Annotated in this window: 37 protein-coding genes and 1 tRNA gene (2 of these 38 running past the window's edge); 33 read left to right on the top strand and 5 right to left on the bottom strand. The window is 61.9% G+C overall.

Annotation, left to right across the window (positions count from 1 at the left end):
* Window positions 1-14,003: the 5' portion of a LapA family giant adhesin gene (locus AC3WMV_RS18230; RefSeq protein ID WP_103367798.1), read on the bottom strand. 2,833 nt of this gene lie to the left of the window's left edge; 14,003 of the gene's 16,836 nt are visible here — the first part of the coding sequence; its start codon is at window positions 14,001-14,003; the stop codon falls past the left edge of the window.
* 357 nt (window positions 14,004-14,360) lie between these two features.
* Here AC3WMV_RS18230 and AC3WMV_RS18225 point away from each other — a divergent pair, with 357 nt between their 5' ends.
* From AC3WMV_RS18225 to AC3WMV_RS18170, 12 genes are all read left to right on the top strand, one after another.
* Window positions 14,361-15,713: a TolC family outer membrane protein gene (locus AC3WMV_RS18225; RefSeq protein ID WP_103367797.1), complete on the top strand. Its 1,353-nt coding sequence runs from the start codon at window positions 14,361-14,363 to the stop codon at window positions 15,711-15,713.
* Window positions 15,714-15,755: 42 nt separating this feature from the next.
* Window positions 15,756-17,912: a type I secretion system permease/ATPase gene (locus AC3WMV_RS18220; protein ID WP_097086772.1), complete on the top strand. Its 2,157-nt coding sequence runs from the start codon at window positions 15,756-15,758 to the stop codon at window positions 17,910-17,912.
* The gene (locus AC3WMV_RS18215) at window positions 17,902-19,269 is read left to right on the top strand and encodes an HlyD family type I secretion periplasmic adaptor subunit (RefSeq protein ID WP_027611115.1); all 1,368 of its coding nucleotides are present in this window, start codon (window positions 17,902-17,904) and stop codon (window positions 19,267-19,269) included. The genes AC3WMV_RS18220 and AC3WMV_RS18215 overlap by 11 nt, the downstream gene beginning before the upstream one ends.
* A 373-nt stretch (window positions 19,270-19,642) precedes the next feature.
* The gene (locus tag AC3WMV_RS18210; protein WP_097086774.1) at window positions 19,643-20,539 is read left to right on the top strand and encodes a TauD/TfdA dioxygenase family protein; all 897 of its coding nucleotides are present in this window, start codon (window positions 19,643-19,645) and stop codon (window positions 20,537-20,539) included.
* 18 nt (window positions 20,540-20,557) lie between these two features.
* Window positions 20,558-21,583, top strand: coding sequence for an ABC transporter substrate-binding protein (locus AC3WMV_RS18205; RefSeq protein ID WP_103367796.1), 1,026 nt, complete (start codon window positions 20,558-20,560; stop codon window positions 21,581-21,583).
* Window positions 21,584-21,588: 5 nt separating this feature from the next.
* The gene (locus tag AC3WMV_RS18200) at window positions 21,589-22,449 is read left to right on the top strand and encodes an ABC transporter ATP-binding protein (protein WP_047601068.1); all 861 of its coding nucleotides are present in this window, start codon (window positions 21,589-21,591) and stop codon (window positions 22,447-22,449) included.
* 21 nt (window positions 22,450-22,470) lie between these two features.
* Window positions 22,471-23,337: an ABC transporter permease gene (locus AC3WMV_RS18195; protein WP_095137828.1), complete on the top strand. Its 867-nt coding sequence runs from the start codon at window positions 22,471-22,473 to the stop codon at window positions 23,335-23,337.
* A 176-nt stretch (window positions 23,338-23,513) separates the two neighbouring features.
* The gene (locus AC3WMV_RS18190; RefSeq protein WP_027611120.1) at window positions 23,514-24,431 is read left to right on the top strand and encodes a LysR family transcriptional regulator; all 918 of its coding nucleotides are present in this window, start codon (window positions 23,514-23,516) and stop codon (window positions 24,429-24,431) included.
* A gap of 218 nt (window positions 24,432-24,649) precedes the next feature.
* On the top strand, window positions 24,650-26,188 hold the full coding sequence (locus AC3WMV_RS18185) for an MFS transporter (RefSeq protein WP_097086778.1): 1,539 nt from the start codon (window positions 24,650-24,652) through the stop codon (window positions 26,186-26,188).
* Window positions 26,189-26,214: 26 nt separating this feature from the next.
* A complete protein-coding gene (locus AC3WMV_RS18180; RefSeq protein WP_103367795.1) occupies window positions 26,215-27,285 on the top strand; it encodes an HlyD family secretion protein in 1,071 nt (356 codons plus the stop codon).
* A complete protein-coding gene (locus AC3WMV_RS18175) occupies window positions 27,282-28,856 on the top strand; it encodes an efflux transporter outer membrane subunit (RefSeq protein ID WP_178085230.1) in 1,575 nt (524 codons plus the stop codon). The genes AC3WMV_RS18180 and AC3WMV_RS18175 overlap by 4 nt, the downstream gene beginning before the upstream one ends.
* A gap of 162 nt (window positions 28,857-29,018) precedes the next feature.
* Entirely contained in the window at window positions 29,019-30,614 is a 1,596-nt protein-coding gene (locus AC3WMV_RS18170) for a glycosyltransferase family 39 protein (RefSeq protein ID WP_103367793.1), read from the top strand.
* Between the two features lie 8 nt (window positions 30,615-30,622).
* On the opposite strand, the gene AC3WMV_RS18165 is transcribed toward AC3WMV_RS18170, so the two are convergent.
* Together AC3WMV_RS18165 and AC3WMV_RS18160 are read right to left on the bottom strand one after the other, a co-directional pair.
* Window positions 30,623-31,381 (bottom strand): slipin family protein, encoded by a 759-nt coding sequence (locus tag AC3WMV_RS18165; RefSeq protein WP_003220464.1) that lies wholly within the window; start codon window positions 31,379-31,381, stop codon window positions 30,623-30,625.
* A gap of 2 nt (window positions 31,382-31,383) precedes the next feature.
* Entirely contained in the window at window positions 31,384-31,914 is a 531-nt protein-coding gene (locus AC3WMV_RS18160) for an NfeD family protein (RefSeq protein ID WP_256584907.1), read from the bottom strand.
* 174 nt (window positions 31,915-32,088) lie between these two features.
* Between AC3WMV_RS18160 and AC3WMV_RS18155 the strand changes: the two genes are divergently transcribed.
* The 13 genes from AC3WMV_RS18155 to pgaD all read left to right on the top strand — a co-directional run bounded on the left by AC3WMV_RS18155 (window position 32,089) and on the right by pgaD (window position 47,253).
* A complete protein-coding gene (locus AC3WMV_RS18155; RefSeq protein ID WP_047290739.1) occupies window positions 32,089-32,550 on the top strand; it encodes an aminoacyl-tRNA deacylase in 462 nt (153 codons plus the stop codon).
* 127 nt (window positions 32,551-32,677) lie between these two features.
* On the top strand, window positions 32,678-32,923 hold the full coding sequence (locus AC3WMV_RS18150) for a DUF2789 domain-containing protein (RefSeq protein ID WP_103367791.1): 246 nt from the start codon (window positions 32,678-32,680) through the stop codon (window positions 32,921-32,923).
* 158 nt (window positions 32,924-33,081) lie between these two features.
* Complete coding sequence (locus AC3WMV_RS18145; RefSeq protein WP_007961473.1) at window positions 33,082-33,510, top strand: MarR family winged helix-turn-helix transcriptional regulator; 429 nt, start codon at window positions 33,082-33,084, stop codon at window positions 33,508-33,510.
* The gene (locus AC3WMV_RS18140) at window positions 33,507-35,570 is read left to right on the top strand and encodes an FUSC family protein (RefSeq protein WP_103367790.1); all 2,064 of its coding nucleotides are present in this window, start codon (window positions 33,507-33,509) and stop codon (window positions 35,568-35,570) included. Before AC3WMV_RS18145 ends, AC3WMV_RS18140 begins: the two co-directional genes overlap by 4 nt.
* A complete protein-coding gene (locus AC3WMV_RS18135; protein ID WP_047601052.1) occupies window positions 35,567-35,776 on the top strand; it encodes a DUF1656 domain-containing protein in 210 nt (69 codons plus the stop codon). Before AC3WMV_RS18140 ends, AC3WMV_RS18135 begins: the two co-directional genes overlap by 4 nt.
* Entirely contained in the window at window positions 35,773-36,660 is an 888-nt protein-coding gene (locus tag AC3WMV_RS18130) for an efflux RND transporter periplasmic adaptor subunit (RefSeq protein WP_097086795.1), read from the top strand. The genes AC3WMV_RS18135 and AC3WMV_RS18130 overlap by 4 nt, the downstream gene beginning before the upstream one ends.
* Window positions 36,657-38,099 (top strand): efflux transporter outer membrane subunit, encoded by a 1,443-nt coding sequence (locus AC3WMV_RS18125; protein WP_103367789.1) that lies wholly within the window; start codon window positions 36,657-36,659, stop codon window positions 38,097-38,099. Before AC3WMV_RS18130 ends, AC3WMV_RS18125 begins: the two co-directional genes overlap by 4 nt.
* A gap of 93 nt (window positions 38,100-38,192) precedes the next feature.
* A complete protein-coding gene (locus tag AC3WMV_RS18120; RefSeq protein WP_103367788.1) occupies window positions 38,193-38,828 on the top strand; it encodes an NADH:ubiquinone oxidoreductase subunit N in 636 nt (211 codons plus the stop codon).
* A gap of 291 nt (window positions 38,829-39,119) precedes the next feature.
* Complete coding sequence (locus tag AC3WMV_RS18115; protein WP_103367787.1) at window positions 39,120-40,625, top strand: YdgA family protein; 1,506 nt, start codon at window positions 39,120-39,122, stop codon at window positions 40,623-40,625.
* 247 nt (window positions 40,626-40,872) lie between these two features.
* A complete protein-coding gene (gene pgaA / locus AC3WMV_RS18110) occupies window positions 40,873-43,356 on the top strand; it encodes a poly-beta-1,6 N-acetyl-D-glucosamine export porin PgaA (RefSeq protein WP_103367786.1) in 2,484 nt (827 codons plus the stop codon).
* A 12-nt stretch (window positions 43,357-43,368) separates the two neighbouring features.
* A complete protein-coding gene (gene pgaB, locus AC3WMV_RS18105) occupies window positions 43,369-45,366 on the top strand; it encodes a poly-beta-1,6-N-acetyl-D-glucosamine N-deacetylase PgaB (protein WP_103367785.1) in 1,998 nt (665 codons plus the stop codon).
* 1 nt (window position 45,367) lies between these two features.
* Window positions 45,368-46,723: a poly-beta-1,6-N-acetyl-D-glucosamine synthase gene (gene pgaC, locus AC3WMV_RS18100; protein WP_007961454.1), complete on the top strand. Its 1,356-nt coding sequence runs from the start codon at window positions 45,368-45,370 to the stop codon at window positions 46,721-46,723.
* Window positions 46,720-47,253: a poly-beta-1,6-N-acetyl-D-glucosamine biosynthesis protein PgaD gene (gene pgaD, locus AC3WMV_RS18095; RefSeq protein ID WP_097086804.1), complete on the top strand. Its 534-nt coding sequence runs from the start codon at window positions 46,720-46,722 to the stop codon at window positions 47,251-47,253. Before pgaC ends, pgaD begins: the two co-directional genes overlap by 4 nt.
* A gap of 103 nt (window positions 47,254-47,356) precedes the next feature.
* On the opposite strand, the gene AC3WMV_RS18090 is transcribed toward pgaD, so the two are convergent.
* Window positions 47,357-48,880 carry an FAD-dependent oxidoreductase gene (locus tag AC3WMV_RS18090; protein ID WP_103367784.1) on the bottom strand — a complete coding sequence of 508 codons (1,524 nt, stop codon included), beginning with the start codon at window positions 48,878-48,880 and terminating at the stop codon, window positions 47,357-47,359.
* A gap of 139 nt (window positions 48,881-49,019) precedes the next feature.
* Here AC3WMV_RS18090 and AC3WMV_RS18085 point away from each other — a divergent pair, with 139 nt between their 5' ends.
* From AC3WMV_RS18085 to AC3WMV_RS18065, 5 genes are all read left to right on the top strand, one after another.
* Window positions 49,020-49,580 carry a YbhB/YbcL family Raf kinase inhibitor-like protein gene (locus tag AC3WMV_RS18085; protein WP_103367783.1) on the top strand — a complete coding sequence of 187 codons (561 nt, stop codon included), beginning with the start codon at window positions 49,020-49,022 and terminating at the stop codon, window positions 49,578-49,580.
* A gap of 88 nt (window positions 49,581-49,668) precedes the next feature.
* The gene (locus tag AC3WMV_RS18080) at window positions 49,669-51,354 is read left to right on the top strand and encodes a vWA domain-containing protein (protein ID WP_103367782.1); all 1,686 of its coding nucleotides are present in this window, start codon (window positions 49,669-49,671) and stop codon (window positions 51,352-51,354) included.
* Between the two features lie 29 nt (window positions 51,355-51,383).
* Window positions 51,384-51,965, top strand: a complete 582-nt coding sequence (locus AC3WMV_RS18075) for an RNA polymerase sigma factor (RefSeq protein ID WP_219738000.1) — start codon at window positions 51,384-51,386, stop codon at window positions 51,963-51,965.
* Window positions 51,962-52,531, top strand: coding sequence for a hypothetical protein (locus AC3WMV_RS18070; RefSeq protein ID WP_103367780.1), 570 nt, complete (start codon window positions 51,962-51,964; stop codon window positions 52,529-52,531). Before AC3WMV_RS18075 ends, AC3WMV_RS18070 begins: the two co-directional genes overlap by 4 nt.
* A 57-nt stretch (window positions 52,532-52,588) precedes the next feature.
* Window positions 52,589-52,819, top strand: coding sequence for a hypothetical protein (locus AC3WMV_RS18065; RefSeq protein WP_007963505.1), 231 nt, complete (start codon window positions 52,589-52,591; stop codon window positions 52,817-52,819).
* A gap of 76 nt (window positions 52,820-52,895) precedes the next feature.
* Here AC3WMV_RS18065 and AC3WMV_RS18060 read toward each other — a convergent pair.
* A tRNA-Arg gene (locus AC3WMV_RS18060) sits at window positions 52,896-52,972 on the bottom strand.
* 443 nt (window positions 52,973-53,415) lie between these two features.
* Between AC3WMV_RS18060 and gabD the strand changes: the two genes are divergently transcribed.
* The 3 genes from gabD to AC3WMV_RS18045 form a co-directional block, all read left to right on the top strand.
* Window positions 53,416-54,858: an NADP-dependent succinate-semialdehyde dehydrogenase gene (gabD, locus tag AC3WMV_RS18055; protein WP_103367779.1), complete on the top strand. Its 1,443-nt coding sequence runs from the start codon at window positions 53,416-53,418 to the stop codon at window positions 54,856-54,858.
* Between the two features lie 186 nt (window positions 54,859-55,044).
* Window positions 55,045-56,322, top strand: coding sequence for a 4-aminobutyrate--2-oxoglutarate transaminase (gene gabT, locus AC3WMV_RS18050; RefSeq protein WP_003220503.1), 1,278 nt, complete (start codon window positions 55,045-55,047; stop codon window positions 56,320-56,322).
* Window positions 56,323-56,462: 140 nt separating this feature from the next.
* Window positions 56,463-57,671, top strand: the 5' portion of a protein-coding gene (locus AC3WMV_RS18045) for a response regulator (RefSeq protein WP_103367778.1). Its footprint extends 3 nt past the window's final position; only the first 1,209 of its 1,212 coding nucleotides appear in the window; its start codon is at window positions 56,463-56,465; its stop codon lies off the right edge, out of view.

Genomic DNA, 57,671 nt, shown 5'->3' with positions numbered 1-57,671 from the left:
CTGCTGGCCGGGCTGTCGACGTCAGTCACCCCGAAGGTCGACCAGCCGAGGATCAGCGGGGTGTCTTCGGTGCCGGTGACGTTGACCGGAGCCGCAACTGGCGCATCGTTGACCGCCACCACGTTGACCGTGGTGGTCGCGGTGTTGGAGTAGTTGCCGCCATCGGTCACGGTCACGGTGATGATCCGCGGCACGGTGCTCGGGTCTTCACTGCTGTTGGTGAAGCTGATGTTCTTGATCGCCTGCATGTAGTCGGCGAGCGTCGCGTTGCCCGACAAGGTCAGGGTCACGGTGCCGTTGGTGCTGTTGGCATTGATCGTGATGCCGTTGACGCTGTTCCCGAGGTTCAGCGCATCGCCGTCCTGACGGTTGGTCAGCACGATGGTCGCGCCGGTCAGCATCGTGCTGTCCGGGTCGGTGATCGTCAGGTCAGTGTCGGCAATCGACACGCCGGCGCCCGGGGTGTTTTCGGTGAACGTCACCTTGTAGTCGGCACCGGTGGCGCCGCTGGAGTTGTTGGCATCCAGGTCGATGACCGGTGGCGCATCGTTATCGATGATCGAGGTGCTGACGCTGCCGTTGGTGCTGCTGACGGCCAGGTTCTCGAAGTTGCCGCCGGTGGCCGAGTCGATCTTGACCACGAAGTTCTCGGTGCCTTCGGTGATCTTGTCATCGATGGTCGCGACGTTGAACTGCGCGCTGCTGGCGCCCGCCGGGATCTTCACGGTGTACACGCCAGTGAAGTCCGAACCGTCGGCAGCGGTGCCGCTGTAGACGATCTTCAGGGTCACGTCGGTTTGCGCCGGGTGCGTCAGGCTGACGGTGTAGCTGGCGGTCTGGCCTTCGGTCACCGAGGTGCTGCCGGTGATGCTGACGGTGGTGGTGTCGATGGTATCGGCGACGTTGGTCACGGCCGGTGTCGTGCTCGGTACCAGGTTCTCGAAGTTGCCACCGCTGGCGTTGGTGATGGTCGCCTGCACGCTGCCGGCGTCTTTGTAGACGTCGTCAGCCGGAGCCGGAACGGTCACGGTGCCGGTGGTTTTGCCGGCGTCGATGGTGATCACCGAGCCGTTGCTCAGGGTCACGGTTACCGGGGAACCGGCAGCGTTGCTCAGGGTGGCGGTGTAGGTGATCTGGCCGCCCTCGTTCACCGCCGGGGTCGCGCTCAGCGACAGGCTGGTGGTGTCGACAGTGTCGGTCACGGTGGTGCTGACCGGTGTCTTGTCGGCTACCAGATTTTCGTAGTTGCCGCCGCTGACGTTGGTGATCGCATTGGTCAACGGTGCGTGGCCGGTCAACACGTCGTTCGGCGCAGTGGTGGTCACGGTGCCGGTGGTTTTGCCGATGTCGATGGTGATGGTCTGGCCGTTGGACAGGGTCACGACAACTGGCGAGCCAGTCACAGGCGCACCGACAGTGGCGGTGTAGGTGACGGTGCCACCCTCGGCCACAGTACCCGTGGCGGTGAGTTTCACGCCCGTGGTGTCGATGGTGTCGGTGACGCTGGTCACGGCTGGCGTGGTGCTTGGTACCAGGTTTTCGAAGCTGCCACCTGTCGCCGACTTGATGGTCGCCTGCACGGTGCCGGCGTCTTTGTAGACGTCGTCGGCTGGGGCAGGAACGGTCACGGTGCCGGTGGTTTTGCCGGCGTCGATGGTGATCACGGCGCCGTTGCTCAACGTTACGGTCACTGGGGAACCCGCGGCGTTGGTCAGCGTTGCGGTGTAAACGATCGAGCCACCTTCGGCCACGGTGCCGGTCGCGGACAACGACAGATTGGTGGTGTCGACGGTGTCGGTCACGGTGGTGCTGACCGGAGTCTTGTCGGCAACCAGATTCTCGTAGTTGCCGCCGCTCACGTTGGTGATTGCGTTGGTCAACGGCGCGTGACCGGTCAGCGCATCGTTCGGTGCGGTGGTGGTTACGGTGCCGGTGGTTTTGCCGATGTCGATGGTGATGGTCTGGCCGTTGGACAGAGTCACCACGACTGGCGAACCTGTGACTGGCGCGCCGACGGTGGCGGTGTAGACGACGTTGCCGCCTTCAACCGCTGTACCGGTGGCAGACAACTTCACAGTAGTGGTGTCGATGGTGTCGGTGACACTGGTCACGGCCGGTACGGTGCTTGGTACCAGGTTTTCGAAGTTGCCGCCGCTGGCATTGGTGATGGTTGCCTGCACGGTGCTGGCGTCTTTGTAGACGTCATCAGCCGGGGCAGGAACGGTCACGGTGCCAGTGGTTTTACCGGCGTCGATAGTGATCACGGCGCCGTTGGACAGAGTCACAGTGACCGGCGAACCAGCCGCGTTGGTCAAGGTCGCGGTGTAGATGATCGAACCGCCCTCGGCGACCGTGTTGGTGGCGCTGAGGGACAGGTTGGTCGTATCGACAGTGTCGGTCACGGTGGTGCTGACCGGTGTCTTGTCGGCTACCAGATTTTCGTAGTTGCCGCCGCTGACGTTGGTGATCGCATTGGTCAACGGTGCGTGGCCGGTCAACACGTCGTTCGGCGCAGTGGTGGTCACGGTGCCGGTGGTTTTGCCGATGTCGATGGTGATCGTCTGGCCGTTGGACAGGCTTACGGTCACTGGCGAACCGGTGACCGGAGCGCCGACAGTGGCGGTGTAGGTGACGGTGCCACCCTCGGCCACAGTACCCGTGGCGGTGAGTTTCACGCCCGTGGTGTCGATGGTGTCGGTGACGCTGGTCACGGCTGGCGTGGTGCTCGGCACCAGGTTTTCGAAGTTGCCACCGCTGGCGTTGGTGATGGTTGCCTGCACGGTGCCGGCGTCTTTGTAGACGTCATCAGCCGGGGCAGGAACGGTCACGGTGCCAGTGGTTTTACCGGCGTCGATAGTGATGACTGCGCCGTTGCTCAGGGTCACGGTGACTGGCGAGCCAGCAGCGTTGGTCAGGGTCGCGGTGTAAACGATCGAGCCACCTTCGGCCACGGTACCTGTAGCGCTGAGCGACAGGTTGGTTGTATCGACAGTGTCGGTCACGGTGGTGCTGACCGGGGTCTTGTCGGCTACGAGGTTTTCATAGTTGCCGCCGCTGACGTTGGTGATCGCGTTGGTCAACGGTGCATGACCGGTCAACACGTCGTTCGGCGCAGTGGTGGTGACGGTACCCGTGGTTTTACCCACTTCGATGGTGATGTTCTGACCATTGGCCAGAGTAACGGTCACTGGCGAACCGGTTACCGGTGCACCAACGGTCGCGGTGTAGGTGACGGTACCACCTTCAGCAGCAGACTCGGTCGCGGTCAGTTTGACCGTGGTGGTGTCGATGGTGTCGGTGACGCTGGTCACGGCCGGGGTGTTGCTGGTCACCAGGTTTTCGAAATTGCCGCCAGTCGCGGTCTTGATAGTGGCCTCAACGGTGCCGGCGTCTTTGTAGACGTCATCAGCCGGTGCCGGGACGGTCACGGTACCGGTGGTTTTGCCCGCGTCGATGGTGATCACGGCGCCGTTGCTCAACGTCACGGTAACCGGCGAACCGGCAGCGTTGGTCAGCGTCGCGGTGTAAACGATCGAGCCGCCTTCAGCCACGGTGCCGGTCGCGGACAGCGACAGGTTGGTGGTGTCGACGGTATCGGTGACCGTGGTATTGACCGGGGTCTTGTCGGCAACGAGGTTTTCGTAGTTGCCGCCGCTGACGTTGGTGATGGCGTTGGTCAGCGGCGCGTGTCCGGTCAGCGCATCGTTCGGCGCAGTGGTGGTCACGGTACCGGTGGTTTTGCCCACTTCGATGGTGATGTTCTGACCGTTGGCCAGAGTTACCACGACTGGCGAGCCAGTCACTGGCGCACCAACGGTCGCGGTGTAGGTAACGGTACCCCCTTCGGCAGCAGACTCGGTCGCGGTCAGTTTGACCGTGGTGGTGTCGATGGTGTCGGTGACCTGAGTCACAGCCGGCACGGTGCTCGGTACCAGGTTTTCGAAGTTGCCACCGGTAGCGTTGGTGATCGTTGCCTGAACGGTGCCGGCGTCTTTGTAGACGTCATCGGCAGGTGCCGGAACGGTCACGGTGCCAGTGGTTTTACCGGCTTCGATGGTGATCACAGCGCCGTTCGACAGGGTCACGGTGACTGGCGAGCCAGCCGCGTTGGTCAAGGTCGCGGTGTAGATGATCGAACCACCCTCGGCGACCGAGTTGGTTGCGCTCAGCGACAGGTTGGTGGTGTCGACAGTGTCGGTCACAGTGGTGCTGACTGGCGTTTTGTCAGCCACCAGACTCTCGTAATTACCGCCGGTCACGCCAGTGATCGCGTTGGTCAGAGGAGCATGACCGGTCAGTGCATCGTTCGGTGCGGTGGTGGTGACGGTGCCGGTGGTTTTACCCACTTCGATGGTGATGTTCTGGCCGTTGGCCAACGTCACTACGACCGGCGAACCGGTCACTGGGGCACCGACAGTCGCGGTGTAGGTGACGGTACCGCCTTCAGCGGCAGACTCGGTCGCGGTCAGTTTCACCGTGGTGGTGTCGATGGTATCGGTAACGTTGGTGACGGCCGGAACAGTGCTCGGCACCAGGTTTTCGAAGTTGCCACCGCTGGCGTTGGTGATGGTTGCCTGCACGGTGCCGGCGTCTTTGTAGACGTCATCAGCCGGGGCAGGAACGGTTACGGTGCCAGTGGTTTTACCGGCTTCGATGGTGATCACTGCGCCGTTCGAAAGAGTCACGGTGACTGGCGAGCCAGCGGCATTGGTCAAGGTCGCGGTGTAAACGATCGAGCCACCTTCGGCCACGGTGCCGGTCGCACTGAGCGACAGGTTGGTGGTGTCGACGGTGTCAGTAACGGTGGTCGAAACCGGCGTTTTGTCGGCGACCAGATTCTCGTAATTGCCACCGGTCACGCCGGTAATCGAGTTGGTCAGTGGTGCATGCCCGGTCAGCGCATCGTTCGGTGCTGTGGTGGTCACCGAACCAGTGGTCTTGCCGACTTCGATGGTGATGTTCTGCCCGTTGGCCAAGGTCACGACAACCGGCGAACCGGTGACCGGTGCACCGACGGTCGCGGTGTAAGTCACGGTGCCGCCTTCAGCCACCGAAGTATCGGCGCTGAGCTTCACGGTGGAGGTGTCGATGGTGTCGGTGACTTCGGTCACGGCAGGAACAGTGCTTGGTACGAGGTTTTCGAAGTTGCCACCGGTGGCGCTGGAAATGGTTGCTTCGACTTTGCCAGCGTCCTTGTACACGTCATCGGCAGGCGCCGGAACGGTCACAGTGCCGGTGGTTTTGCCAGCCTCGATGGTGATCACGGCGCCGTTGCTCAACGTCACGGTGACTGGCGAGCCAGCGGCGTTGGTCAGGGTCGCGGTGTAAACGATCGAGCCACCTTCGGCCACGGTACCGGTCGCGGACAGCGACAGGTTGGTGGTGTCGACGGTGTCGGTGACGTTAGTGCTGACCGGGGTTTTGTCAGCCACGAGGTTTTCGTAATTGCCACCGGTGACGTCGGTGATCGCGTTGGTCAGAGGAGCATGACCGGTCAATGCATCATTAGGCGCAGTGGTAGTCACGGTGCCAGTGGTTTTACCCACCTCAATGGTGATGTTCTGACCGTTTGCCAAGGTCACGACCACAGGCGAACCGGTCACTGGCGCGCCGACGGTTGCGGTATAGGTGACGGTGCCACCTTCGGCCACTGAGGTATCGGCAGTCAGTTTGACGGTCGAGGTGTCGATCGTGTCGGTGACTTCGGTGACAGCCGGCACGGTACTTGGCAACAGGTTTTCAAAGTTGCCACCGGTAGCGCTGGAAATGGTCGCTTCGACTTTACCGGCGTCCTTGTACACGTCATCGGCTGGCGCCGGAACGGTCACGGTGCCAGAGGTTTTACCGGCCTCGATGGTGATCACCGCGCCGTTGGACAGGGTCACGGTGACTGGCGAACCAGCGGCGTTGGTCAGGGTTGCGGTGTAGACGATCGAGCCACCCTCGGCCACGGTGCCGGTCGCACTGAGCGACAGATTGGTGGTGTCGACGGTGTCGGTGACATTGGTCGAAACCGGCGTTTTATCCGCCACAAGGTTTTCGTAGTTACCGCCGCTCACGTCGGTGATGGCGTTGGTCAGCGGCGCGTGGCCGGTCAACGCATCGTTCGGCGCACTGGTAGTCACGGTGCCAGTGGTTTTACCCACTTCGATGGTGATGTTCTGACCGTTGGCCAAGGTCACCACGACCGGCGAGCCAGTCACTGGCGCACCGACAGTCGCGGTGTAAGTGACGGTGCCACCTTCCGCAGCCGATTCGGTCGCGGTCAGTTTGACCGTGGTGGTATCGATGGTGTCGGTCACGTTGGTGACGGCCGGAACGGTGCTAGGCACCAGGTTCTCGAAGTTGCCACCGGTAGCGGTGGAAATGGTTGCTTCGACTTTACCCGCGTCTTTGTACACGTCGTCAGCCGGAGCTGGAACGGTCACGGTGCCCGACGTTTTACCGGCTTCGATGGTGATCACCGCGCCGTTGGACAGGGTCACGGTCACCGGCGTCCCGGCCGGATTGGTCAGGGTCGCGGTGTAAACGATCGAGCCACCTTCAGCCACCGAGTCGCTGGCGGTCAGGTTCAGGTTGGTGGTGTCGACAGTGTCCGACACCGAGGTGTTCGCCGGTGTCTTGTCGGCCACCAGGTTTTCATAGTTGCCGCCGGCAACCTTGTCGATGGCCACGCTCAACGAGCTGCCGCCCGCCAATGGGCTGTTCGGTGCAACGAAATTCACGCTGCCGGTGGTCTCACCGACGGCGATGGTGATGGTCTGGCCATTGGACAGAGTGACCACAACTGGCGAGCCGGTTACCGGCGCGGTGACGCTCGCGGTATAAACCACGGTTTCGCCTTCGGCGACGTTGGCGGTGGCGGTCAACGACACGGTGGAAGTGTCGATGGTGTCGTTGACGGTGGTCACGGCCGGGGTGTTGCTGGTCACCAGGTTTTCGAAGTCGCCACCGGTCGCGCCCTTGATGGTCGCCTCAACGGTGCCGGCGTCCTTGTAGACGTCATCCTTCGGCGCATCGACGGTCACGGTGCCGGAAGTTTTGCCGGCGTCGATGGTGATCACCGCGCCATTGCTCAAGGTCACGGTCACCGGAGTGCCGGCGGCGTTGGTCAGGGTGGCGGTGTAGGTGATCTGCCCGCCTTCGTTCACCGCCGGCGTCGCGCTCAGCGACAGGTTGGTGGTGTCGACGGTGTCGGTCACGGTGGTGCTGACTGGCGTCTTGTCGGCGACGAGGTTTTCGTAGTTGCCGCCGCTGACATTGGTGATCGAGTTGTTCAGCGGCTCGTGACCGTTCAACGCATCGTTCGGTGCGGTGGTCGTCACGGTGCCGGTGGTCTTGCCGATGTCGATGGTGATGGTCTGACCGTTGGCCAGGGTCACAACAACAGGCGCGCCAGTCACTGGAGCGCCAACAGTCGCGGTGTAAGTGACAGTGCCGCCTTCAGCCACCGAAGTATCGGCGGTGAGTTTGACCGTCGAGGTGTCGATGGTGTCGGTGACTTCGGTAACGGCCGGAACGGTGCTTGGCACCAGGTTCTCGAAGTTGCCGCCCGCAGCATCCTTGATCGTGACTTCGACCTTGCCGGCGTCTTTGTAGACGTCATCGGCAGGTGCTGGAACGGTCACGGTGCCGGTGGTTTTGCCCGCGTCGATGGTGATCACGGCGCCGTTGCTCAGGGTCACGGTGACCGGCGAGCCGGCAGCATTGGTCAAGGTCGCGGTATAAACGATCGAACCGCCCTCAGCCACGGTACCGGTCGCGCTCAGCGACAGGTTGGTGGTGTCGACGGTGTCGGTCACGGTGGTGCTGACCGGGGTTTTGTCGGCCACCAGATTCTCGTAGTTGCCGCCGCTCACGTCGGTGATGGCGTTAGTCAACGGCGCATGACCGTTCAGCGCATCGTTCGGCGCGGTGGTGGTGACGGTGCCAGTGGTTTTGCCGACTTCGATGGTGATGTTCTGACCGTTAGCCAGGGTCACGACCACAGGCGAGCCGGTCACTGGTGCACCGACAGTGGCGGTGTAGGTGACGGTGCCACCTTCAGCAGCAGACTCGGTTGCGGTCAGTTTCACCGACGTGGTGTCGATGGTGTCAGTGACTTCAGTCACTGCCGGAACGGTGCTCGGAACGAGGTTCTCGAAGTTGCCGCCGGTTGCACCGTTGATGGTGACTTCGACTTTGCCGGCATCTTTGTAGACGTCATCGGCAGGCGCTGGAACGGTCACGGTGCCGGTGGTCTTGCCCGCTTCGATGGTAATCACCGAACCGTTGGACAGGGTCACGGTGACTGGCGAGCCGGCAGCGTTGGTCAGGGTCGCGGTGTAGGTGATCGAACCACCCTCGGCGACCGAGTTGGTGGCGCTGAGCGACAGATTCGTCGTGTCCACGGTGTCAGTGACGGTGGTGCTGACCGGAGTTTTGTCAGCGACCAGATTTTCATAGTTGCCGCCGGTGACGCCGGTAATCGAGTTGGTCAGCGGTTCGTGACCGTTCAGCGCATCGTTTGGCGCAGTGGTGGTCACGGTGCCGGTGGTTTTGCCGACTTCGATGGTGATGTTCTGACCGTTGGCCAGGGCCACGACCACAGGCGAGCCGGTGACTGGTGCGCCAACGGTAGCGGTGTAGGTGACGGTGCCACCTTCAGCGACCGAAGTATCGGCCGTGAGTTTCACGGTCGAGGTGTCAATGGTGTCAGTGACTTCGGTGACAGCCGGAACCGTGCTCGGCACCAGGTTCTCGAAATTGCCGCCTGCGGCGTCTTTGATCGTGACTTCAACCTTGCCAGCGTCCTTGTAGACGTCATCGGCTGGCGCTGGAACGGTCACGGTGCCGGTAGTTTTACCTGCTTCAATGGTGATCACCGAACCGTTCGACAGGGTCACGGTCACCGGCGTACCGGCCGGATTGGTCAGGGTCGCGGTGTAAACGATCGAACCACCTTCGGCAACGGAGCCAGTGGCGCTCAACGTCAGGTCGGTGGTATCGACGGTGTCGGTAACGTTGGTCGAAACCGGAGTTTTGTCCGCCACCAGATTTTCGTAGTTGCCACCGGTGACGCCGGTAATCGAGTTGGTCAGCGGTTCGTGACCGTTCAGCGCATCGTTTGGCGCGGTGGTGGTCACGGTGCCGGTGGTTTTGCCCACTTCGATGGTGATGTTCTGACCATTGGCCAAGGTGACAACAACCGGCGAGCCGGTTACCGGTGCGCCGACGGTGGCGGTGTAAGTGACAGTCCCGCCTTCAGCGACCGAAGTGTCGGCGATGAGTTTGACCGTCGACGTATCGATGGTATCGGTCACTTCGGTAACAGCCGGAACGGTGCTCGGCACCAGGTTCTCGAAATTGCCGCCTGCGGCGTCTTTGATCGTGACTTCAACCTTGCCAGCGTCTTTGTAAACGTCATCGGCGGGTGCTGGAACGGTCACGGTGCCGGTGGTTTTGCCCGCGTCGATGGTGATCACCGAGCCGTTGGACAAGGTCACGGTCACCGGAGTACCGGCCGGATTGGTCAGGGTAGCGGTGTAGACGATCGAACCGCCTTCCGCCACGGTGCCGGTGGCGCTCAGGGTCAAGTTGGTGGTGTCGACGGTGTCGGTGACGTTGGTCGAAATCGGGGTTTTGTCAGCGACCAGGTTTTCGTAGTTGCCACCGCTCACGTCAGTGATCGCGTTGGTCAGTGGCTCGTGACCGGTCAACGCATCGTTCGGTGCGGTGGTGGTCACGATGCCAGTGGTTTTGCCCACTTCGATGGTGATGGTCTGACCGTTGGCCAGGGTCACAACAACCGGCGAGCCAGTCACCGGCGCACCGACAGTGGCGGTGTAAGTGACGGTGCCACCTTCAGCCACCGAAGTATCGGCGGTCAGTTTGACGGTCGAGGTGTCGATGGTGTCGGTGACTTCAGTGACCGCAGGGACGGTGCTCGGCACCAGGTTCTCGAAATTGCCGCCGGTTGTTCCGGTAATGCTGACCTCAACCTTGCCGGCATCTTTGTAGACGTCATCGGCTGGCGCCGGAACGGTCACGGTGCCGGTGGTTTTACCCGCTTCGATGGTGATCACCGAGCCATTGCTCAGGGTCACGGTTACCGGCGTGCCGGCCGGATTGGTCAGGGTTGCGGTGTAGACGATCGAGCCACCTTCAGCCACGGTGCCGGTCGCAGTCAGCGACAGGTTGGTGGTGTCGACGGTGTCGGTGACGCTGGTCGAAACTGGGGTTTTATCCGCTACAAGATTCTCGTAGTTGCCGCCGCTCACGTCAGTGATCGCGTTGCTCAGTGGCTCGTGACCGTTCAATGCATCGTTCGGCGCAGTGGTGGTGACGGTGCCGGTGGTTTTACCCACTTCGATGGTGATGGTCTGGCCGTTTGCCAACGTGACGGTCACTGGCGAACCGGTTACCGGGGCCCCGACAGTCGCGGTGTAGGTGACGGTGCCGCCCTCGACCACCGAGGTATCAGCGGTCAGTTTGACGGTCGAAGTATCGATGGTGTCAGTGACTTCGGTGACCGCTGGAACGGTGCTCGGCACCAGGTTCTCGAAATTGCCACCGCTGGTTCCGGTAATGCTGACTTCGACCTTGCCGGCATCTTTGTAGACGTCATCGGCTGGCGCCGGAACGGTCACGGTGCCGGTGGTTTTACCCGCTTCGATGGTGATCACCGAGCCATTGCTCAGGGTCACGGTTACCGGCGTGCCGGCCGGATTGGTCAGGGTTGCGGTGTAGACGATCGAGCCACCTTCAGCCACGGTGCCGGTCGCAGTCAGCGACAGGTTGGTGGTGTCGACGGTGTCGGTGACGCTGGTCGAAACTGGGGTTTTATCCGCTACAAGATTCTCGTAGTTGCCGCCGCTCACGTTAGTGATCGCGTTGCTCAGTGGCTCGTGACCGTTCAATGCATCGTTCGGCGCAGTGGTGGTGACGGTGCCGGTGGTTTTACCCACTTCGATGGTGATGGTCTGGCCGTTTGCCAACGTGACGGTCACTGGCGAACCGGTTACCGGGGCCCCGACAGTCGCGGTGTAGGTGACGGTGCCGCCCTCGACCACCGAGGTATCAGCGGTCAGTTTGACGGTCGAAGTATCGATGGTGTCAGTGACTTCGGTGACCGCTGGAACGGTGCTCGGCACCAGGTTCTCGAAATTGCCACCGCTGGTTCCGGTAATGCTGACTTCGACCTTGCCGGCATCTTTGTAGACGTCATCGGCAGGCGCCGGAACAGTCACGGTACCGGTGGTTTTACCGGCTTCGATGGTGATGACGGAGCCATTGCTCAGGGTCACGGTCACCGGGGTGCCGGCCGGGTTGGTCAGGGTCGCGGTGTAGACAATCGAACCGCCTTCAGCGACGGAGCCAGTGGCGCTCAACGTCAGGTTGGTGGTGTCGACGGTGTCGGTCACGGTGGTGCTGACCGGCGTCTTGTCGGCGACCAGATTCTCGTAGTTGCCACCGCTCACGCCAGTGATCGAGTTGCTCAGCGGCGCCTGGCCGTTCAGCACGTCGTTCGGTGCGGTGGTGGTCACGGTGCCGGTGGTTTTGCCCACTTCGATGGTGATGGTCTGACCGTTGGCCAGGGTCACGACAACCGGCGAACCGGTCACAGGTGCACCGACGGTGGCGGTGTAAGTGACGGTGCCGCCCTCAGCGACCGAATTATCAGCGGTCAGTTTGACGGTCGAGGTATCGATGGTGTCGGTGACTTCGGTGACCGCCGGAACGGTGCTCGGCACCAGGTTCTCGAAATTGCCACCGGTAGTGCCGGTGATGCTGACTTCGACTTTGCCGGCATCTTTGTAGACGTCATCCGCAGGCGCCGGAACCGTCACGGTGCCGGTGGTTTTACCGGCTTCGATGGTGATCACGGCGCCGTTGCTCAGGGTCACGGTGACCGGCGAGCCGGCAGCATTGGTCAACGTCGCGGTGTAAACGATCGAACCGCCCTCAGCCACGGTACCAGTCGCGCTCAGGGTCAGGTTGGTGGTGTCGACGGTGTCGGTAACGGTGGTCGAAACCGGGGTTTTGTCGGCGACGAGGTTCTCGTAGTTACCGCCACTGACATTGGTGATGGCGTTGGTCAGCGGTGGGTTGCCGGTCAGCGCGTCGTTCGGCGCGGTGGTGGTCACGGTGCCGGTGGTTTTGCCCACTTCGATGGTGATGGTCTGACCGTTGGCCAGGGTCACGGTCACTGGCGAACCGGTGACAGGCGCGCCGACGGTGGCGGTGTAAGTGACAGTGCCGCCCTCAGCGACCGACGTATCGGCAGTCAGTTTGACGGTCGAGGTATCGATGGTGTCAGTGACTTCGGTAACAGCCGGAACGGTGCTCGGCACCAGGTTCTCGAAATTGCCGCCGGTGGTGCCGGTGATGCTGACTTCGACCTTGCCGGCGTCTTTGTAGACGTCATCCGCAGGCGCGGGAACGGTCACAGTGCCGGTGGTTTTGCCGGCGTCGATGGTGATGACGGAGCCGTTGCTCAACGTCACGGTCACCGGGGTACCGGCCGGGTTGGTCAAGGTGGCGGTGTAAACGATCGAGCCGCCTTCAGCGACGGTGCCGGTCGCGCTCAGCGACAGGTTGGTGGTGTCGATGGAGTCGGTGACGGTGGTGGTCGCCGGCGTGGTGTTTGGCAGCAGATTCTCGAAGTTGCCGCCGGTCGCACCGGTAATCGTGGTGCTGACGGTGCCACCGTTGTTGTAGACGTCGTTCGGCGCGGTCGGCACGTTGACGGTGCCAGTGGTCTGGCCGGCTTCGATGGTGATGGTCGAGCCGTTAGACAGGATGACGGTGACCGGGGTCTGTGCCGGATTGGTCAGGGTCGCGGTGTAGGTGATCTGGCCACCTTCGACCACGGTACCGGTGGCGGTGAGGGTCAGGCCGGTGGTGTCGCGCGAATCGACGATGTTCGTTACGGCTGGAGTCGTGTTCGGTACCAGACTCTCGAAGTTGCCACCAGTGGCACCAGTGATGGTGGTGCTGACGGTGCTGCCGTTGTTGTAGACGTCATTCGGCGCGGTTGGCACGTTGACGGTGCCGGTGGTCTGGCCGGCTTCGATAGTGATGGTCGAGCCGTTGGACAGGGTGACGGTGACCGGCGTCTGTGCCGGGTTGGTCAGGGTCGCGGTGTAGGTGATCTGACCGCCTTCGGTGACGCTATTGCCAGCGGTCAGGGTGACGGTGGTGGTGTCGATGGTGTCGGTGACCTGAGTCGTGGCCGGGGTGGTCGGCGGGGTCACGGTAATGCCGTTGCCGCCGGTGGTGCCGGTGACGGTGACGTCGATCTGGGTCGGGTCGTTATAAACGGTGTCGTTCGGTGCCAGCGGCACGTTGACGGTGCCGGTGGTGGAACCGGCCGGAATCACGATCACCGAGCCGTTGGACAGAGTGATGGTCAGGTCGGTCAGCGGCGCCTGGGTCAGGGTCGCGGTGTACACCAGCACGCCGCCGGCTTCGGTGATGGTCGGCGTGGCGCTGAGGCTCAGAGTCGACTCACGCAGGGCGTTGGTGGTGGTGTCGGTGGTCTGGCCACCGGTGATGTTCTGTGCCACTTGTGCGCCGGAGTTGATGCCCGCGGTCGGGAAGCCGATGGTCGGATCGACGCGGCCAGCGGTGGCATCGAGCATCACGAAGCTGTGGCCGCCGCCTGCCGCGCCGCCAGTGCCTGCGGCGGTGGCGCCGGCAGCGGTGGCTTCAAGGGCGGTGGTCGGGTCGGCACCGGCAGCGATGGCCTGCTGCAGCTCGGCTACAGACGGCGCGGCCTGCGCGGTGGCTTCGGCCAGGTCAGTGCTGGAGTCGGGCGCGTTGGCGCTCCACTGGGTTTCACGGCCCAGGTCCAGGGTGCGGCCATCCGCCAGTTCCAGCGACACGGCGCCGGAGAGGCCGGTATCGATCTGGTCGCCGACGAACAGGCGATCGCCTTCAACGAGCACGCGGCGTACACCCTCGGGGGAGACCACGAATACCTGACCGACAATGCTTTTGACGATGGCAACAACACTGCTCATTGAAGACTCTCCGGGTGTCACGTTCAGTTGACTTCCATAGCCTGATGGCTTCGGCGCCGATTCAGTCTGGACGTACTTTAAAAATTTGCGAATCAAGATTGACGCTGTTTTTCGTCAATAATTTGGCTAGATTCTTTCGCTATTAACTTTATGCCAAACTATTGACCTTCTGGGTGCCATCCTAAACAATCGCCCCACTAATGTCACATTGATATTTCCGCGGCGACCTGTCCCTCAGCGTGTGATCCAGTTCCTATTTTGAACTTTCCGACATACGGTCATTCCGGTTGCCAATCATCCGACGCAGCAGCACGTTTTGCTGTGATTCAAGACAAGAAGTCCTGGGAAATCTTTACCATGCGTTTGCACTTGTTCAAGGCTCTACCGTTCGCCCTCGCCGCCTCTTTCGTCCAAGCACAATCCTTACCAGAAGCCATGCAACAGGCACTGGATGTCCATCCGGAAATCCAGGCGGGGGTCAACAGTCGTTTGGCCGCGGATTATCAGTTAAAGGCAGCCAAAGGTGGATACCTGCCCAAGGTCGATCTGCTGGGCGGTTATGGCCGTGAGGGCACTGACAGCGTGACCACGCGCGCCAACGGTGGCGGCAACCACTGGGAAACTTTGAACCGCAGCGAGTCAAGTTTACGTCTCTCGCAAATGGTTTTTGACGGTTTTGCCACGTCCAGCGAAGTCGGGCGTCAACAAGCCACCGTCAACTCCCGCGCCTACTCGCTGCTCGGCACTTCCGAGCGCACCGCGCTGACCGTCGCCCAGGTTTACCTGGACGTGCTGACCCGCCGCGAATTCGTGCGTCTGGCCGAAGAAAACCTCAAGAGCCACCAGCGCATTTACGACCAGATCCAGTTGCGCACCCAGCGCGGCGTCGGCAGTGGTGCCGACCTCGATCAGGCCGAAGCGCGGATGGCTCAGGCGCGCAACAACCTGATCACCGAACAGACCAACCTCGCCGACTCCGAGACCAACTTCCTCAGTGCCGTCGGCCAGATGCCAGACCAGTTGGAGCGCCCGGCGCCGTTCATGGCGATGATGCCGGCCAACCTCAATGAAGCCCGTACGCAGATGCTGGAAAACAGCCCGATCCTGCGCTCGGCCGAGTCCGATATCGCCGCTGCCGAGAAGCAGTACGAAACCGCCAAGTCGACCTTCTACCCACGTTTCGACGCCGAGCTGGGTCGCACTGCCGACAACGATCTCGACGGTCAAAACGGCCACAACAACGAATGGCAGGCCATGCTGCGCATGCGCTTCAACCTGTATTCGGGCGGCAGCAACAAGGCCGATCTGGAATCCAAGTCGTACCTGTCGAACCAGGCGCTGGACATCCGCAACAACGCCCTGCGTCAATTGAACGAAGAACTGGGCCTGGCCTGGAACGCCCTGAACAATGCCAATGCGCAGGTGCCGATCGCGCAGCAATACGTTGACCACAGCACCGCGGTGCGTACCGCCTACCAGCGGCAGTTCAGCCTTGGCGAGCGGACCCTGCTCGATTTGCTCGACAGCGAAAACGAGTTGTTCACCGCTTCGCGCCGTTTGGCCGAAATCAAGAACATTCAGTTATTTACTCAGTACCGAATCAAGGCGACCATGGGCGAGTTGCTCAAGAGCCAGGGAGTGGTCGCACCGTTGGCATCCGTCGTGCAGAACGGTGTGAAGCCGAAGGTCCAACTGCCGGGTATGAATTGAGCAGAACCTTCATTGTTCAATTGTTAGCCAAGAGTGCCGAGCGTGGAATCAGAAGTCAGTCGAGTTCAACTCATTCATGATCCGCGCGCGATGCACGACGATCCGTTACTGGATGGCTTGCTCGCTCTATGCATGTTGCACCAGAAGCCGGCCAGTGCCGCGATGCTCACCACTGGCCTGCCGCTGCCCAAACAACGCCTGAGTGTCGAGTTGCTGCCCCGCGCAGCGGCTCGCGCCGGGCTGCAGGGCCGGGTGCTGCAACGCAAGCTGGAAGAGATTCCGGCGATTGCCATGCCGGCGCTGTTGCTGCTCAAGGATGGCCGCAGTGCTGTTCTGCTCGGCTGGCAAGGTGACAACGAAGCCCGGGTGCTGCTCAGCGAAAGCGATGGCGGCGAATCGGTGGTCAGCCGCGAACTGTTGGCCGACGACTACACCGGCAAAGTGTTCTTCGCCCAGCCGCAGCACAAATTCGACGTCAACCACGGCACGCTGATCCCGCGTGCACGCTCGTGGTTTCGCGACACCCTCAAGCGTTCACGCTGGCTGTATGCCGATGCGATCGCCGCCAGTTTCCTGATCAACATCATCGCCATGGCCGCGCCGCTGTTCGTGATGAACGTCTACGACCGTGTGGTGCCGAACCAGGCCGAGGCGACTCTGTGGGTGCTGGCGCTGGGCATTACCGGTGCCTACATTTTCGACCTGATCCTCAAAAGCCTGCGCAGCCTGTGCCTGGATCTGGCCGGCAAGAAAACCGACCTGATCATCTCCGCGACGCTGTTCGAGCGCATCGTCGGCATGGCCATGAAGTACCGCCCGGCGCGGGTCGGCAGCTTCGCGCAGAACATCCATGAGTTTCAGAGCCTGCGCGACTTCCTCGCCTCGCTGACCCTGACCAGCCTGATCGACCTGCCGTTCACCATCCTGATCTTCATCGTCATCGCGATTCTCGGCGGGCATCTGGTGTGGATTCCGGTGCTGGCGTTCCCGATTGCGCTGTTGATCGGCTATGCGTTGCAAAAGCCGCTGGTAGCGACCATGGAACGCACCATGGCGCTCGGCGCCGAGCGTCAGTCGAGCCTGATCGAAACCCTCGCCGGCCTCGACGCGGTCAAGGTCAACAACGCCGAAAGCGAACGCCAGTATCAGTGGGAGCAAACCATCGGCACCCTCAGCCGCCTCGAACTGCGGGTGAAAATGCTCTCCGGTCTGGCGATGAATATCACCCTGCTGATCCAGCAACTGGCCGGGGTGATCATGATCGTCTTCGGCGTGTACCAGATCATCGCCGGCAACCTGAGCATGGGCGGTCTGATTGCCTGCTACATGCTCAGCGGCCGCGCGCTCAGCCCGCTGGCGTCGCTGTCCGGTCTGTTGACCCGCTACCAGCAGGCACGGGTAACCATGACTTCCGTCGACCAGATGATGGAGCTGCCGCAGGAGCGCAATTTCGAAGAACGTCCGCTGAGCCGCAAGGTGTTGCAGGGCGCGATCGAGTGCCGTCAGTTGAACTTCACCTACCCGGAACAGCAGAACCCGGCGCTGAAGAACATCAACCTGGTGGTCCGTCCCGGCGAGAAGATCGGCATCATCGGCCGCAGCGGCTCGGGCAAGAGTTCGTTGGCGAAACTGCTGGTCGGCCTGTACCAACCGGACGACGGCGCATTGCTGGTGGACGGCGTGGACATCCGCCAGATCGACGTCAGCGAGCTGCGCTACAACATCGGCTACGTGCCGCAGGACATCCAGCTGCTGGCCGGCACCCTGCGTGACAACCTGGTCTCCGGCGCGCGCTATGTAGAAGACGAGCTGGTACTGCAAGCCGCCGAACTGGCCGGCGTGCACGAATTCGCCCGTCTGCACCCGCAGGGTTACGAGCTGCAAGTCGGCGAGCGCGGGCAGAACCTGTCCGGTGGCCAACGGCAGAACGTTGCTCTGGCGCGGGCGCTGCTGCTCAACCCGCCGATCCTGCTGCTCGACGAACCGACCAGCGCCATGGACAACACCGGCGAAGAACGCCTCAAGCAGCGCTTGGCTGCCGTGGTTGAAAACAAGACCGTGGTGCTGGTGACGCACCGGGCCTCGCTGCTGTCGCTGGTCGACCGCCTGCTGGTGGTCGACCGTGGACAGATTCTCGCCGATGGCCCGAAAGCCGCCGTGATGGAAGCGTTGAAGAAGGGGCAGATCAGTGTTGCTTAAGTCGGGTGTCAAAGAGTCGATCCGTCGCTACTTCAAGGGGTCTGCCTCGCTGCAGGGCCAGCCGCTGCCGGAGGTCAACAAGGCGCTGATCGAGGACGCCCCGCGCGTCGTGCGCCTGACCATCTGGGCAATCATCGGCTTCTTCCTGTTCCTGCTGCTGTGGGCCAACTTCGCCGTGATCGACGAAGTGACCAAGGGCGACGGCAAGGCGATTCCGTCGTCGAAGATCCAGAAAATCCAGAACCTTGAGGGCGGGATTGTCTCGGAAATGTTCGTCAAGGAAGGTCAGATCGTCGAGGCCGGCGCACCGCTGATTCGTCTGGACGACACGCGATTTGCCTCCAACGTCGGCGAAACCGAGGCTGATCGGCTGTCGATGCTGCTGCGTGTCGAACGCTTGAGCGCCGAGGTCGATGACCGTCCGTTGAATTTCCCGGAGGACGTGCTTAAAGCCGTGCCGGGTCAGGCAAAAAGCGAAGAATCGTTGTACATCAGCCGGCGTCAGCAACTGCACGACGAGATCGGCGGTTTGCAGGAGCAGTTGATCCAGCGTCAGCAAGAGCTGCGCGAGTTCAGCTCCAAGCAGGCGCAATACCGCCAGCAACTGGGATTGCAGCGTCAGGAAATCAACATGTCCGAGCCGCTGGTGGCGCAGGGCGCGGTGTCGCCGGTGGAGGTGCTGCGACTCAAGCGTGCCGAAGTCGAAACCCGTGGTCAGCTCGACGCCACCACCCTGGCGATCCCGCGCGCCGAATCGGCCATCAAGGAAGTACAGCGCAAGATTGACGAGACTCGCGGCAAGTTCCGCAGCGAAGCGCTGACTCAGCTCAACGAAGCCCGCACCGACCTGAACAAGGCCCAGGCCACCGGCAAGGCGCTGGAAGACCGGGTCAGCCGGACGCTGGTCACCTCGCCGGTACGCGGCATCGTCAACAAGTTGTTGGTCAACACCATTGGCGGCGTGATCCAGCCCGGCAGCGACATGGTGGAAATCGTGCCGCTGGACGACACCTTGCTGGTCGAAGCCAAGATCCGTCCGCAGGACATTGCGTTCCTGCATCCGGGGCAGGAAGCGATCGTCAAATTCACCGCGTACGACTACACCATTTATGGCGGGCTGAAAGCCAAACTGGAGCAGATCGGTGCCGACACCATCACCGACGAAGACAAGAAAACCACCTACTACATCATCAAGGTGCGCACCGAGCGCAGCCACCTGGGCACTGATGAAAAGCCGCTGCTGATCATTCCGGGGATGGTGGCGTCGGTGGATATCATCACCGGCAAGAAATCGGTGTTGAGCTATCTGCTCAAGCCGATCATCCGGGCGCGGGCCGAGGCGTTGCACGAGCGGTAGGTCTTCAGCGCGGCACATGGCCCCTTCGCGAGCAAGCCCGCTCCCACATTTGATCTTCAGTGGACACAAGTTCTGTGTTCGACCGAGATCCACTGTGGGAGCGGGCTTGCTCGCGAAGGGGCCAGCAAAATCATCACATCCCTGTCAGTAAGTGACACAAACCGTCACTCACCATCCAGTCCATTCCTCACCATCCGCCATATCGTTATTCATTAACGGTATTTAATTTCCAGTTCTTATAGCTTTAAAGTCATCCACCTGCGTACCTGCCGACCAATCGGCGCGCCGCACGACCTGAACCAACACGCAATCCAGCGTGAGTGTCTGATCGACGTGCGCGCCTGTGAGCGCGCCGTGCGTGGGAGATTGAAAGATGTCCGCAGCTACTGCCACCCCAAGCGCCGCGACTGCCGCGCCGCAAACCTTTGAAATTCGTCCGTTCAGCGGTGCCGTCGGTGCCGAGATCATCGGCCTGGACCTGACCCGGCCGGTCAACGATCAGGACTTCGCGCGCATTCATCGTGCGCACCTGGATCACCACGTGGTGGTGTTCCGCGACCAGCGCATCACCCCGCAACAGCAGATCGATTTCAGCCGCCGCTTCGGCGTGTTGCAGATTCACGTACTCAAGCAGTTCCTGCTGGCCAATCACCCGGAAATCCTCATCGTTTCCAACATCGTCGAGAACGGCCAGAACATCGGTCTGGGCGACGCCGGCAAGTTCTGGCACTCCGACCTTTCCTATAAAGAGCTGCCGAGTCTCGGCTCGATGCTGCATGCCCAGGAGTTGCCGTCCGAGGGCGGCGACACGCTGTTCGCCGACATGCACAAAGCCTGGGACAACCTGCCCGAGGCGCTGCGCAAAGCCGTGGAAGGCCGCTCTGCCGCGCATTCCTACACCGCGCGCTACAGCGAAACCAAATTCGAAGGCAACTGGCGTCCGACCCTGACCCCGGAACAACTGGCGCAGGTCGCCGAAGTGGTGCATCCGATCGTCCGCACCCACCCGGAAAACGGCCGCAAGGCATTGTTCGTCAGCGAAGGCTTCACCACCCGCATCGTCGGTCTGCCGGAGGACGAGAGCAAACAACTGCTCGCCGAGCTCTACGCCCACAGCGTGCTGCCGCAAAACATTTACCGCCACCAGTGGCAGCCCCACGACATGGTGTTCTGGGACAACCGTTCGCTGATCCACCTCGCCGCCGGCTGCCCAGCGCACCTGCGCCGCAAGCTGTATCGCACGACCATCCAGGGCGACGCGCCTTTCTGATTTGCCGGAGATTCGATCATGTCCAAACGTCTTCCATTTGCACCGCTGGCGGCGGCCATCGGCCTGGGTTTCAGCCTGCTTGCCGGCAGCCTGGTGGCGCCAACCGTGGCCCACGCCGAAGGTGAAATCCGCATCGCCGAACAGTTCGGGATTGTCTATTTATTGCTCAACGTGGTGCGCGATCAGGGCCTGATCGAGAAGTACGGCAAGCAGCAAGGCATCGACATCAAGGTCGACTGGACGCAGCTCTCGGGCGGCGCGGCGGTCAACGATGCGCTGCTGTCCGGTTCCATCGACATTGCCGGCGCCGGGGTCGGCCCGCTGCTGACCATCTGGGATCGCACCCACGGCAAACAGAACGTCAAAGCTGTGGCCTCGCTCGGCAACTTCCCGTACTACCTGGTGAGCAACAATCCCAAGGTCAAAACCATTGCCGATTTCACCGAGAAGGACCGCATTGCGGTGCCGGCGGTGGGCGTGTCGGTGCAGTCGCGCTTCCTCCAATACGCGACGGCCAAACAGTGGGGTGACAAGGAATTCAATCGCCTCGACAAGTACACCATCGCCGTGCCGCACCCGGATGCGACCGCTGCGCTGATCGCCGGCGGCACCGAACTGACCGGGCATTTCTCCAACCCGCCGTTCCAGGATCAGGCGCTGCAGAACCCGAACGTGCACGTGGTGCTCAACTCCTACGACATTCTCGGCCCGAACTCGCCGACGGTGCTGTTTGCCACCGAGAAATTCCGCAACGACAACCCGAAAACCTACAAAGCCTTCGTCGAAGCGCTGACCGAAGCCGCGCAATTTGCGCAGAACGATAAGGGCGCGGCGGCGGACACCTACATCCGCGTGACCAAAGCCAAGATCGACCGCGCCGAGCTGCTGAAGATCATCGACAACCCGCAATTCGAATTCAGCGTCACGCCGAAAAATACTTACCCACTGGCCGAATTCCTCTACCGCGTCGGTGCGATCAAAAACAAACCGGAGTCGTGGAAGGACTACTTCTTCCAGGACGCCAAACCGCTGCAAGGGAGCTGATCGAGATGAATGCCCCTTTGCAAGGCCACGCGGCCAGCAACCCGATCGCCAGTACGCAAGCGCTGCTGGCGGTGGATAACGTCAGCCTCGAATACCGCACCCCGCAACGGGTGGTGCGCGCCACGCATCAGGTCAGTTTCGAAATCGATCCGGCGGATCGCTTCGTGCTGCTTGGCCCGTCCGGCTGCGGCAAGTCGACGTTGCTCAAGGCAGCCGCCGGGTTCATTGCACCGAGTGAAGGCGAGATTCGCCTGCAAGGTCAGCGGGTTGATGGACCCGGTCCGGACCGGATCGTGGTGTTCCAGGAGTTCGATCAACTGCCGCCGTGGAAAACCGTGAAACAGAACGTGATGTTTCCGCTGCTGGCCTCGCGAACCCTGAACAAAAAAGACGCCGAAGAACGCGCGCTGCACTATCTGGAAAAGGTCGGTCTGGCAGCGTTCGCCGACGCCTATCCGCACACCTTGTCCGGCGGCATGAAGGCGCGGGTGGCGATTGCCCGCGCGCTGGCGATGCAGCCGAAAATCCTTCTGATGGATGAGCCGTTCGCCGCGCTGGACGCGCTGACCCGGCGCAAGATGCAGGAAGAATTGCTGCTGCTCTGGGAGGAGGTGCGCTTCACCTTGCTGTTCGTTACGCACTCGATTGAAGAGGCGCTGGTGGTCGGCAATCGCATCCTGCTGCTGTCGCCACATCCGGGGCGGGTACGCGCTGAGGTGCACAGCCATCAATACGATCTGCAAAGCCTCGGCGGCGTAGCGTTTCAGGAATCGGCGCGGCGCATTCACCGTTTGCTGTTCGATGAAGGCCAGTCGCCGGAAACCGAGCGTGACCATGACTTCAACGACATTCGTATCGCTTATTGAGCGTTCTGGAGGGATTGCCCGATGAGCCAACCATCGTCTGTACGACAAGAGTTTGAAACGGTCCTTGAACCACTGACCAGCGTGCCGCTCGAGCGCGAATTGCCGCTGGGCCAACGCCTGTGGCAACAGGGCTGGCTGCGCAAAAGCCTGATCCTGATTCTGCTGGCGATCCTTTGGGAGGTGATCGCCCGGGTGCAGAACAACGACCTGCTGCTGCCAGGTTTTCTGCAGACCAGTCATGCGCTGTACGACGGCCTGCTCAGTGGTGAGTTGCTGGGCAAGGTGTGGATATCGCTGGTGGTGCTGATCAAGGGTTACCTGATCGGCATCGTGCTGGCATTCGCCCTGACCACGCTGGCGGTGTCGACGCAGTTTGGTCGCGATCTGCTGAGTACCCTGACCTCGATGTTCAACCCGCTGCCAGCGATTGCCTTGCTGCCACTGGCGTTGCTCTGGTTCGGGCTGGGGCAGAACAGCCTGATTTTCGTGCTGGTGCATTCAGTGCTGTGGGCGCTGGCGTTGAACACCTACGCCGGTTTTCTCGGTGTCTCGGAAACCCTGCGCATGGCTGGGCGTAATTACGGGCTGAAGGGCATGCGTTTTGTGCTGTTCATCCTGATCCCGGCAGCGCTGCCGTCGATCCTCGCCGGGCTGAAAATTGGCTGGGCGTTTGCCTGGCGCACGCTGATCGCCGCCGAACTGGTGTTCGGTGCGACCAGTGGTAAGGGCGGGTTGGGCTGGTACATCTTCCAGAATCGCAACGAGCTGTACACCGACAAGGTGTTTGCCGGGTTGGCGGTGGTGATCCTGATCGGGTTGTTGGTGGAGAATCTGGTGTTCGATACGCTGGAGCGAGTGACGGTGAAGCGTTGGGGCATGCAGCGCTGAGATTTGTGTTGGCAGGACCGGCGCCTTAGCGAGCAAGCCCGCTCCCACATTTTGGAATGCGTTCCCCTGTGGGAGCGGGCTTGCTCGCGAAGGCGTCCTTTCAGCCGCCGCCAAATTTGAAGGATGTTTGCTAGCATTGCACCCAGATCAATCCAGATCAGCCACGAGTGCTCAGCATGCAACTCCCGGATATGAATCTTCTGGTCGCCCTCGACGCTCTGCTCGACGAGGGCAGTGTGGTCGGCGCCGCGCGGCGGATGAACCTCAGCCCCGCCGCCATGAGCCGCACTCTGACGCGGATCCGCGAGGCGATCGGCGATCCGATCCTGGTGCGCGCCGGTCGTGGCTTGGTACCCACCCCAAAAGCCCTCGAATTGCGCGAGCAGGTGCGCGATGTCGTCGAGCAGGCGGCGCTGCTGTTTCGCTCCGCCGACAGCGTGGATCTGGGCACCCTGCGCCGGCGCTTCAGCATCCGCGCCAACGACTTTTTCATTGGCGTATATGGCGGCAAGCTGTTCGATACCCTCGACCAGCAGGCGCCACACTGCGAGTTGCGCTTCGTCCCCGAGGGCGATGGCGACGACGAAGCGCTGCGTGAAGGACGGATTGATCTGAGTGTCAGCAACACCCGTCCGGTAACCCCGGAAGTCAAAGTGCAGAACCTGTTCTCCACGCATTTCGTCGGTCTGGTGCGTGAGGATCATCCACTGCTCGACGGCGAGATCACCGCCGAGCGCTACGCCGGCTACTCGCATATCAGCATGTCGCGCCGTGGCATTGCTCGCGGCCCCATTGACACCGCGCTGAATGCACTGGGCCTGGAGCGGCGGGTGGCGGTGATCGCGCCGAGTTTCCACGCGGCGATGTTTGCCTTGCCCGATTCCGACCTGATCTTGCCGGTGCCCAAGGAAGCGTTGCTCAGCGTGCGCCGACTGGGCCTGAAGCTACGTTCGTTCAATCTGCCGATTCCGTTGCCGACGCTGATGCTGACTCAGGCCTGGCACCCGCGCTTCGACAAGGACCCGGCGCACCGCTGGCTGCGCGAAACGCTCAAGGCGTGTTGTGACGAGACGTGGCTGGCCACGCAACCCTGATACAAGCAGAGTCCGTGTGGGAGGGGGCTTGCTCCCGAAGGCGTCGTGTCAGGCACCGCACAGGTTGAATGATCCACCGCTTTCGCGAGCAAGCCCGCTCCCACATTGGATATTCATTGCTGCACTGAGCGCACTTATAACCTGCCAATAAGTCAATTTTCGTCAGCAGTAAGCCTTACTAAAATGCTCCGGTATTTTTCCTTCCGGAGTGTGTATCCATGACATCCCTGTCGGTTCCGGCGCCCATTGCTGCGGCCAGTCCGGCGACGGCGGCTGCGCCACCGGTGTTCGGGGCGCGGATCATCACCGGCCTGGTTGGTGTGCTGCTGGCGGTGCTGGTCTCGGGCCTCAACGAAATGGTGACCAAAGTCGCACTGGCCGACATTCGGGGCGCGCTGAACATCGGTTATGACGAAGGCACCTGGCTGGTGTCCTGCTACGCCGCGACCTCGGTGGCGGCGATGGCGTTTGCGCCGTGGTGCTCGGTGACCTTTTCGCTGCGCCGTTTCACCCTCTGCGCGATCAGCCTGTTCACGCTGCTCGGCGTGCTGTGCCCGTTCGCCCCGAATTACGAAAGCCTGCTGCTGATGCGCACCCTGCAAGGGCTGGCCGGCGGCGCGTTGCCGCCGATGCTGATGACCGTTGCGCTGCGCTTTCTGCCGGCCAATTTCAAACTCTATGGTCTGGCCGGTTATGCGCTGACGGCGACGTTCGGCCCGGGTCTCGGCACGCCGCTGGCTGGCTTATGGAGTGAATACGTCGGCTGGCAATGGACGTTCTGGCAAATCATCGTGCCGTGCCTGATTGCCATGGCAATGGTCGCTTGGGGGATTCCGCAGGATCCGCTGCGCCTGGAGCGCCTCAAGACCTTCAACTGGAAGGGCCTGCTGCTGGGCTTCCCGGCGATCTGCATGCTGGTGATCGGCTTGCTCCAGGGCAATCGGCTGGACTGGTTCGAGTCGAGCCTGATCTGCGGTTTGCTCGGCGCCGGTTCGCTGTTGCTGGTGGCGTTTCTGATCAATGAATGGTCGCAGCCGATTCCGTTTTTCAAGTTGCAGATGCTCGGCATCCGCAACCTGTCGTTTGCACTGATGACCCTGGCCGGGGTGCTGGTGGTGTTGCAGGCGGTGGTGCTGATCCCGTCGAGCTATCTGGCGCAGATCCAGGGTTATCGCCCGGTGCAGACCGCGCCGATCATGCTGATCGCCGCGTTGCCGCAGTTGATCGCGCTGCCGCTGGTGGCGGCGCTGTGCAACTTGCGCTGGGTCGATTGCCGCTGGGTGCTCGGCATCGGTTTGAGCATGTTGACCCTGTCCTGCCTGGGTGGATCGCTGCTGACCTCGGCATGGATTCGCGACAATTTCTACGTCCTGCAATGGCTGCAGATTTTCGGTCAGCCAATGTCGGTGCTGCCGCTGTTGATGCTCTCCACCGGCAGCATCCAGCCGCAGGACGGCCCGTTCGCTTCGGCGTGGTTCAACACGGTTAAAGGCTTGGCGGCGGTGATCGCCACCGGCGTCATCGAGGCGCTGACCACCGCGCGCCTGCATTTCCACTCGACCATGTTGATCGACAACCTCGGCAATTCACCGTTGGCTGATCGCAGCGACCCGGGCCTCGCCCATCGCCTGCACGAACAGGCCGTGGTGCTGACTTCCTCTGATCTCTATGTGTGCATGGCTGGCGTCGCGGTGGCGCTGATCCTGCTGATTTTCTGGCTGCCGACGCGGATCTTTCCGCCCCGCGCGCCGACCTGATTGCTTCACTGATACCGAAGGTTTTTATGACGACTCAAGCAAAGCAAAAACTCGCGGTGGCCGTGGCGGCCGCACTGGCGGTCGGCGTGTTGCTGTACCTGGCGGTGCCGGGACTGTTCGGCAAGCGCACCCAGCAAAACACCAACGATGCGTTTGTTTCCGCCGACTTCACCCTGGTGGTGCCGCGCGTGGCCGGATTCATCAAGGAAGTGCTGGTGGAAGACAACCAGCAGGTCAAGGCCGGGCAGTTGCTGGCGCTGATCGATGATCGCGATTTGCGCGCCGCCGCTGAAGCGGCCGATGCGCAAACCCTGGTCGCCCGCGCTCAGCTGCAAAACGCCAAGGCCACGCTGGAGCGGCAGACGTCGGTGATTGCTCAGGCGCAGGCCTCGGTGGTCTCGGCCAAGGCAGAAATGGCCTTCGCCCAGCAGGAACTCAATCGCTACAACCACCTCGCCGGTGTAGGTGCCGGCACGGTGCAGAACGCGCAACAGGCCCGCACGCGTATTGATCAGGCAACCGCTCGGCTCGATACCGCCAGCGCGAAGCTCGCGGCTGAACGCAAGCAGGTCGAGATTCTCACGGCGCAACGCGATGCCGCCGAGGGCAATCTGAAGCACGCGCAAGCGGCCCTGGAAATCGCCAGTTTCGAGCTGTCGTATACCCGGATCACCGCGCCGCAGGACGGCATGGTCGGCGAGCGCGCGGTACGTGTCGGCGCTTATGTCACGCCGGGCAGCAAGCTGCTGGCGGTGGTGCCGTTGCGTCAGGCGTATGTGGTCGCCAACTTTCAGGAAACCCAACTGACGGACGTGCAGCCGCGCCAGCACGTGCAGGTGCGCGTCGACAGCCTTGGTGGCGAGGCCTTGAGCGGTCGCGTCGAAAGCATTGCCCCGGCGACTGGCGTGACATTCGCCGCGGTGAAACCGGACAACGCCACGGGTAACTTCACCAAGGTTGTACAACGGATTCCAGTGAAAATCGTGCTTGAGCCGGGTCAGCCGTTGGCCGAGCGTTTGCGTGTGGGCATGTCGGTGGAGGCGAGTATCGACACTCGCCGTTCGGCGCCGGCGGAGCGCGAGGTGACTCAGCGATGAACAGCGTTGATAGAACTGACGCCTTCGCGAGCAAGCCCGCTCCCACAGGGATCTCCGTTTGGAACAAAGATCTCCAGCAACCTGCCAATCACCCGTGGGAGCGGGCTTGCTCGCGAAGAGGCCAGTGGCAGCAACTCGCACTCGGTGCCTTGCTCGCTCTTGGCCTCAGCGCCTGCACCGTCGGCCCGGACTTCCGCAAGCCCGAAGCCACACAGATCGCCGAATGGGCCAAACCCGCCAAATCAGCCCCCAGCCAAGCCGTCAGCGAACCGCTGAACGAACGCTGGTGGGAGGTTTTCCACGACCCGCAACTCTCAGCCCTGACCCAGCGGGCGATGAACAGCAACCTCGATCTGCAACTGGCCAGCAGTCGCTTGCAACAAAGCCGTGCCGCGCGCCAGGTGATCACCGCGGATCGCTACCCGAACACCGCCGCTACCGGCAGCTACGCGCGTAAACGCAACAGTGGCGAAGGCCTGAATGACCCGTCCGGGCACAACGGCGATTCCGCCTTCAACCTGTGGGACGCCGGTTTCTCCGCGTCCTGGGAACTGGATTTCTGGGGCCGTGTACGCCGCGAAACCGAAGCCGCCGATGCCAACCTCGAAGTCGCCGAAAACGACCGTCGCGGTGTACTTCTGGCGGTGCTCGCCGACACCGCGCAGAACTACATCCAGCTGCGCGGCGTGCAAAACACCCGCGCGGTCACCGAGCAGAACCTCGACGTCGCCCGGCACAGCCTCAAGCTTTCGCAACTGCGCCTGAGCGATGGTGTGGCAACCGATCTCGACGTCGCCGAAGCCGCCGCGCAGGTCGCGGCCATCGAATCGCGCCTGCCGGCCCTCGAGCAGCGTCAGTCGCAATTGATCAACGCGATCAGCCTGCTGATGGGCGAACCGCCGCAGGCCCTGGCCAAGGAGTTATCCACAGACGGCGCGGTGCCGCAGTCACCGCTGCAAGTCGCCATCGGCCTGCCGTCGCAGCTGGCCGAACGCCGGCCGGACATCCGGCAGGCCGAGGCGCGCCTGCATGCCGCCACCGCCAACATCGGCGTGGCCAAGGGCGATTTTTATCCGCGCATCACCCTGTCCGGCAACCTCGGCTCGCAAGCGATGCAACTGAGCGATTTCGGCTCCTGGGGCTCGCGCGCGTTCGGCATCGGCCCGCAATTGAGCCTGCCGCTGTTCGACGGCGGACGCCTGCGCGGCATGCTGCAACTGCGCGAAGCCCAGCAACAGGAAGCGGCCATCGCCTATCAGCAAACCGTGCTGAGCGCCTGGCATGAAATCGACGACCAACTGACGGCTTACAACGCCAGCCAACGCCGCCGCGACAGCCTCGCCGAAGCCGTACGCCAGAACCAGATCGCCCTGCGCACCGCACAGCAGCAGTACGTCGAAGGCGTGGTCGATTTCGTCAACGTCCTCACCGTTCAAGGCGCGTTGCTGGCGACTCAGGAGCAGTGGGTGGAAAGCTCGACCGGCGTTTCGCTGGCGATGGTCGGGTTGTACCGAGCGTTGGGCGGGGGCTGGGAGTCGGTGTATCCGGCGGGGGAGATGGCGCAACGCTGATGGCCTGAACTGGAAATGCCGAGGGCTGTTTGGGATTGGCCGGGGTGCCGGATGTCGTGAAAGCGCACACCGCCATCGACGGCTCTCCTGTGGCTGACCTAAAGTGACGGGCAGGTTCGGCTCCATCCCGTTCGCGATATTCCGGCACAGCAAGAGGATGCAATGGCGGCACACAGAGAAACGCCGGTTGGCGACACGCAGGATCCGCGCGCGGTCCCGGGTGCATGGCTGGTGGCCTTGCGTCTGCTTCGCTGGGCCAGAGAGCACTGGTTGTTACCGATCATGCTGCTCGCGGCGGCGGTGCGTTTTTTCGACCTGACGGCGGCGGCGATCTGGTTCGACGAAGGCTCCAGCGTCCTGCTGAGCCAGTTTCCACTGGCCGAGATCTGGGAGCTAGCGGCCCACGACGTGCACCCACCGCTGTATTTCCTGCTGCTGCACGGCTGGATCGGGCTGTTCGGTGACGGCATCCTGTCCATTCGCTTGATGAGTGCGCTGCCGGGGATCATTACCGTCGGTCTCGGTGTGTGGCTGGTGGATCTGCTCGCCACCCGTCGCGCTGCGTTGCTGGCCGGGCTGTTGCTGGCGTTGTTGCCCACGGCCGTGCGCTACAGCCAGGAAGTGCGCATGTATTCGCTGCTCGGCATGTGGCTGATCGGCGCGACGATCGCGCTGGTCTACTGGGTGCGCCAGCCGCGTCGGCATCGCTATCTGGTGGCCTATGCGCTGCTGATGACGGCAGCGTTCTACACCCACTACTTCACCGTTCTGTGCGTGATCAGCCACTGGCTGTATCTGACAGCGGTGCGCGTGCAGCCGGGGTATCGGCTGCGGCATATTCAGCGTCCGGCCTGGTGGCTGGCCAACTTTAGCATCGCGTTGCTGTACATGCCGTGGGTGTCCAACCTGCTTGATCTGCTGCAGCACATCCCGGAACTCAAGGCCAGCAATGACATAGGCTGGGAAGATCCGGTGACCCTCAGCTCATTGCCGTCGATGGTCTGGTCGTTGCTGATCCAGGACGACGGCATGACCTTGCCGGGGTGGCTGTTTTTGCTTTTGCCATTGGCGCTGGTAGCCGTGATTGCTGTTGCCCTGCATCGTGATCGCAGCGTATTTCGCGGCAGCTTGTTGTTGCTGTGCTACAGCGTGATGCCGATTCTGCTGGTGTTTGGCGTGTCGTTCATCTCGCCGGTGTTCATCGAGCGGTATTTGACGGCCTATGCGTTGGGGTTGCCGATGCTGGTGGCGCTGGCGGTCGATCGGCTGTACATAGGCTCTCGCGTTCTGGCGCTGGCGATTCTGGTGCTGTTCGTCGGGGTCGAACTGGTGGGTGTGAAGAACAACGCCACGGTCGACAGCAATGATCAGTTCAGCGTGCTGGTCGACTACGTCAATCGACACTTCACCGAGGGTGACCGGATCGTCACCAGCGACATGATGTGGTACCTCAGCTACATCTACTACAACCGCACTGACGCGCAGATCCGTCTGTATACGCCACCAGCGGCGGATGGGCGTTCCACGCGTCCCAATGCCTACGGATTTGGCACTTTGGTCGGCGAGGAGGTTTTCCTTGATCAGCTTGGTGACGTGTCCAAGGGCAGCACGCGGATGTGGTTGATCGGCACGCTGGATGAACCCGATGAGTTTGCGGCGTTGCCTGAAGGCTGGCAGCGGCAGAGCGATGTCCATGCAGGCGGCGCATTTGCACGTTTGTACGTGAGGGAGCCGAGCGCCGATAAACTGGGCGGGTGATCGCAGGCTCAGGATTTTCCCGACAAATCCGCCATCCCCTTGAGCAATTCGATCGGCAACGGAAAGACAATCGTCGAGCTCTTGTCACCGGCAATCGAACTCAGGGTCTGCATGTAACGCAATTGCATGGCACCGGGCTGGCGGCCGAGCATTTCGGCGGCTTGCATGAGTTTTTCCGAGGCCTGCAGTTCGCCTTCTGCGTGAATCACCTTGGCCCGGCGTTCGCGTTCGGCTTCGGCCTGTTTGGCAATCGCACGCACCATCGATTCATTGAGATCAACGTGCTTGATCTCGACGTTGGCGACCTTGATGCCCCAGGCGTCGGTCTGGGCGTCGAGCACCTGCTGGATGTCGATGTTCAACTGCTCGCGTTCGGCCAGCAGTTCATCCAGCTCATGTTTGCCGAGCACCGCGCGCAGGGTGGTCTGCGCCAGTTGGCTGGTGGCCGAGAGAAAGTCTTCGACCTGAATGATCGCCTTCTGCGGGTCGAGCACGCGGAAGTACAGCACCGCATTGACCTTCACCGAGACGTTGTCGCGGGTGATCACATCCTGTGGCGGCACGTCGAGGACCACGGTGCGCAGGTCGACCCGGACCATTTGCTGTACCACCGGAATCAGCAGGATCAGCCCCGGGCCCTTGACCTGCCAGAAGCGTCCGAGCTGGAACACCACGCCGCGCTCGTACTCACGCAGGATGCGGAAGGTCGACCCGGCGAGGGCAATGACCAACAGCAGCAGTGCAACGAAACCGATTTGCAGACCCATGATCACTCTCCGTGTCGCACCGCGTCAGTCGCGGCGACTTTCAGCAATAAGCCATTTCGCCCGACCACGCGCACCGATTGCCCGGCGTGCAGCGGTGTCGTGCTCTGCACTTGCCAGTGTTCACCCTGCAATTGCACCCAGCCGTTGTGGGCGTTTTGCGCTTGTACGGTGGTCACCGCCGTCACGCTGCCGACCAGCCCGGCATCGCCGCTGACGGCGTGGCGCGGGCGGGTTTTCAAGGCGCGGACGATCAATGCGATCAGCAGCAGGGCGCTGACCAGGCCGAGGCCGATGATCATCGGCACTGGCAACTCGGCGTTGCCCAGAATCAGCGCGCCGATGACGAACATGATGATCCCGCCGAGGCCGATCACCCCGTAGTTGGGCAGCGCGGCTTCGGCGATCAGAAAGGCAATGCCGAGGGTGATCAGCCACAGGCCGAGCGGATTGACCGCCGTCGGCAGGACATCAGCCGCGAGGGCCGAGCCGCTGGCCAGCAGTATCAGGAAAAACGTGCAACATCGGCTGTTCACGTGACCCTCCGGGAGAGTCATGGGGTGTTTCCTCAAGTCTAGTTGAGACTGGCGCCGGCTGAATTTTGATCAATAAGCGGATGTGTCCAATGAGCGGATTTCCCTTCATCAGCAACTGGCCGAACTAGACTCAGCAGAACAGGCACAACGTTCAGCGGGACACCGAGGTGCAGCATGCGTATGGCAAAAAAAGTGCAGAGCAGCCTGAACCGGGCGCATTGCGAATATGACATCGTGGCCCACCGCCACTCGGCCAGCAGCCTGGAAACCGCGCGGGTTTCCGGGGTGCCCGCCGAACGCGTGGCCAAGTCAGTCATTCTCGACGACCACCACGGGCATTACCTGATGGCCGTGCTGCCGGCCAGTCGGCATCTGGACTTGAGTAAAGTGCGTAGTCGCGGCGAATGGCAGATCACCCGGGAGAGCAACCTGGCGCATATCTTCGATGACTGCGAACGCGGTGCGGTGCCGCCGCTCGGTGATTCCTACGGCCTGGACATGGTCATCGACCCGCTGTTGACCCGGCAGAAAGACATCTACCTGGAAGCCGGCAACCACAATTACCTGCTGCACATGAGCATGCCCGAGTTTCTGAAAATGGTGCCGCATGCCGAGGTGCGGGAGTTGAGTCATTAGGTTCTGTAGCGCTTTCGCGGACGCCTTCGCGAGCAAGCCCGCTCCCACAGGTTGATTGCGTACCCCTGTGGGAGCGAGCCTGCTCGCGAATGATCTCCCACCCACCGCATTTTTGAAGGAGTCTTCCATGGAGCAGCCAACCCACAGCCTGCCATCCCTGTTCGAGCAACTGGGACTGGACAGCGACCCGACCGGCATCGACCAATTCATCGCCACCCATTCACCACTCAAACCCGAGTTGCACCTCGCAGACGCGTTTTTCTGGAGCAAGAGCCAGGCGGATTTTTTGCGGGATGAGATTCTTGATGATGCGGATTGGGCGGAGGTGGTGGATCAGTTGAATGTGTTGTTGCGCAAGGGGCGGGAGGGATAACCATTATTTTGCGAACGGCCACATCTGTTTACGGTGCGCACGACCAACGGGCAGATTTGTTTCAAAACTTGACTGAAATTCCCCGTCAATGCGATATTGATAGTTAGCAAACTAACAGTGTGCATTTTCCCGTGCCGAATTCCCTCGACGCTCTCCAGATGAACATCAGCAGTGCCATGGTGGTGGCCGCCAGGCATTGGCGGAAGATCTGCCAGACCACGCTGGTCAACTATGGAATCTCCGAAGCCTGCGCCGTGCCATTGTTGATGATCGGGCGGTTGGGCGAGGGTGTGCGTCAGGTGCAGGTGGCGCAGGCGGCCGGGATGGAGAGTCCGTCGCTGGTGCGCCTGCTCGATCAGTTGTGCCACGCCGGCTACGTCTGCCGCACCGAAGATGCGCAGGATCGTCGGGCCAAGTGCCTGAGCCTGACCGACACCGGCCGTGAACTGGTGCAAGCGGTGGAGATCGAACTGGTGCGTCTGCGTCATGAAGTGCTCGAAGGCATCGACCAGAGTGATCTGGAGGCTACGCTTCGGGTACTGCGAGCTTTTGAGGCGGCCAATCCGCCTGTGGTGATCAATTCTTGAACGGTTTTTTCTCTGGCATCCCGCCTGCCCGGGACTGGTTCTACGGGGTCCGTACCTTTGCAGCGTCGATGATCGCGCTGTACATCGCCCTGCTCATGCAAATGCCGCGTCCGTACTGGGCGATGGCCACGGTGTACATCGTTTCCAGCCCGTTTCTCGGCCCGACCAGTTCCAAGGCGCTGTACCGCGCCATCGGCACCTTTCTCGGCGCGGCGGCGGCAGTGCTGTTCGTGCCGATGTTCGTGCAGAGTCCGTATGTGCTGGTGGTGGTGATTGCCTTGTGGACGGGGACTTTGCTGTTCCTGTCGCTGCACCTGCGTACCGCCAATAGTTACGCACTGATGCTGGCCGGCTACACCTTGCCGCTGATTGCCTTGCCGACGGTGGATAATCCGCTGGCGGTGTGGGACGTGGCGGAGGCGCGCACCGAAGAGATTTTTCTCGGCATCGCCGTGGCGGCGGTGGTCGGCGCGATGTTCTGGCCGCGGCGTCTGGCGCCGGTGTTCAACGACGCAGTGGGCAAGTGGTTCGCCGACGCCACCACCTACAGCCTGAAGTTTCTCAGCCGCGACGTGCAGCCTGAACAGATCGCCACGCTGCGCATGGCCATGGTCGCCAATTTCAACAGCCTCGAATTGATGATCGGCCAGTTGCCCCACGAAGGCGCTCGACCGCAAACCGTGCGCAACACCAAGGAACTGCGCGGGCGGATGATCCACCTGTTGCCGGTGATCGATGCGCTGGAAGACTCGCTCTATGCCCTTGAGCGACGCACACCGGAACTGGTGGAAAAGTTTGCCCCGCTGTTGACCGCGACCCAGCAATGGCTCGGCCATAACGACGCCGATCTCGAACGGTGGCAGGTGCTCAAGGATCAACTCCAGGCCCTGCAGCCAAGTTGCGAGGAGCTGGAAGATCGCAAGCAATTGCTGTTCTCCAACGCGATTTATCGCCTCGGTGAATTCATCGATCTGTGGCAGGACTGCCGCAGTTTGCAGGACGCGATTCTCTGCGAGCGCCAGGACAGCTGGCGCGCGGTTTACCGGCACTGGCGCCTCGGGCGGCTGACGCCATTTCTCGACCGCGGGATGATGCTGTATTCGGTGGCCTCGACCGTTCTGGCGATCATCGTCGCTTCGGTGCTGTGGATTCTGCTCGGCTGGCCGGACGGTGGCAGCGCGGTGATTCTGGCGGCGGTAGCGTGCAGTTTCTTCGCCTCGATGGACGACCCGGCACCGCAGATCTACCGGTTCTTTTTCTGGACCGGGATGTCGGTGCTGTTCGCCAGTCTCTATCTGTTTCTGATTCTGCCGAACCTGCACGATTTTCCGATGCTGGTACTGGCGTTTGCGGTTCCGTTCATCTGTGTCGGCACCCTGACGGTGCAGCCACGGTTCTTCCTCGGCATGCTCCTGACGCTGGTCAACACCTCGTCGTTCATCAGCATTCAGGGCGCCTACGACGCGGACTTCTTCGCCTTTGTGAACTCCAACCTGGCCGGCCCTCTGGGCCTGTTGTTCGCGTTCATCTGGACCCTGATCGCCCGCCCGTTCGGCGTCGAACTGGCCGCCAAACGTCTGACCCGCTTCAGCTGGAAAGACATCGTGCGCATGACCGAGCCGGCCAATCTGGCCGAACATCGGCATCTGGGCGTGCAGTTGCTCGATCGTCTGATGCAGCACTTGCCGCGTCTGGCCATGACCGGCCAAGACACCGGGATTGCCATGCGTGAAGTGCGCGTGGGCCTGAACCTGCTCGATCTGCTGGCTTATACGCCACGGGTCAGCGGAGCGCCGAAGGCCCTGCTGCAGCAAGTGGTGGCTGAGGTCGGCGAGTATTTCCGCGCGTGTCTGAAGGCCGGCGAACGCTTGCCGGCGCCGAGTCCGTTGCTGATGACGATGGACCGCGCGCGCCGCGCGCTCAAAGGCCACGGCGACGAAGAAACCCGGCTAAACCTGTTGCATGCCTTGAGCGGTTTGCGCCTGGCGCTGCTGCCCGGCGTGGAATTCGTCAGCACCAGCGATGCCGAAGAACCGCTGCCCGATGGAGCGCCCCTATGATCGGTGATCTGGATATCAGCGGGATTTTCCTGCCCACCCTGCTGGTGCTGATGGGCATCACCTATGTGTTGTTTCTGCTGGTGCACGGCGTGCTCACGCGTGTGCACTTTTACCGTCTGGTCTGGCACCGGGCATTGTTCAACGTGGCGCTCTACGCCGTGCTGCTGTACGGCGTGGACTCACTCAGTCGATACCTGATGACATGAAAAAACCGTTTCTGACTATCGGTCGCGTGGTCCTGACCCTGCTGATCGTGACTTTTGCCGTCGTCCTCGTCTGGCGCATGGTGATGTATTACATGTTTGCGCCGTGGACCCGCGACGGCCACATTCGCGCCGACATCATCCAGATCGCCCCGGACGTATCCGGGTTGATCCAGCAGGTCGAGGTCAAGGACAACCAGTTGATCAAACGCGGCCAGGTGCTGTTCAGCATCGACCAGGACCGTTTCAAACTGGCTCTGCGTCAGGCTAAAGCGGCGGTCGCCGATCGCGAAGAAACCCTGGCCCAGGCGCAGCGCGAAGCCAAGCGTAACCGTGGCCTGGGCAACCTGGTGCCGGCCGAGCAACTGGAAGAAAGCCAGTCGAAAGTCGCCCGGGCGCAATCGGCGCTGGCCGAAGCGCTGGTGACGGTGGACAGCGCGCAGCTCAACCTCGACCGTTCGGTGATCCGCAGCCCGGTGGACGGCTACGTCAACGACCGCGCGCCGCGTGTGCAGGAATTCGTCACCGCCGGGCGTCCGGTGCTGTCGGTGGTCGACAGTAACTCGTTCCACATCGACGGCTATTTCGAAGAAACCAAACTCGACGGCATTCATGTCGGGCAGTCGGTGGATATCCGCGTGATCGGCGACAAGGCCAAGCTGCGCGGGCATGTTGAAAGCATTGTCGCCGGTATCGAAGACCGCGACCGCACCAGCGGCAACAACCTGCTGCCCAACGTCAACCCGGCGTTCAGCTGGGTGCGGCTGGCGCAGCGGATTCCGGTGCGCATCGCCTTTGACGAGGTGCCGGAAGACTTCCGCATGATCGCCGGGCGTACCGCTACCGTGTCGATCATCGACGACAAAACGCAGGAGCCCGCGCAATGAACAAGGCCCTGATGATCGCCGGGTTGGGCGTGATGCTCTCGGCCTGTCAGATGGTCGGGCCGGACTATCAGCTGCCCGCTGACGCGGCGGTGCAGCGCAAGGACTTTCAGGGCGAACTGGCGGTGGAGGGCAAACCGGTGGTGTCAGCGCCGGTACCGGCTGACTGGTGGCGACTGTATAAGGACCCGCGTCTGGATCAACTGGTGCAGCAGGCCATGGCGTCCAACACTGATTTGCGCGTGGCGGCGGCAAACCTTCAACGGGCGCGCGCGCAAGTCGATGAGGCCGAAGCGGCGGGTGGCTGGAGCGCAGGCGTGAAGATGGGCGCGCAGCGTTTGCAGGAATCCGGGCAGGCGTTCTTGCTGCCGGAAAAAGTCCCGGTCGACAACGTCGGCGATATTGGCATCAGCGCGTCTTATCAGTTCGATCTATGGGGCACCCTGCAACGCGGTATCGAAGGCGCGAAGGCTAACGCCGATGCGACTCAAGCAGCGGCTGACACCGCACGCATCACTTTGGTGGCCGATGTGGTTCGCGCGTACACCCAAGTGTGCGCGGCCAACGAAGAGCGGGAAATTGCCCAGCACTCCCTCGACCTGCAATCGCAGAGCACTACGCTGATCCAGCGCCTGCGCGATGCCGGGCGTGGTGATGAAACCCAGGTCACCCGTTCGCAAACCCAATTCAAGTCGTTGCGCGCCGACTTGCCGCGCTATGAGGCAGCGCGTCAGGCCGGGTTGTTCCGCCTGTCGATGCTGCTGGCCAAACCGGTCGAGCAATTGCCGGCCGGTACCGCCACTTGTGCCGAACTGCCGAAAATTGCCCAACTGGTGCCGGTGGGCGACGGTGCGGCGCTGCTCAAGCGTCGTCCCGATATCCGTCAGGCGGAACGTCGCTTGGCGGCCTCGACAGCGGGCATCGGCGTCGCTACGGGCGAGCTGTATCCGGACATCAGCATCGGCGCGACTATCGGCACCGTCGGTCTTATTGACGACTTGGGCGATCCGTCGACCAACCGCTGGGGTTTCGGCCCGTCATTGAGCTGGAAGGTGCCGACCAACGGCGCCCGTGCGCGGATCCGTGAAGCCGAGGCCAACACCCAGGCCGCACTGGCGCATTTCGACGGCGTGGTGCTCAACGCCATCCGCGAAACCCAGACCGGTCTGGCCCAATACAGCGCGCTGCTGCAACGCCGCGACGCCCTGGCCGATGCCGAGCAGTCGGCGAAACTGGCGGCGGACCAGACCCACCGCTTCTTCCAGGCCGGGCGCGAGTCGTTCCTCGCCGACCTGCAGGCGACCCGCACCTACACCGACGTCACCGCGCAACTGGCCGCCGCCAACACCCAGGTCGCCATGAGCCAGATCGATTTATTCCTCGCCCTTGGTGGCGGTTGGGAAAGCGGACGAACGCAAGCCTCAAGCGCCAGCAAACCCTGAAGCCGTTGCTATGCTTTGAAGTGTTGAAGGGGTGCCACGTGCAACGCACCCTTTCAGCGCACATTGCTAGCGCTGGTCTAGGGGAAACCAATAATGAAAAACCCTTACGCTCTCGGCTTCTGGTGCTCCTTGGTAGCGCTGGTGCTGCTATCGGCCACCTATTTCTACGGCATCATGCTGGCCCATCAGATCGACAAGGCCATGGTCTTCCTCGACAGCGCCACGGCGTTGATCGCGGTGATGGCAATTGTCGTGGTGGCCTGGGCGTCGATCCAGGTGCAGCGAGTCAAAAAAAGACAGCTTGAACAAGGCAAGACCCTGGTGCTGATCTGGGACACCAAAGTCGCCCTGCGCCGGGTCGAAACCGTGTTCGACCGCTACTTCTGGGGCAGCTATTGGCAACCGGGACGCACCTTCGCCGAAGTCATGGGCGAACTCACCGGCACGCCGCTGGAAAAAAGCCTCGAAGCCTTGAAAAAACAGTGTCTGGAACTCGACAAGCAGATTGCCGACGAAGGCTGGCACTGGCTCAACAATGCCCGTGAACTGTCCGACGTCGCGACGGCCATGGCTCGTGAGCGCTATCAACTGGATTTCTGCGATCCCCGGGCCGACGGGCCGGGCGGGGCGGTGATCGATCGGGATTTTGAAGTGCTGGTCTACACCTGGACTGCGCGGTTGAAGAGCTTCGATCATCAACTCGATGAGATCGAGGTTCAGTATTCCTGATCTTCTGGGAATCCAGTGGCCCTATCGCGAGCAGGCTCACTCCTACAGGGGAACGCATTTCAATTGTAGGAGTGAGCCTGCTCGCGATAGCGTCCTCAAAAACACTGCAACTCTCCCCGCCTGTCAGCTGTCCACACTCCCCATAGACACTCTTTAACCTTTAAACATTGGGCCGCCTCGCGCTGCCAGTGCTAATCTCCACCGCTAATTTCAGCGGAGTCGAGCCGCGACCCGGTCACGGGTTCAGGGAAGACGACCACATTTCAGCCACGGACATTGATCAGGTCATTCATGAATAAATCAGCAGGCGTGCTTCTCGGGATTGTTGTTGCCATCGGTGCGATCAGCGCCGGCGGGGCCTGGTACACCGGGACCAAGATTGAAGGCGTGTTGAACAACGCCGTCAGCAACGCCAACAAAGAGCTGCAGACCGCGATGGCCGGCTCCAATGGCACCGCGTCGCTGGAGCTGGTGTCGCTGGAGCGTCACACCTTCACCAGCACCGCGCACTACCGTCTCAAGGGCGAAGGCGAGATGTTCGGCGACCAGCCGGTCGAGTTGCTGTTCGTCGACCACATCGAGCACGGCCCACTGCCGTTCTCGCGCCTGGTATCGCTGAAGTGGCTGCCGGTCATGGCCACCAGCAATTACGAGCTGGAAAAGAGCCCGGCCACCGAAAAATGGTTTGCCGCCACCAAGGGCGCCGCGCCGCTTAAAGGTGTGACCAACATCGGCTACGACGAATCCACCACCAGCAGCCTCGAGTTGCTGCCGCTCGAAACCGCGCTGGACGAGCAGTCGAGCCTGAAATTCTCCGGCCTGACCATGAACATCTCCGCCAGTGCCCAGGCGCAGAAGGTCAAGGCTGACGGCTACATGGACAACCTGAAACTGGTCACCGTGTCGCAGGATCAAGCACCGGTGCAGGTCGAACTCAACGGTCTGACCCTGGCCAGCAACCTTACCAAGAGCAGCTACGGCTACTACACCGGGGAAAACACCCTGGAGCTGACCAACAGCAAAACCACTTTCGGTCCCAAGCAGTCGGTACTCGGCGTGAAGAACTTCGAAATGAAGAACCTCACCGAAGAGAGCGGCAGCAATGCCTCGGGCCGCGCTGACTACAAGGTGGGTGAATTCACCCTCAACGACAAGAAAATCGGTTCGGCCAACATGGCCATGAGCCTGAAGAACCTCGACATCCCGTCGACCATGTCGCTGATGCAGATCTACCAGACCAAATTGCAGCCGTACGAGAAGGAAGCGGCGGCCGCTGCCGAAGCCGGCCTGCCGGCACCGGAACTGAACCTGACCGAAGCCGAGTCGGCACAGGTCAAGGCTGACCTGCAGAAACTGCTGGCCGCCAGTCCACAGATCGCGCTGGAAAACCTGTCGCTGAAAACCGCCAACGGTGAAAGCCGCGCCAGCCTGGTGATTGATCTGACCAAGCCACAGTCGATGGATCTGCCGCCGGATCAACTGGGTAAACAGTTGGTCGCGCTGCTGGACCTGAACATTCAGGTGTCCAAGCCGATGCTGATCGATCTGCTCAGCGTGCAAGCGCAGCTCGACGGTCAGACTGACGCCAAAGCCATCGTCGACCAGGCCAGCGCCGGTGCCGACATGTTTTCCGGCATGGCCGTCGGTTCGCAGTTGGCGACCGTCGATGGCACCAATGTCGTGACCAAGCTGCATTACGCCGCCAATCAGGTGGAGTTCAACGGCCAGAAAATGACCGTTGAGCAGTTCGTCGGCTTCCTGATGAGCAAGTTCGCCGGCGTCACGCAAGTGCAGTAATCCTGCGTTCTAAATAACAACGCCCGGCCTCTGATCCACAGACGCCGGGCGTTTTGCTGTCTGGTGTGCGGGTTTTCGTCTGAGCCGGCGCCACGATTCTGAACAATTATTGCGTTCTGGATATTCGACTACGCTTGCATGCAAGACTGCCTGACTAAGCTTGGCCGGGTCTGTTTTGACTCGGTCTCCGTTACGAATGGGCAAGGGGGGCATTGCGACCCGGCTGGCCATGTAAGGATGCTGACGAATGCCGCGTATTGATGTTCCTGTTTTACATCGTGGTTTACGCCCGTTGTTTCGCGTTGCGCTGTGCAGCCAGTTGCTCTGGCCGGCACTGGCGTTTGCCGATACGCCCTATGATCAGATGGTGCGTGATGCCCGTGCCGGGCAGACCACGCCTGCGCTGAACGTGCTGCGCCAGGTGCCACCGGGGCAATCGACCACCGGCCAGATCAGCGATCACCTGCAAATCGCCAGTTGGGCCGGCCTCGATGCCGAGGTGGTGCAGGTCTATGAGACCCAGGGCCGTGACCGGGTGCTGCCGGTGCAGGCACTGACCGCCACCGCACGCGCCTATCGCAACCTCAAGCGTTGGGAGCAGGCGACCCAGGTTTACAACAAGGCGCTGGCGCTGGAGCCGGACAACGCTGACCTGCAACTGGGGCTGGCGCTGACTCAGGCTGACGCGGGTAAACCCGACGAAGCCGTGACCCGCGCCAAGGCTCTGGTTGCCGCCAAACCCGACGATCCCTCACGCCGTCTCGCACTGGGCTATGCCCTGACCCGCGCCGGCAAGCAGTACGACGCACTGTTTGAATACGATCAGGCGTTCATGCGTGCCGGCAGCAAGCCGGAAGTCGCCCGTGAATACGTGGTCGCTCTGCAAAAGGCGCGGCTGCCGGAACCGGCGCTGCGCCTGGCCAATCAACGTCCGGGGCTGATCGACCCGGTCACCCTGCGCCGCCTCGAAGGTGATCTGGCTGCCGAACGCGTGCGTCTGGCCGAACTCGCCACCCGCAGCGAAAAAGAACGCTATGTGATCGCCGACCGCGCCTTGGCCGATTACGACAAATTGCTCGCCACCTGGACCCCGGACGCCAGCGCCCACGATGACGTGATTCGCTGGCGCATCGACCGCATGGGCGCACTCAAGGCGCGGGCGCGCACCGCCGACGTGATCAATGAATATCAGAAGCTGCAAAGCGAAGGCGTGAAGATTCCGACCTACGCCTTGCGCTGGGTGGCGGCGTCGTATCTGGATCAGCGCCAGCCGGAAGTCTCCACTGACCTGTATCGCCAGGTGCTGTCGGCACCGGATGCCGATGTCGGTGATCGTCTCGAAGACACCACTGCGTTGTACTACTCGTTGCTGGAAAGCGACCGCGCCGATGAAGCGCGCAAAGTCGCCGAGGATCTGGCCAAGACCCAGAAGCCGCGCGTCGAACTCAAGGGCTTGCCGATCGGCAACCCCAACGATGAATGGATGGACGCGCAGCAACTGGCGGCGCAGGCCGGCACCTACGGCTCTGACCTGCCGCACGGCGAGGAGCGCCTGCAGACATTGGTCGATCAGGCCCCGGGCAACCTCGGTTTGCGTCTGGCCCAGGCCGATCTGTACCTGGCCCGACAGTGGCCACGCCGCGCTGAAAACCAGCTCAAGGAAACCGAAAGCATGGCCCCGCGCGACATGGGCCTGGAACTGGCTCAGGCGCGCACCGCGATGAGCCTGCAGGAATGGCGACAGATGGATGCGCTGACCGATGACGTGGTCGAGCGTTTCCCCGACAACCGCCAGGCGCAGCGCGCGGCCCGTGAGCGTGAAGTGCACGACATGTCCGAACTGCGCGTCGAAGCCTACGGTGGCAAGGCCAACGGAGGCGGCGGCAGCGGTGGTGCGGGCGCGGTCAGTGGCAGCCGCGATTTCGGCATCCAGAGCACCCTGTACAGCCCGCCGATTGATGAAGACTGGCGGGTGTTCGTCGGCGCCGGTTATGCCACCGGCGATTTCGCCGAAGGCACCGGCACCGACCGCTTCCAGCGCGTTGGCCTGGAACGGCGCACCCGTGACATGAGCCTGGAAGCCGAAGTTTCCAATCACGATTACGGTTACGGCGCCAAACAGGGCGCGCGGATCGCGATAGCCCGCGACATCAACGACCACTGGCAATACGGCGGCAGCTTCGCTTACCTGTCGGCCGAGACGCCGTTGCGGGCGCTCAACAGCGACATCAAGGCCAATGGCGGCAACGCGTTCATCCGCTGGCGCGCCAACGAGAGCCGCGAGTGGAAACTGTCGGTCAGCCCGTCGCACTTCAGTGATGGCAACAACCGCGTCGAGGCCTTGCTCACCGGGCGCGAGGGTGTCTACAGCGCGCCGAACGTCCAGGTCGATGCCGGTCTGGAGGTTGGCACCAGCCACAACTCCAATTCCGAGGATGTGCCGTACTTCAACCCGAAGTCGGACTTCAGCGTCATGCCGACGGTCAACGTCAACCATGTGCTTTACCACCGCTACGAAACATCCTGGAGCCAGCAATTCCAGGCGGGTGCGGGCACCTACAGCCAGCGTGACCACGGCACCGGCGGCATGGCGATGCTCGGCTACGGCCAGCGTTATGCCTGGAACGACGTGTTCGAGGTGGGCGGCTTGTTCAGTGTGATCAACCGGCCCTACGACGGTGATCGGGAGACCGATCTGCGTCTGCTCGTCGACCTCACTTTCCGCTTCTAGAAGAGTTTGAAGATGCCTTTGATGACGCGTTTCATCCTTCTGCTGGGAGTGCTGCTGATCAGCGCCTGCGCCCAGCAAGCCCCGGCCTTCGCGCCGCCGTCGCAACGTCCGGTGGCGGCCAGTGAAAAACCCTGGCCGAAAAACCACGTGCTGGGCATCGCCTATCACGACGTCGAAGACCGTGACCCTGATCAGGCCGTGGTGGCCGTGCGCACTGAGCGCATGATCGAACAGTTGGCCTGGCTGCGCGAGAACGGCTACAAGCCGGTCACCGTCGACCAGATCATGGCGGCGCGCAAGGGCGGCCCGGAACTGCCGGCCAAAGCAATCCTGCTCAGCTTCGACGACGGTTATTCAAGCTTCTATACCCGCGTGTTGCCGGTGCTGCGTGCCTACAACTGGCACGCCTTGCTGGCACCGGTCGGCACCTGGATCGACACCCCGCTCAATCAACCGGTGGATTTTGCCGGTGCACCCCGCGCACGCTCCGACTTCCTGACCTGGGATCAGGTGCGCGAGATTTCGCGATCGGGGCTGGTGGAAATCGCCGCGCACACCGACGCCAACCACAAAGGCGTTCTTGCCAACCCGCAGGGCAACCTGCAGCCGGCGGCAGCGACGCGTCGCTACGACCCGCTCACCAAACGCTACGAATCCGAAGAGGAGTTCCGTGCCCGGATACGCAATGACGTCGCGGCCATCTCGGAAAAAATCCGCAAGGTCACCGGCAAAAAACCGCGCATCTGGGTCTGGCCCTACGGTACGGCGGACGGCACTTCGCTGACCGTGGTCGGCGAGCAGGGCTACGAAATGGCCCTGACCCTGGACGACGGTCTCGACGCTCTCGACAACCTGATGAGCAGTCCGCGCTTCCTGGTGGCCTCCGATCCTGACGGCGAGCATTTCGCCAACAGCATTGTTGGCGTGCAGTCGGATTTCGCCATGCGTGTGGTGCACGTCGATCTCGACAACGTTTATGACCCGGATCCGGCGCAACAGGAAATCAACCTCGGCAAACTGATCCAGCGCATGGCCGACATGGGCGCCAACACCGTGTTCCTGCAGGCCTTCGCCGATCCGAAGGGCGACGGACTGGTGCACTCGCTGTACTTCCCCAACCGTCACCTGCCGGTGCGCGCCGACATCTTCGATCGCGTTGCCTGGCAACTGCGGACTCGGGCGCACGTGAAAGTGTTCGCGTGGATGCCGGTGCTGAGCTTCGGCCTCGATGCGAAGCTGCCGCGTGTTACGCGCTGGGATCCGAAGACCGGCAGCACCTCGGTCGATCCGGGCCAGTATCAACGCCTGTCGCCATTCGATCCGCAAGTACGGCGGATCATCGGTGAAATCTACGAAGACGTGGCGCGCCTGACCTCGGTCGACGGCATCCTTTATCACGACGACGCGGTGCTCTCGGACTTCGAAGACGCCAGCCCCGAGGCCCTGAAGGCGTATGCCGCGCACGGCTTGCCGGGGTCTATTGCTGCGCTTCGGGATGATCCGGCTGCGATGCAGCGCTGGACGCGGTTCAAGAGCCAATACCTGATCGACTTCACCAATGAGCTGACCGCCAAGGTCCGTGCGATCCGTGGCCCGCAAGTGCTGACCGCACGCAACATCTTCGCCGAGCCGGTGCTCAATCCTGAGAGCGAAGCCTGGTTTGCGCAGAACCTCGACGATTTCCTCGTGACCTACGACTGGACGGCGCCGATGGCCATGCCACTGATGGAAAAACAGACACAGGCGCAATCCGGCCCGTGGCTTGAAGAACTGGTGGCGAAGATCAAACAGCGCCCCGGTGCACTGGATCGCACAGTCTTCGAACTGCAGGCTCGCGACTGGACGAAAAAGGATCAGGCCGACATCGACGGCGCCCAATTGGCCGACTGGATGGGCCGGCTCAAGCGTCAGGGTGCGACCAGTTTCGGTTACTACCCGGACAACTTCCTCGACAACCTGCCGGACCTGAAAACCGTAAGGCCTGCGCTCTCCAACAAATGGAACCCATGACATGCTGGATAGACTGTTAGCCCTGCTTGTTCTGGCGCTCGTCCTCGGCGTGCCGCTGGGGTTGATCTTCCTGGTCACCGGGCAATTCCTGATGGACTTCGTGTTCTTCTACCCGTTGTTCATGTCCGGCCTGTGGATTGCCGGCGGCCTGTATTTCTGGCTGCACTGGGAACGCCACTGGCCATGGAAGGACGACACTTTGCCGCCGCCACTGGAAGGCGAGCCGCTGATCTCGATCCTGATCCCTTGCTACAACGAAGGCGAAAACGCTGCCGACACCATTCACGCGGCGCTGGCCCAGCACTACCCGAACATCGAAGTCATCGCGATCAACGACGGCTCCAAGGACAACACCGCCGAAGTGCTCGACCGGCTCGCCCAGGAAGACCCACGCCTGCGGGTGCTGCATCTGGCAGAAAACCAGGGCAAGGCTGTGGCCCTGCGCATGGGTGCGATTGCTGCGCGCAGCGAATATCTGGTGTGCATCGACGGTGACGCGCTGCTGGCGCCGAACACGGCGGCCTATCTGGTGGCGCCGATGCTCGACAACGCGCGGCTTGGCGCAGTGACCGGCAACCCGCGGATTCGCACACGTTCGACGCTGGTCGGGCGGGTGCAGGTCGGCGAGTTCTCGTCGATCATCGGTCTGATCAAGCGTACGCAACGGGTGTTCGGGCGGATCTTCACCGTGTCCGGGGTGATCGTCGCGTTTCGTCGTACCGCGTTGAACCGGGTCGGCTACTGGAGCCCGGACATGATCACCGAAGACATCGACATCAGCTGGAAGCTGCAACTCGATCACTGGAGCATCTTCTACGAGCCGCGCGCGCTGTGCTGGATCCTGATGCCGGAAACCCTGCGCGGTCTGTGGAAGCAGCGCCTGCGCTGGGCGCAGGGTGGCGCCGAGGTGCTGTTCAAGAACATTCGCGGGATCTGGCAGTACCGTCATCGTTATTTGTGGCCACTGCTGTTCGAGTACTGCCTGTCGACCGGGTGGGCCTTCACCTTCCTGCTATCGGTGATCTTTTGGGGCGTGGGCAAGTTCGTGGTCATGCCGGAATCGATTGCCGTGCATCACCTGATGCCCCCGGCGTTCACCGGCCTGTTGCTGGCGTTCGTCTGCCTGGTGCAATTCGCGGTCAGCATCATCATCGACCGGCGCTATGAACCGGGTCTGGGCCGAACCATGTTCTGGGTGGTCTGGTACCCGATCGCGTTCTGGCTGGTCAGCCTGCTCACCACCTTGGTCAGTTTCCCCAAAGTGCTGTTTGGTCAACACCAGAAGCGTGCGCGTTGGGTCAGCCCTGACCGCGGCATCAAACCGGTCGGCGACGACGAAGAGGAGGTCATCAAATGAAAATCATCCGGACCCGGCAGCGGCCCTTCCTGGTGGTGGTCGATGTGGTCCTCACCGTGCTGGCCTGGGTCGGCCTGCTGTTTCTGCTGATTCGCGGACTGTGGCCGTTGATCGAGACCCACGCCGGTGGGCCACGCATCGACAACTCGGCGTTCGAGGCCCTGGGTACGTTGCAGATCTACCTGTGGGTGGCGCTGGTCAACGCAGTGATCCTGATTGGTTGGGCGCGTTATCAGCAGCGCAAAAGCAGAAGCTTCGCCCAGCGTCGCTTGCCGGCACCGGTGGTCGATGATGAAGGGCTGAGCAAGAGCTTCCGCCTGTGCGATGACCGCCTGGAGAAGCTGCGCACACCCGGGGTGATGACCATCCACAACGACCAGGAAGGTGATATCAGCCATGTGGTGCTGAACTTTCGTCCACTGGCACCGACGGAATTGCCGCCACCGCTGGCGCCGCTGGAACATCCACGGGTGATCTTTCTGCACGCCGAGGATGATGACAATCGCGACCCGGTGAATCGCCCCACCTGAACAACGACTCCCCTGTAGGAGCTGCCGAAGGCTGCGATCTTTTGATCTTGATTTTAAAGATCAAAAGATCGCAGCCTTCGGCAGCTCCTACATTGTTCAGCATTCAGCAGCGAATCAGTTCCCACGCGTCTTCCATCGTCAGCGGCTGTTTCATCCGCTCGGCCAACATCGCCATGGCCCGTTCTTCCTCGCAAGCCACGGCGGCAACCACCACGCCGTTGTGGCCGAAGAGGCCAATAAAGGGCGGATGCTCGGGCTCGCCTTTGAACTCGATTTCATCCCACTGGCTGGCGTGGCCCAGGTAGTCGTAGTTCCTGCCGAAGTGCCAGGTCCAGAAAAACGGCACATCCAGATAATGCTCATCGGCGCCCAACATGTTGGCGGCAGCGATGCGTGCGTGCTGCTGGGCCAGGCGCCAATGTTCGATGCGTTGCGGCTGGCCGCTCAGGGTGAACGTGGCGATATCGCCAATCGCCCATAGACCTTCGCAGACCCGCAGGCCGGCATCGACGCGCAGTGACTGGTCTTTCTCCCTTGGCAGCGAAGCGAACGCTTCTGTGGCCGGATGCACACCAACCCCCGCCAGCACCAGATCCGCCGAAACGCGCAAACCGTTGTCCAGCAGAACCGCCTCGACTTTGCCATCACCGGTGATTTCCCGGGCTTCGTGATCGGTGATGAATTTCACCCCGTGTTGTTCGTGGAGCGCGCGGATCGCCTTGCCCACCGCTTCGCCGAACTGCGCGGTAAACGGGATGGCGTGGCGGGCGATGACCGTGACGTCGAGGCCGAACTGACGCAGGGCCGAGGCGCATTCGAGGGCGATAAAGCTGTCGCCGATGATCAGCGCCCGCTGTTCGGGTTTGGCGGTGCGCATGATCTGTTCGGCCTGGGCTTTCGAGCGCAGAACGAACACCTGCGGCAGGTCGGCGCCGGGTAGTTGCAGCGGATTGGGCTCGCCGCCGGTGGCGAGCACCGCGGCGTCGTAACCAAGGGTCTGGCCATCCTTCAAATGCAGGGTTTTCGTTGTTGCGTCGAGGGCCGAAATTTCGCCTTGCCGGCGTTCGATGCGCTGCTCCTTATAAAAGCTTTCATCGCGCAGCGGCGGGGTTTCCTGCGCCGGCATCTCGCCGGCGAGGACGAATTTGCTCAGCACCGTGCGGTCGTAACCGGCCTCCGCTTCGCGGTCGAGCATGATGATCCGGCCGCCGAAACCTTTCTCCCGCAGAGCCGCCGCACATGCCGTGCCCGCTGCACCTGTGCCGACAATCACAAAGGTGCGCGGATCGTCGGCCGGAGGCGTGTGCGCATCCGGCAGCGGTTGATCATCGACCCAGACTTCCTCGCCGCGCAGTTCCAGCGGATAACGCTTGAGACTGTCGAGGGCCGGCGGTTCGCACAACGCGCCATCCTCGGTGCGAAACGCGGCTTTGTGCCAAGGGCAGATCAGGCGTCCGTTGCACAGCGCGCCGTCAGCCAATGGCGCGCCGGCGTGTGGGCATTCGCCTTGAAATGCGCGCAGTTGGCCATTGGCGTGGAGCAGGACAATCTTGCGCTCGCCGATTTCCACTTGCAGGCCACGGTCTTCGGGGACATCGGCGACACGGGCGACACGGTGCAGGCTCATGTTCGTGCTCCTGACAGGCATTTCTCTTACGAGTTTGCGCCGCAGTGCGAGGTTCAGCCAATTGCCACTGCCAAGGTACGAACGGTACAGCTATAGTTTGCAGGCCGACGAAGGCCCAACTGCACAAGGTGCTCCCGGAATGACCCGATTGACCTCTCTCAACCCTTGGCTGGCGGCTGTCGCCGTCGCCCTTTGCGTGCAGTTTCCGGCGCAGGCGGCCGAGCGCTTTACCCTCGACATCCCCGGTGTCTCGGACAATCGCCTGTTCACCTCGGCCGCCGCGAGCGATGCGGCCGGTTGCGGTGGCAAGAACCAGTCCCCGGCACTGGCCTGGAACGCCGGGCCTGCCGGCACTCTGAGCTACGCGATCGTCATGCACGACCCGGACGGCCAGAAAGGTGCTGGCGTCGATCACTGGATTCACTACGGCATCAAGGCCACCACCCGGCAGATTCCGGCCGGTGTCGGCGCCAAATCCACTCTCGAAGGCGTGGGCGGTACCAACAGCAAAGGCACCACCCATTACATCGGGCCGTGCCCACCGGTTGGCGACAGCGCCCACCACTACATCATTCAGATTTACGCCCTGGATCTGGCCCCGGACGCCTTGCCCGCCGGTCTGACCCGCGCCGAGCTGATGGACAAAATCAAAGGCCACGTACTGCGTAACAGCAGCGTGGTGCGGCGTTATCACCGCTGAAAATATTTTCAGCGGCGCTTAACCCGATCTGAAGGGGCTGCCCGTCTCAGTGGATGAATGGATCACTTTCATCCCGAGGTCAGCCCCCATGTCCCGCTCCCTGCCTTTTCTGCGACCCGTTGCCGTCGGTGTGTTGTTGACCGTCGCCGGTTGCGGCGTGTCTTCCAATCTCGAATCGGCTGCCGTTCCGGCGCCGGCCCAGCCACAGGCGTCGATTCAGCTTGAGGCGCTCGTTGCCGACAGTGCGCTGGCCAAGCGCAGTGCGCGTCCGGCGCCGATTGCCAGTTTCGCGGCGATGCCGGCCCCGGAAAGTTATCCACAAGGCTATCGCGACGAGCAGCGCGAGCAATATCAGGCGCTGGCCGACAACCCGATCCACAGCGTGGCCGAGGCCCCGATCTCGACCTTCAGCGCCGACGTCGATACCGGCGCCTACGCCAATGTCCGGCGTTTGCTCAATCAGGGACGTCTTCCGCCGGAAGGCGCGGTGCGGCTGGAAGAGATGGTCAATTACTTTCCCTATGACTATGCGCTGCCCAGCGATGGTTCGCCCTTCGGCGTAACCACCGAACTGGCCGCCACCCCGTGGAATCCGCACACCCGCCTGCTGCGCATCGGCATCAAGGCCTCCGACCGGGCTGTGGCGGAACTGGCCCCGGCGAACCTGGTGTTTCTGGTGGATGTGTCCGGCTCGATGGATCGCCGCGAAGGGCTGCCACTGGTCAAAAGCACGCTGAAGTTGCTGGTCGATCAGTTGCGCGAGCAGGATCGGGTGTCGCTGGTGGTGTATGCCGGCGAATCCCGTGTGGTGCTGGAGCCAACGTCCGGACGCGAGAAAGCCAAAATTCGCACAGCCATCGAGCAATTGACCGCAAGCGGTTCAACCGCTGGTGCGTCGGGCATCGAACTGGCCTATCAAATGGCCCAGCAGGCGTTCATCCCCAAAGGCATCAACCGCATCCTGTTGGCCACCGACGGTGACTTCAACGTCGGCGTCAGCGACTTCGACAGCCTCAAACAAATGGCTGTGGATAAACGCAAAACCGGGATTTCCCTGACCACCCTGGGTTTCGGTGTGGATAACTACAATGAACACTTGATGGAGCAGCTGGCCGACGCCGGTGACGGCAACTACGCCTACATCGACAACCTGCGCGAGGCGCGCAAAGTGCTGGTGGATCAACTCGGTTCGACCCTGGCGGTGGTGGCAAAAAACGTCAAATTGCAGGTGGAGTTCAACCCGGCGCAGGTCAGTGAATATCGCCTGCTTGGCTACGAAAACCGCACCTTGAAGCGTGAGGATTTCAGCAATGACAAAGTCGATGCCGGTGAAGTCGGCGCAGGACACACGGTGACCGCGCTGTATGAAATTGTTCCGGCAGGTGAGCAGGGCTGGCTGGAACCGCTGCGCTACGGTAAATCGGAGAAGGTGGTTGCTGCGAAGGATGGAGAATTGGCGATGCTGCGTGTGCGTTATCAACAGCCTGAAGGTGGGAAAAGTCTGCTGATCGAGCGGCCGATTGCCAATAAGGTCGCACCGGCCAGCGAGGACCTGCGTTTCGCGGCGGCGGTGGCGGCGTTTTCCCAGCAGCTCAAGGACGCTCGCTACGCTGGCGACTTCGGCCTGAAAGACACCGAAGCACTGGCCCGTGGCGCTCGCGGCGACGACCGCTTCGGCTTGCGCAACGAGTTCGTGCAACTGGTGGAACTGGCGCAAAGCCTGCGCGCCTCAACCGCATCGATCGCGATGCCCACTGAGCGACGGATTGAATAGTGAGCCGATTGAAAGGCTTCATCAGTCAGCTGTTTGCTACGCCAGACAGCGCGGCCGCCAGCAGCGATGAAACGCTGCTGGCGCGTTATCGCGAGGGCGATAGCGCAGCGTTCGAGATCTTGTACGCCCGTCATCGCCAAGGTTTGTATCGGTTTCTGCTCGGATTGAGCGGCAAACCGGAACTGGCTGACGAAGTGTTTCAGGACACCTGGCTGAGCCTGATCCGCAGCGCCAGTCAGCCACAGGGCCGGGCGACGTTTCGTACATGGTTGTTCCAGATTGCCCGCAATCGGCTGATCGATCACTGGCGCAAACACGGCGTGCATCAGCCGCTGCACGACAGCTATGACGAACAGGCTCATGCGGTTGGCGACGACAGCAGCGATCCCGAACAACTGCTGAACCTCAGCCGCGACAGCCAGCGCCTGGAAAGCGCCCTGCAAACCCTGCCCGCCGACCAGCGCGAAGTGTTCCTTCTGCGTGCCCATGGCGATCTCGACCTGGCGCAAATCGCCAGCCTCACCGAAACACCGCTGGAAACCGTCAAAAGCCGCCTGCGCTACGCCCAGCAAAAACTGCGTCGGCTGCTGGCCGAGGAGGTACTGACATGACTGACGCCCGCCAGACACCCGAAGAGCAACTGCTCAAGCATTATCGCGAACAACACACCGGCGAACCTTCAGAACAGCTCGATGCACTGATTCTTGCTACGGCCCGCCGCGCAGCCCCGGCGCCCCAGCCCAGCCTTTGGCAACGCTGGCTGCAGGCCTGCCAGAAGCCGCGTTGGCAGGTCGCATTCGCCAGCCTGGTCGGTGTGGCACTGATGCTCTCGCTGGTGCAACGCGCCCCCGAACCGCAGCCGCAATTCGACTTCGCCCCGGCCGCCAAACCCGCCGCACCAATGGCTCGCAAACAAGCCCCCGAAGCATTGTCCGCCCCCGCGCCGATGGCAGAAATGGCCGCGCCAATGCACAGCGAGGCGTTCAGCGCCGATGAAGCCAAAACCAGCAAACGCGCCGCCGCCCCGGCCAACGGCCTCGACGCACAACTGCGCGAAGTCTTGCGCCTGCGCGAATCCGGCCAATCAAAAGCGGCCGACACCCTGTTCAACAACCTGCACAAACGCTACCCGAACGCCGACCTCGACGCCCGACTGGAAAAAATCCAGAAGAACTGACCGCCCGGTTCACCCAGCCATTTGGCATTGCCCGGCAAAAACGCGCACTATCGGGCCATGGCTGAAGCGCTGGAGAACAAAGTGGCAGCAAAAATCGACCGCATCGCCCAACTCCTCAACTGCCCGCAGAAGGGCGAGGAGATGCGGCGCGCGATTACCGAGGCGCGCAAGGAGTTTCTGCTGAACCAGTCGGAAGAAGACGTCGTGGAAGAAGACGAGGTTTTTGAGGAGGTTGGGGAAGAAGAGGAAGACGACGATTACGATGAGTTTGACTGGACGACGGAGTGACCGTCGTCGCATGAAACACCGCGCCCACAAAAAAGCCCCGGACCATCACAGTCCGGGGCTTTCTCGTTTCAATTCATGGCGCACCAGGCGGGATTCGAACCCACGACCCCTGCCTTCGGAGGGCAGTACTCTATCCAGCTGAGCTACTGGTGCAGCGGGCGACATCATACCTAGGTCGGCTCGGGGCGTCCATGCCGGGTTTTGGCGGGTTTTGTCAGTGCGCGTGTCGGTGTGAAACGCTGCATTCCTTAAAGCTGTAACGTCCTGCAAAACCCTCGCTTGGCGCTTTTTCCTGGCTGTTCTATGGTTTGGCTGCGGCCGGGGCTTTTTGCTCGTTGATCTGAAAAAACCAGCAAACGCTGGGTTTTTGTTCTTTTTTTCGAACGACCTATTGTCCTTTACCCCCTTTGCTCCTACGATCCGTTTGAGATTTCAAACGCTCTTTGACGGGGTGTGGATGCGCAGATGCTGTGAATAACGCACGATCGCTGCGCCTCACCCGGTCGATGATTTCCCTGACGGCAGCCTTGCGAGGCGCCTTTCTACAATCATAATTTTGCTCCGCGCAGGCCGCGGTGCTGTTAAGGAAAGCCGACATGCAGCTTAAAGATACCCAGTTGTTCCGCCAGCAAGCCTTCATTGATGGCGCTTGGGTCGATGCGGACAACGATCAGACGATCAAGGTCAACAACCCGGCCACCGGCGAAATCCTCGGTACCGTGCCGAAAATGGGCGCCGCCGAAACCCGCCGTGCCATCGAAGCCGCTGACAAAGCGCTGCCGGCCTGGCGTGCACTGACCGCCAAGGAGCGTGCAGGCAAGCTGCGTCGCTGGTTCGAACTGATGATCGAGAACCAGGACGACCTCGCGCGCCTGATGACCCTCGAGCAGGGCAAGCCGCTGGCTGAAGCCAAGGGCGAAATCGTTTACGCCGCTTCGTTCATCGAGTGGTTCGCCGAAGAAGCCAAGCGCATCTACGGCGACGTGATCCCGGGCCACCAGCCGGACAAGCGCCTGATCGTGATCAAGCAGCCAATCGGTGTGACCGCAGCGATCACCCCGTGGAACTTCCCGGCGGCGATGATCACCCGTAAAGCCGGCCCTGCGCTGGCCGCCGGTTGCACCATGGTGCTCAAGCCGGCTTCGCAAACCCCATTCTCCGCCTTCGCTCTGGCTGAACTGGCCCAGCGTGCCGGCATCCCTAAAGGTGTGTTCAGCGTGGTCTCCGGCAGCGCCGGCGACATCGGCAGCGAGCTGACCAGCAACCCGATCGTGCGCAAGCTGTCCTTCACCGGCTCGACCGAAATCGGCCGTCAGCTGATGTCGGAATGCGCCAAGGACATCAAGAAAGTCTCGCTGGAACTGGGCGGCAACGCGCCGTTCATCGTGTTCGACGACGCGGACCTGGATAAGGCCGTCGAAGGCGCGATCATTTCCAAATACCGCAATAATGGCCAGACCTGCGTCTGCGCCAACCGTCTGTACATTCAGGATTCGGTCTACGACGCGTTCGCCGAGAAGCTGAAAGTGGCGGTGGCCAAGCTGAAGATCGGCAACGGTCTGGAAGAAGGCACCACCACTGGCCCGCTGATCGACGAAAAAGCCGTGGCCAAGGTGCAAGAGCACATCGCTGACGCCGTGGCCAAAGGCGCCACCGTGCTGGCCGGTGGCAAGCCGATGGAAGGCAACTTCTTCGAGCCGACCATCCTGACCAACGTGCCGAAAAACGCGGCTGTCGCCAAGGAAGAAACCTTCGGCCCGCTGGCGCCGCTGTTCCGCTTCAAAGACGAAGCCGAAGTGATCGCCATGTCCAACGACACCGAGTTCGGTCTGGCGTCCTACTTCTACGCTCGTGACCTCGGTCGTGTGTTCCGTGTAGCGGAAGCCCTGGAATACGGCATGGTCGGCGTCAACACCGGGCTGATCTCCAACGAAGTCGCGCCGTTTGGCGGCATCAAGGCCTCGGGCCTGGGCCGTGAGGGCTCCAAGTACGGCATCGAAGATTACCTGGAAATCAAATACCTCTGCCTTGGCATCTAAGCCTCGGTAGAAGATCGCTGTAAACGCAAAGGGCACGAGAGCGCTGTCCCTTTGCGTCGTTTCAAACCGGAATTTTCTCTGCGGCCGGGAACGCCGTGGCAGTCGATCATCGCATGCTGCCACCGCCGATTCCTCCCGCTTAATCCTTGAACCACGCCGCCCGATGAGCGGTGAATGAGGACTGTAATGAGCAAGACTAACGCTGAACTGATGGCCCGTCGTACCGCAGCTGTTCCACGTGGTGTTGGCCAGATTCACCCGATCTTCGCTGAGTCGGCGAAGAACGCTACCGTGACTGACGTTGAAGGTCGTGAATTCATCGACTTCGCCGGCGGTATCGCTGTGCTGAACACCGGCCACGTGCACCCGAAAATCATCGCCGCCGTGACCGAACAGCTGAACAAGCTGACCCACACCTGCTTCCAGGTACTGGCCTACGAGCCGTACGTTGAGCTGTGCGAAAAGATCAACGCCAAGGTGCCAGGTGATTTCGCCAAGAAAACCCTGTTGGTCACCACCGGTTCCGAAGCCGTGGAAAACGCCGTGAAAATCGCCCGAGCCGCCACTGGCCGTGCCGGCGTGATCGCCTTCACCGGTGCCTACCACGGTCGCACCATGATGACCCTGGGCCTGACCGGTAAGGTCGTGCCTTACTCGGCCGGCATGGGCCTGATGCCAGGCGGCATCTTCCGCGCGCTGTACCCGAACGAACTGCACGGCGTGAGCATCGATGACTCGATCGCTTCCATCGAGCGCATCTTCAAGAACGACGCCGAGCCGAAAGACATCGCCGCGATCATCATCGAGCCGGTGCAGGGTGAAGGTGGTTTCTACGTCGCGCCGAAGGAATTCATGAAGCGTCTGCGTGCCCTGTGCGACCAGCACGGCATCCTGCTGATCGCTGACGAAGTGCAGACCGGCGCTGGCCGTACCGGTACTTTCTTCGCCATGGAACAGATGGGCGTTGCTGCCGACCTGACCACTTTCGCCAAATCCATCGCTGGCGGCTTCCCGCTCGCCGGTGTCTGCGGCAAGGCCGAATACATGGACGCCATCGCTCCGGGCGGCCTGGGCGGCACCTACGCCGGTAGCCCGATCGCTTGCGCGGCGGCGCTGGCCGTGATGGAAGTGTTCGAAGAAGAGCAACTGCTGGACCGCTGCAAGGCTGTCGGCGAGCGTCTGGTAACCGGTCTGAAGGCCATCCAGGCCAAGTACCCGGTGATCGGTGAAGTGCGTGCGCTGGGCGCGATGATCGCGGTCGAGCTGTTCGAAAACGGCGACAGCCACAAGCCAAACCCGACCGCCGTTGCGGCTGTGGTGGCCAAGGCGCGCGACAAGGGCCTGATCCTGCTGTCCTGCGGCACCTACGGCAACGTGCTGCGCGTTCTCGTACCGCTGACCTCGCCGGACGAGCAACTGGACAAAGGCCTGGCGATCATCGAAGAGTGCTTCTCGGAGCTGTAAGCTCCGGCGCTGTGTGATCCGTTCGACAAAAAACCCGCTTCGGCGGGTTTTTTTATGCCCCTGATACACATCAAACGCTTTTGCGCTGTATCGATAGGCCGGCATTGGCTAAGGTTCAGGCATTGCAAGGGAGAGCGCGCATGACCGCCGTTGATTTACCCGCCGTACCCCGAGTGCTGATTGCCGAGGCCGATCCGTGGTCTCGTGACCTGCTTAAACAAGTGTTGCTCAACGTGCGCTGTGATGCGCGGCTGGACTTGTGTGCCGATGGCCAGCAAGCCATGTCGTTACTCAGCGAAGTGCCTTATGACCTGGCCATTGTCGATTGGGAGTTGCCCGGTATCGATGGCTTGAGCGTGCTGCGCAGCGTGCGCCAGCGCAAACGCAATCCGCCGCTGCCGTTCATTCTGATGAGCAGTCGCAACGACAGCGCCAGCGTGCGCGAAGCCATCCCGTTGGCCCCGACGGCCTATCTGACCAAACCGCTGAACATGGAAAGTCTGACCGAGCGGCTGCAGGGTTTGCTGCTGAATGCGGGTGAAGAGGTGTTCTGCGAAGTGCCGACGCTGGCGCCGGGCATGACCTTGTCGGTGTTCCTTGAGCGGCGTCGCGAGCAGGCCGACGGCGCGCCATTGATGACCGATGTGCAAGTGGCGGTCAAACGCAGCCTCAACCCCAATGGCCTCGACCTGAAGCTTCTGGAAGAAGAGATCCGCACCGATCCGCAGATCACCGCCGTGCTGATCGCGGCCGCCAACAGCGCGGCACAGCATCATGGCGCGGCGGTGCAGACCCTGGCGCAGGCGTTGCATCGCCTCGGCACCGGACAGAGCATGAACCTGATCCTCGGCCTGGCGCTCAAACGCAGCGCCAGACTCAGTGACCCGTGCCTGGCGGACTACGCCGAGCGCTATTGGGGCCTGTCGCTGCACACCGCCGAATACGCCCGCACCCTGGCGCGCCTGCTTGATCTGGATCAGGAGCGCTGCTACTGCGCGGGCATGCTGCATCGGCTTGGCGATCTGGCGTTGCTGCGTTGTTTGCAGGAGTGGAAGCAGGCTGGTGGTGAGCTGGATGAGTGGGAGGAAATCGGTGATGCGCTGGCGGAATTTGGCGCGGCCTACGGTTCGGCGTTGCGTACACGCTGGCGCTTGCCGCTGGAGCTGCGAGAGTTGATTGCGTCGGTCTATCAACTCGGTGGCGGGGTTTACTCCCGTGAAGCGTTGGTGATGAACATGGCGGCGCAGATGGCCCGTCTGACCGAGCATGAGGGCGTTGAGGAACTGGCCAGGAGTCGTACGGCACGGCTGCTGAAGATCGGGCTGCCGGAATTGATGCGGATGCGTAAA

Source organism: Pseudomonas sp. FW305-3-2-15-E-TSA4, assembly GCF_058787295.1.
The sequence above is the reverse complement of the archived record's forward strand: the minus strand, read 5'-3'. Positions and strand labels throughout refer to the sequence as shown.

Bases quoted from the DNA above. Each gene is read 5' to 3' on its own strand.
- AC3WMV_RS18200 (WP_047601068.1), top strand. From the start codon at position 21,589: ATGAATGCCCCTTTGCAAGGCCACGCGGCCAGCAACCCGATCGCCAGT.
- pgaA (WP_103367786.1), top strand. From the start codon at position 40,873: ATGCCGCGTATTGATGTTCCTGTTTTACATCGTGGTTTACGCCCGTTG.
- AC3WMV_RS18195 (WP_095137828.1), top strand. From the start codon at position 22,471: ATGAGCCAACCATCGTCTGTACGACAAGAGTTTGAAACGGTCCTTGAA.
- AC3WMV_RS18070 (WP_103367780.1), top strand. From the start codon at position 51,962: ATGACTGACGCCCGCCAGACACCCGAAGAGCAACTGCTCAAGCATTAT.
- AC3WMV_RS18205 (WP_103367796.1), top strand. From the start codon at position 20,558: ATGTCCAAACGTCTTCCATTTGCACCGCTGGCGGCGGCCATCGGCCTG.
- AC3WMV_RS18090 (WP_103367784.1), bottom strand. From the start codon at position 48,880: ATGAGCCTGCACCGTGTCGCCCGTGTCGCCGATGTCCCCGAAGACCGT.
- AC3WMV_RS18210 (WP_097086774.1), top strand. From the start codon at position 19,643: ATGTCCGCAGCTACTGCCACCCCAAGCGCCGCGACTGCCGCGCCGCAA.
- AC3WMV_RS18120 (WP_103367788.1), top strand. From the start codon at position 38,193: ATGAAAAACCCTTACGCTCTCGGCTTCTGGTGCTCCTTGGTAGCGCTG.
- AC3WMV_RS18175 (WP_178085230.1), top strand. From the start codon at position 27,282: ATGAACAGCGTTGATAGAACTGACGCCTTCGCGAGCAAGCCCGCTCCC.
- AC3WMV_RS18080 (WP_103367782.1), top strand. From the start codon at position 49,669: ATGTCCCGCTCCCTGCCTTTTCTGCGACCCGTTGCCGTCGGTGTGTTG.
- gabD (WP_103367779.1), top strand. From the start codon at position 53,416: ATGCAGCTTAAAGATACCCAGTTGTTCCGCCAGCAAGCCTTCATTGAT.
- pgaD (WP_097086804.1), top strand. From the start codon at position 46,720: ATGAAAATCATCCGGACCCGGCAGCGGCCCTTCCTGGTGGTGGTCGAT.
- AC3WMV_RS18185 (WP_097086778.1), top strand. From the start codon at position 24,650: ATGACATCCCTGTCGGTTCCGGCGCCCATTGCTGCGGCCAGTCCGGCG.
- gabT (WP_003220503.1), top strand. From the start codon at position 55,045: ATGAGCAAGACTAACGCTGAACTGATGGCCCGTCGTACCGCAGCTGTT.
- AC3WMV_RS18190 (WP_027611120.1), top strand. From the start codon at position 23,514: ATGCAACTCCCGGATATGAATCTTCTGGTCGCCCTCGACGCTCTGCTC.
- pgaB (WP_103367785.1), top strand. From the start codon at position 43,369: ATGCCTTTGATGACGCGTTTCATCCTTCTGCTGGGAGTGCTGCTGATC.
- AC3WMV_RS18165 (WP_003220464.1), bottom strand. From the start codon at position 31,381: ATGGGTCTGCAAATCGGTTTCGTTGCACTGCTGCTGTTGGTCATTGCC.
- AC3WMV_RS18135 (WP_047601052.1), top strand. From the start codon at position 35,567: ATGATCGGTGATCTGGATATCAGCGGGATTTTCCTGCCCACCCTGCTG.
- AC3WMV_RS18180 (WP_103367795.1), top strand. From the start codon at position 26,215: ATGACGACTCAAGCAAAGCAAAAACTCGCGGTGGCCGTGGCGGCCGCA.
- pgaC (WP_007961454.1), top strand. From the start codon at position 45,368: ATGCTGGATAGACTGTTAGCCCTGCTTGTTCTGGCGCTCGTCCTCGGC.
- AC3WMV_RS18150 (WP_103367791.1), top strand. From the start codon at position 32,678: ATGGAGCAGCCAACCCACAGCCTGCCATCCCTGTTCGAGCAACTGGGA.
- AC3WMV_RS18155 (WP_047290739.1), top strand. From the start codon at position 32,089: ATGCGTATGGCAAAAAAAGTGCAGAGCAGCCTGAACCGGGCGCATTGC.
- AC3WMV_RS18085 (WP_103367783.1), top strand. From the start codon at position 49,020: ATGACCCGATTGACCTCTCTCAACCCTTGGCTGGCGGCTGTCGCCGTC.
- AC3WMV_RS18115 (WP_103367787.1), top strand. From the start codon at position 39,120: ATGAATAAATCAGCAGGCGTGCTTCTCGGGATTGTTGTTGCCATCGGT.
- AC3WMV_RS18145 (WP_007961473.1), top strand. From the start codon at position 33,082: ATGAACATCAGCAGTGCCATGGTGGTGGCCGCCAGGCATTGGCGGAAG.
- AC3WMV_RS18170 (WP_103367793.1), top strand. From the start codon at position 29,019: ATGGCGGCACACAGAGAAACGCCGGTTGGCGACACGCAGGATCCGCGC.
- AC3WMV_RS18225 (WP_103367797.1), top strand. From the start codon at position 14,361: ATGCGTTTGCACTTGTTCAAGGCTCTACCGTTCGCCCTCGCCGCCTCT.
- AC3WMV_RS18125 (WP_103367789.1), top strand. From the start codon at position 36,657: ATGAACAAGGCCCTGATGATCGCCGGGTTGGGCGTGATGCTCTCGGCC.
- AC3WMV_RS18065 (WP_007963505.1), top strand. From the start codon at position 52,589: ATGGCTGAAGCGCTGGAGAACAAAGTGGCAGCAAAAATCGACCGCATC.
- AC3WMV_RS18130 (WP_097086795.1), top strand. From the start codon at position 35,773: ATGAAAAAACCGTTTCTGACTATCGGTCGCGTGGTCCTGACCCTGCTG.